The following is a 57,671-nucleotide window of genomic DNA, read 5'->3' on the forward strand; positions in this document are numbered from 1 at the left end:
GTATATAGTCAGTTTCACGGGGGGATTAGTCTCGTCGGAATCGGATATTCGGGTGGTTTTGGCTTTCGATAAAAAAGACTGGAAAGCCAATCAGGTTTTAGACAGCGATTTATTTGATATTTCGCCAAGTGTCGACGGAAAAGTCGTGGCGCTTTCTCCAAATACAATAGCTTTTATCCCCGAAAAAAAGTTAAAACCGGGAACAGAATATCAGGTAACTTTAAATTTAGACAAACTAATCACACTTCCAAAAGAGAAAGAAAAAGAGCTTTCGGATTTCAATTTTACAGTTAAAACCATCAAGCAGGATTTTACCATTAATACAACTGATATTCAATCGTACAGTAAAGAATATCAATACTTAAACTGTGTTTTAAAAACGGCTGATAATATTGATGTGGAGACGGCTAAAAAGTTAGTTGAGGCCAGACAAAAAGGAAATAATCTTAAAATTAAATTTGAGAAAAATTCGGGTTACGGAAAAGAATTCAATTTTATAATTGATAGTATTCAGCGTTATTCTGAAGCAACAAATCTTGAGATTATTTATGACGGAAACGATTTTGATATTGATCAGAAAGGACAAATCGATGTTCCGATTACGAATATAAATGAATTTAAAATTGTAAAAGTCGAAATTCCGGACGGAAGTAATCAGTCGTTAACCATTAATTTTTCTGAGCCTTTAGAAAAAGGGCAGGATTTTAAAGGATTAGTTTCGATTCAGAATACCAATAATCTTAAATTTTCAACGCAGGGGAATTTGCTGAAAGTTTATTTTAGCAATGAAAAAGCAATTGTTCCAAAAGAAATTCCTGTACCAATAGCGGTTGAAGATTCATTAGTTTCGCTTGTAGATTCAGCAACTGTGATTGTAGATACTGCTGTGGCTGTAGTCGAAAGTCCGGTAGAAGTCGTGCAGGAGGAAGAACCAGAGCCGGAGCAAATTGTTGTTGGAGATTTATTGCTTGAAATTTTTCAGGGAATCGAAAGCCAGTATGGCAAAAAAATGGACTCGAATTACACTGAGAAAATCTCTTTTGACCAAATAAAGCCAAGTGTTCGTTTCATTAAGAACGGAACTATTCTGCCAAGCTCCAATAATTTGAAACTGAATTTTGAAGCAGTAAACTTAAGTGCAGTAGATGTAAAAGTGTATAAAATTTACAAGAATAATATACTGCAATTTCTTCAGTACAATGAATTAAATGGCAGTCAGAATCTCAAGAAAGTAGCGCAGCCTATTGCTAAAACAACTTTGAATTTAAGTGAAAGCAAACTTGTAAATCCAAGTAAATGGAACACTTTTGCTTTGGATTTATCTAAAATCATTACACCGGAACCGGGAGCTATTTACAGAGTTGAATTTGTTTATAAAAAGAAATACTCTTTATATAAATGTGAAAATTCAGAAGAAGATTCAAATGATGAAGAAGAGGAAGAAGTGGATGAAAATGACGTCAACTATAGTGGCAATTCCTACGATGATTACTATTATGATGATTACGAATGGAGAGAAAGTCAGGATCCATGTTCTGGTTCTTATTATTACAATGCCAAAATTGCGACTAATATTCTGGCGACCGATGTAGGGGTAATTGCCAAAAGAGGCGAAAATAAATCGTATTTGTTCGTTGTAAATAATATTGTAACGACAGAACCAATTTCGAATGCAAGAGTGGATTTATATAATTTCCAACAACAGAAAATTGGAACGGAAGCTACAAGCAGTGAAGGAATTGCTTCTTTTCAGCTGGATAAATTCGCTTATTTTGCTATTGTTTCTTTGGGAGATCAATCAACTTACGTGAAACTGGATGACGGACTTTCGTTGTCTGTAAGTAATTTTGATGTTGCGGGCGAAACCTTGCAAAAAGGGTTAAAAGGATTTATTTATGGAGAGCGAGGTGTTTGGCGTCCGGGAGATAATTTATATTTGTCTTTTATTTTAAATGATGCTTCAAATAAGCTTCCGAAATCACATCCAATTAAATTCAGATTGAATGATCCGAATGGTAAAACCGTTTATCAGACCGTTCAAAAGACAAATGAACTGAATCATTATACTTTTACTGTTCCAACAAGTCAAGAAGCGCCAACCGGAAATTGGGAAGCGATGGTCAGCGTTGGTGGAGCCAAATTTTACAAAAGCATCAAAATTGAAACGATCAAACCAAATCGTTTAAAAATCAAAAATACATTTACGAGAAAAACACTTTCATCGTCTTACCCAAATACAGATTATCTAGAAGTAACCTGGCTTCACGGTGCAATTGCTAAAAATCTGAATGTAGAAATGCAGGCGAAATTTTCTCAGCAAACAACTACTTTCAAAGGGTATGAGAAATTTAGTTTTGATGATTTAGTACGTCAATTCAGCACAGAAGAAATAAATGTGTTCTCCGGAAAATTAAATGAAAACGGAAAAGCATCAGTAAATATTGAACCAAAATTACAAGGTCAGGCACCGGGAATGCTTCGTGCTTCGTTCATTACAAAAGTGTATGAAGAAGGCGGAGATTTTAGTACTGATGTTATTTCGACGACTTATTCTCCATATAAAACTTATGTCGGAATTAAATCGCCGGAACCTAACAAATACGGCATGCTGGAAACCAGAACCAATAATCGTTTTGATATAGTGACGGTTGACGAAAATGGAAGACCAAAATCGGTACGAAATCTGGAAGTAAAAGTATATAAAGTAGAATGGCGTTGGTGGTGGGATGCTTCGAGCGATAATTTATCGAATTATAATTCTTCGAATGCGACAACATCATACAAAACCTTTGTAATCAATACCGATTCAAGTGGAAAAGGAAGTGTTCAGTTTTCGTTAACCGATGAAGAATGGGGACGTTACTTAATCCGTGTTTCAGATAATGCAGACGGTCATGCGACAGCTTTGACTGTAAATATTGATTGGCCAATTTGGTCCGGAAAAACGCGTAACAGAGATGCTTCTACAGCCAATATGTTGGTTTTTTCTACAGATAAAAAAAACTATGCCGTTGGCGAAAAAGCGCAAATCTCTTTTCCTTCAAGTGAAGGCGGACGCGCTTTGATTTCAATAGAAAACGGATCAAAAGTAGTTCAGACTATTTGGGCAAAAACGCAAAAAGGAGAAACAAAAGTTGAGGTTCCGATAACTTCGGCAATGGCTCCAAATGTATATTTTAATATCACATTATTACAACCTCATGCGTCAACGAAAAACGATTCGCCTATTCGTATGTACGGAATTGTTCCGATTGAAGTGGTGGATAAAAACACCATTTTGGTTCCAACATTATCAATGCCGGATGTTCTAAAACCAGAACAGACCTTCACGGTAAAAGTGGGAGAAAAAACCGGAAAAGAAATGACGTATACTATTGCGGTTGTTGATGAAGGTTTGCTGGATTTAACCCGTTTTAAAACACCAAATGCCTGGGATAGTTTTTATGTTCGTGAAGCTCTGGGCGTTAAAACCTGGGATATTTATGACGATGTAATAGGAGCGTATGGCGGAAAAATAAATCAGATTTTCAGTATTGGTGGAGATCAGGATTTAGGCGGTGGAAAAGCTAAAAAAGCCAATCGTTTTAAACCTGTGGTGCTTTATTATGGTCCATTTAAATTAGATAAAGGCCAAACCAAATCACATCAATTAAAATTGCCAAAATATATTGGTTCTGTTCGAACTATGATAGTTGCCGGCGATGCCAATACAAGCGCTTACGGAAGCGTTGAAAAAGCAACTCCGGTTAAGAGTCCGCTGATGGTTTTGGCTTCGTTGCCAAGAAAAATTTCTCCTTCAGAAAAAGTTACCATTCCTGTTACGGTTTTTGCAACAGAAAATAATATCAAAAATGTTTCGATTCAGATAAAAACAAGCAATGGTTTAAAAGTTATGGGAAGTGCAATGCAATCCTTAACTTTTAGTTCACCTGATGAAAAAATGGCCTATTTCAATTTGGTTGTAGGTTCTGCTACCGGAATTGCAAAAGTACAAGTAATTGCAACTTCTGGAAAAGAGAAATCGGTTTATGATGTTGAAATTGATATGACGAATCCAAACCCGGTTACAAATGCTTTTACTGATGTGATTCTGCCTCCAAACAGTACTAAAACAATTTCATGGAAAACGTTTGGAGTTTCAGGAAGCAATAAAGCAAGATTAGAGGTTTCGTCAATGCCAACGATGAATTTGAATGGAAGATTGCAATATCTTATTCAATATCCTCATGGATGTGTAGAACAAACGACTTCGTCTGTTTTTCCACAATTGTACTTGAATGATGTTGTTGATTTAGATGCGACCCGAAAAGGAATTATTCAAAAGAATATTACTGCCGGAATTGCAAGATTAGGAAGTTTTCAATTATCAAATGGAGGAGTGGCTTACTGGCAGGGAAATACAATTGCAGACGATTGGGGAACTTCATATGCCGGACATTTCTTAATTGAAGCAGATAAAAAAGGCTATGTGCTGCCAATTAATTTCAAATCAAAATGGATTTCGTACCAGCAACGTGAAGCCAAACAATGGCGTTTTGAAGCAAAATACGGAAATGATTTGGCTCAGGCTTACAGATTATATACGTTGGCTTTAGCCGGAAATGCTGATTTATCTTCAATGAACAGATTACGAGAAACTAAAGGAATTTCAAACGAAAGCAAGTTGCGTTTAGCGGCAGCGTACGTTTTGGCTGGGCAAAAATCGGCTGGATTGAACTTGTTTTTACATAGCAAAATTGAAGAAGAATCGAGTAATTATAATTATTACTATTATGGTTCAAGCGAAAGAAACAGAGCAATGGCTTTGGAAACAATGTTACTGTTAGGACAAAAACAGAAAGCATTTGTGATGGCTACAAAATTAGCTAAACAAATGTCAAACAATCAGTGGATGAGCACGCAGACGACGGCTTATTGTTTGTATGCAATGTCTAAATTCGCCGTCAGTAACGGTCCGAAAGGAATTAATATTCAGTTTAGTAAAAACGGAAAAGGCGAAACTATCAATACTCAAAAAACCGTTGCAGACAGAAGTTTGGTTGTTCAAACGGGTGCTAATAGCGTAACGCTGAAAAATATTAAAAATAATACGGTTTATGTTCGTGTTTTGAACACTGGAATATTACCAATCGGACAGGAGAAACCAATTCAGAGTGATGTTTCGGCTTCTATTGTTTTCAAAAATAGAAAAGGAAGTGTTATTAATGTTTCAAAAATTAGTCAGGGAACGGAGTTTATTGCTGAGGTTACTATTAGAAATCAAAGAAATGAACATGTTAAAAACGTTGCATTATCGCAAATTCTGCCTTCAGGTTTTGAAATTGTAAATACCCGTTTTACAGATTATGGAGACGCAACAAACAATATTGCCGACTATATTGATATTCGTGACGACAGAACTAATTTCTATTTTGGAATGAAAGCCGGAGAAACAAAAGTCTTTAGAATTCTGTTGAATGCTTCTTATCTGGGGAATTATTATTTGCCAGGTTTACAATGCGAAGCAATGTACGATAATACATTCCTAGCCAGAACAAAAGGTTTCTGGGTTGAAGTAGTGAAATAAAGTCTCACGCAGATTTAGCAGATCGAGCAGATAAAAATAAAATCTGCCAAATCTGCTAAATCTGCGTGAAAAATAACTTTGCGAACTTATCGCGGTTAAAAATAAATTATTACGTTGAAAAAAAAATTAATAGCGTTCTTACAACGCATTATAAATTGGATAAAAAAGAATAAAATAAAATCAGCAAGTGTATTTATACTCTTGTTGATTTATTATTTCTCCATACCCCGAACATTATTTCAGGAACCCTATTCAGCGGTAATTGAAAGTAAAGAAGGAGAACTGCTTGGTGCAAAAATAGCCAACGATGGACAATGGCGTTTTCCTGCGCAAGACAGTGTGCCTGATAAATTCAAAAAATGTATTGTTTATTTTGAAGACGAATATTTCTACAAACATCCCGGTTTTAATCCTGTGGCGATGGTAAATGCCATTAAACAAAATAACAAAGCAGGGAAAGTTGTTCGAGGCGGAAGTACGTTAACACAGCAAGTTATACGATTATCAAGAAAAGGAAAAGGAAGAACTTATTTTGAAAAATTAATCGAAATTATTCTGGCAACACGATTAGAATTGGGCTATTCTAAAAATACAATTTTAGAAATGTATGCGGCTCATGCTCCTTTTGGAGGGAACGTCGTTGGCTTGGAAATGGCTTCCTGGCGTTATTTTGGCGTGCAATCGAACCAATTGTCGTGGGCGGAAAATGCGACTTTAGCTGTTTTGCCAAACGCTCCAAGTTTGATTTATCCCGGCAAAAATCAGATCAAATTATTGAATAAACGGAACAGACTTTTATTAAAATTGCATCAGGAAGGAATAATTGACAAACAGACCTACGAACTTTCTGTAGAAGAACCATTACCCCAAAAACCTTATGATTTGCCTCAAATTGCACCTCATTTATTACAGCGTGTGGCAAAAAACGAAGAAGGAACCAGGGTAAAAACAACCATAGATTACGCTCTGCAAAATAGGGTCAACCAAATTGCGAAGTATTATTACAACCAGTACAAGCAGAATGAAGTAAACAATCTGGCGATTTTGGTAATTGATGTTTCGAACAGAAATGTGATGAGTTATGTTGGAAATGCTCCAACAGACAAAGACCATCAAAAAGATGTTGACATTATTGATGCACCAAGAAGTACCGGAAGTATTTTGAAACCGCTTTTGTACGCCGGAATGCTTGACGATGGTGAATTATTGCCGAACACTTTAGTGGCTGATGTGCCAACTCAAATTGCAGGATATACACCGCAGAATTTTAATCTAACATTTGATGGCGCTGTTCCGGCGCATCGTGCATTATCACGTTCCTTAAATATTCCGGCAGTTTTGATGCTGCAGGATTTTGGCGTGAATAAGTTTTATGAAGAATTACAGAAATTCAAATTGAGAGACATTAATAAAACTCCTGATCACTATGGATTATCACTTATTTTGGGTGGTGCCGAAAGTAACTTATGGGATTTGTGCCGAACCTATGCAGGATTATCATCGACAGTAAATTATTACACTAAAAATCAAGCAAAGTATCGAACAAAGGAATTTGCAGAACTGAATTATAAAAATGATTTTGAACCTGATTTTGGTTCGGAAACCGATCAAAAAAACATAATGGGAGCCGGAGCAATTTGGCTAACCTATAACGCAATGGAAGAAGTGAACAGACCAGAAGGCGATGAAGCATGGAAGTTTTATGACAGCTCCTTGAAAATTGCCTGGAAAACAGGAACTAGTTTTGGAAATCGAGATGCCTGGGCAATAGGAACAAATTCGAAATATGTAGTTGGAATTTGGGTTGGGAATGCAACAGGTGAGGGAAGACCAACTTTAACAGGAGTTACTAGTGCAGCACCCATTTTATTTGATGTTTTTAATTTATTACCAAGACAAAAATGGTTTGAAACGCCTTATAAAGATTTAGAAAATGTTCAGGTTTGCCGTTTAAGCGGCTATTTAGCCAAAGAGGATTGCCCAAAAATTAAACAGTGGGTTTCTAAAAAAGGAAAATCAACTGCTGTTTGTCCGTATCATAAAAAGGTACATTTGGATAAAACAGAGCGATTTCAGGTCAATAGCAGTTGTGAAAGTGTTGATGATATCGTGACTAAAAGCTGGTTTGTTTTGCCTCCGGTAATGGCCTGGTATTATAAAAGTCAGCATATCGAGTATTTGCCGTTGCCTCCGTTTAAAGAAGGCTGCGAAGGAGTTCAATCTAAAACAATGGATTTTATTTATCCGAAAACAAACAGTAAAATTTATTTAACGAAGAATTTTAACAGCGAAGTACAGCCGGTAATTTTGAAAGTAGCTTATTCGGAAAGAGATAAAGAATTGTTTTGGTACGTGGACGATGTTTATAAAGCGACGACAAAAACGTTTCATGAATTACCTATTACGCCAACTTCAGGGACACATTACATTACGGTTGTAGATGCTTTTGGAAATGAAATTAGAAGAAGAATAGAAATTGTGAGGGAATAAATTTTTAAAATTCCAATTCCAAAACAGCTGAATAAATTCCAAATTCCAATTTTTAGAAATAATATATTGTTTGTCAGGCTGAGCGGAGTCGAAGCCATTTTGTATCGGAAAGCCTTCGACTCCGCTCAGGATGACATTATGATTTATTAGAATATTTTTGATATAAAATCATCTTATGAAAATGAGAGCCTTAGCCCAGATAGGAGCGGTATCCTTTTTCTGGCTCCTTTAGCCAGGAAAAGATACAAGTGGATAGCTGGAAATAGCTCCTAAAAAAAGCAAATTTTAATTTTCTTATAGGCTTAAAATTTATAATAAAAAGAAGCCATAAAAAAACCGCCAGTCTTTCGAGAGGCGGTTTTTGTTTTTATTCTGAAATAACATTTCCTTTTTTATCGTAGAAATGATATTCTAAGTACGTGTAAGCGTCACGAGGTATGATTTTCACCCATTTCTTATGCTCAAAAAACCATTTTGAACGTAAGGATGGAAAACCTTTACTGAGGTAAGCAGCCACAAAAGGATGTACATTAAGTACAACATTTTTGTGGGTTTTTAAAAGTCGGTCTAAATCCAGTGCGATTTTATCAATGATTAAAATTGGCGCTTCAATTTCGCCATTTTCATTGTTTGGATCTTCTTCTCTGGTTTTAATATTAACTTCTGGTCTTACGCGCTGTCTTGTAATCTGGACTAAACCAAATTTACTTGGCGGTAATATTTTATGTTTTGCTTTATCGTCGCTCATTTCTTCTCGCAAGAAGTCGAACAAAACTTTCCTGTTTTCAGGATTAGACATATCGATAAAATCAACTACGATTATTCCACCCATATCACGGAGACGAAGTTGTCTGGCAATTTCAGCGGCAGCAATCATATTTACTTCCATGGCGGTATCTTCCTGATTAGTCGCTTTATTAGAACGGTTTCCGCTGTTTACGTCTATAACGTGAAGAGCTTCAGTGTGTTCGATAATAAGATAAGCACCTTTGCTCATCGAAACCGTTCTTCCAAATGAAGTTTTGATTTGTCTCTCTATATTGTATTTCTCAAAAATCGGAGTGTCGTTTGATTGATAAAACTTCACAATTGATTGTTTTGAAGGTGCAATCTCTTGCAGGTAATCCTTCGTTTGATGAAACAACTCTTCATCATCTATTTGGATACCGCTGAAGGTATCATTAAATACATCTCTTAATATTGAAGAAGCTCTGTTAAGCTCTCCTAATACTTTGGATGGATGATGAGCAGTTGGTAATTTTTTACACATTGCAGTCCATCTGCCAAGCAGGTTCTGCAAATCTTTTTCTAATTCGGCTGTATTTTTGCCTTCGGCTACTGTGCGAACAATAACACCAAATCCTTTAGGTTTGATCGATAATACAAGTTTTTTTAGACGATCCTTTTCCTTTTTGTCTTCTATTTTTTGTGAAATAGAAACACGGTCAGAAAACGGAACGAGAACAATAAATCTTCCTGCCAATGAAAGCTCAGCGCTTATCCTTGGACCTTTGGTAGATATAGGTTCTTTTACAACTTGTACTAAGACAGATTGATTGGCACTTAAAATATCAGTAATGATGCCATCTTTGTCAATCTCTTTTTCAAACTGAAAGGTCTTTAGGGAGAAATCTTTTAATTTACCTGCGCTTACAAGTTTTATGAATTTCAGTTGGGAAGCTAAGTTCGGTCCTAAATCGTGATAATGTAAAAAGGCATCTTTTTCGAAGCCTACATTTACAAAAGCAGCATTAAGTCCTGCAACAGGTTTTCTGATTTTGGCAATAAAAATATCACCAACCTGAAAGTTGCTCTTCTCTTCTTCCTTGTGTAATTCAATTAGTTTTCCATCTTTTAATAAGGCAAAATCTACGAAATCTGAACTTGATCGAATAATTAATTCTTTATTCATTTGTAAATTTTTATCCGTGAATTGGTTGTCGGTTGTTTGTGTTGATAGTTGTCGGCAAAATAACCAATAACCATAAACCAAAAACCATCAACTTCTACAAGGATGGATTAAACAATATTTTTAACAGGTATTGTACCCGGGGAGTTAGATTTTTGTATTATTTGATTGTTTGATTTTTAGAAATCTAATAATCGAACTACCTGGCGATCTTATAATCTAATCTCAATTTCAATGAACGGTTTAAAAAGAAAAAAGTAGTTTAAAACTACTTTTTCTTTTTGTGACGGTTAGCTCTCGCTCTTTTTTTTCTTTTGTGAGTAGCTACCTTATGTCTCTTTCTTTTTTTACCACTTGGCATATCGTGTCGATTTTATGATTAATTAATAGTATTATTTTGCTTCGTTGTTTGTTTTAACTCCTTCTACAAAAACTTTTGCAGGTTTAAAAGCAGGAATATTGTGTGCAGGAATTTTGATTGTGGTATTTTTAGAAATGTTTCTTCCTGTTTTTTCAGCTCTGGTCTTTACGATGAAACTTCCGAAACCTCTTAGGTAAACATTGTCACCAGTTTCTAATGAAGTTTTAACTTCTTCCATAAAAGTTTCTACTGTTGCTTGAACATCTCCTTTTTCAAGACCTAGTTTCTCTGAAATCTTTGCTACGATATCTGCTTTCGTCATTTTCTTTCCTATTTTTATTTTATAAATGATGTACTATTTTTTTGAGTTTGCAAATATAGGAATTAAAAAAATAATTAATCAAGCTAATTCGTTAAATTTTAATTACATAAACATTTACTTTTGCATTCTAAGTATTTTGCAATGAAATTTCATAACCTACTGATAAAATGGTATTTACAAAACAAACGTGATTTGCCGTGGCGAAATACTGTCAATCCGTACCATATTTGGCTCTCAGAAATTATGCTGCAACAGACAAGAGTCGCTCAGGGAATGCCTTATTTTTTTTCTTTTACAGAGGAATTTCCTACTGTTTTTGATTTGGCTAATGCGGATGAAGAGAAAGTTTTAAAACTGTGGCAGGGACTTGGATATTATTCCAGGGCAAGAAATTTACATAAAACAGCTCAGTTTATTGCAAATGATTTAAACGGAGTTTTTCCGGCTACTTATCATGATCTTTTAAAATTAAAAGGGGTTGGTGAATATACAGCTGCTGCAATTGCTTCTTTTTCCTATAATGAAGCGGTTCCTGTGGTAGATGGGAATGTCTTCAGAGTGCTTTCCCGTTATTTTGATATTGAATCCGATATTGCGTTGCCTGCGACTAAAAAAGAATTTACCGCCTTAGCGCATGAATTGATGCCTAAAGATAACCCTGCAATTTTTAATCAGGCAATAATGGAATTTGGTGCCATACAATGCGTTCCTAAAAATCCAAATTGTGGTGTTTGTGTCTTCAATACAAGTTGTCTGGCATTGCAAAAGAAGAAGGTGGGAGTTTTACCAGTAAAATCTAAAAAGCTAAAAATTACAAATCGCTTCTTTAATTATCTGATATTAGAGGATGTAGAAGGCAATACATTAATTCAAAAGAGGACTGCAAAGGGTATTTGGCATAATTTATATGAATTTCCTTTATTAGAAACAGATGAAATTGTCAGCTTTGATTTTATTACAAAAACTGTTCAGCAGGGTATTTTGTCTTCTTATAAAATTACCGGTATTGAGGCATGTTCTCACGCAACAATTATTCATAAACTTTCACATCAACATTTGCATATACAGTTCTGGAAAATAAAAGTCAATGATTTTTTAGTTAATGGATTGAAATTTAGTGACTTAAAATCGTTTCCATTCCCAATTGTTATTTATAATTTTATCGAAAAGGAAGAACTAAATCGTTAAAAAAAATTACCTTTGATACAAACACAAATGTTATATCATGAATGGAACATTAAATAAAGTAATGTTGATAGGCCATTTGGGCGACGATGTTAAAATGCATTATTTTGACGGAGGTAATTGCATAGGCCGATTTCAGTTGGCAACAAATGAAGTATATATCAATAAGACAACAAACGAAAAAATTACTTCTACAGAATGGCATAACTTAGTTGTGCGTAATAAAGCGGCGGAAATTTGCGAAAAATATTTGTCTAAAGGGGATAAAATATATATCGAGGGACGTATAAAATCAAGGCAATGGCAAGCCGAAGACGGAACGATAAAACATACTACCGAAATTCAGGTAACCGAATTTACTTTTTTGACAACCAAAAAAGAAACAGAACACAATAGGCCACATCAGGCTTCAGAATTACCAAAAAACACTAATTTTGAAAATACGAATGAAGGCTTACCTATTAATGATTTGCCTTTTTAATTGTTTAACTAATCTTTTTTTAATTTGGACCTGGAGCCCAGTTTATTTTTTGCGTCTGCCGATACTAATCTGATTATAGGTTTTGTCGGAATATTTATTTTACTTTTTTTATCAGCGATTGTTTCTGGTGCTGAAGTTGCCTTTTTTTCTTTGTCTCAAAAAGAAATTGAAGATGTTTTGCAGGAAAATAATCCTAAGGGGAAAATAATTTCCAATCTTTTAGATAAACCAAAAAAACTCGCAGCAACATTATTAGTAACTAATAATTTTTTGAATATTGGAGTAGTAATCCTGTTCTCATTTATTGGCAGAAATATTTTTGCAGATATCAATTCGGCTTTATTAAAATTTGTTTTAGAAGTAATTCTTGTTACTTTCCTGATTTTGCTTTTCGCAGAAGTTCTTCCTAAAGTTTATGCCAGCCGGAACAATATAAAATTTGCCAAACATGTCGCTTACCCAATTGCTTTTTTAAATAAATTACTTTCACCCGTAAGTTTGCCAATGCGTGCAGTTACGCTATATTTGTACAATAAATTAGGGAAACAAAAAACAAACTTTTCGGTTGACCAGCTTTCGCAGGCATTAGAACTTACTGATTCTGAAGGAACATCGAGTGAGGAACAAAAAATATTGGAAGGAATTGTTTCTTTTGGAAATACAGATACCAAACAGGTAATGAGCCCCAGGATTGATGTTTTTGCATTGGAAATATCAGAATCTTTTGAAGAAATTTATACAAAGATAATTGAGAAAGGATTTTCAAGAATTCCGATATATCGTGATAATATTGACCAGATTGAAGGCGTTTTGTTTGTTAAAGATTTATTGCCTCATATTGATAAGGTCGAATTTGACTGGACAGCATTAATCAGAGAGGCCTTTTTTGTTCCTGAGAATAAAAAATTAGATAACCTGCTAAAAGATTTTCAGGGCCTGAAAAGTCATTTGGCGATTGTGGTTGATGAATATGGCGGAACGTCAGGTTTAGTTTCTTTAGAAGATGTAATTGAAGAAATCGTAGGAGATATCAGTGATGAGTTTGATGACGAACACTTGAATTTTTCTCAAATTGATGAAAAGAATTTTCTTTTTGAAGGGAAAATTAACTTAAAGGATTTTTATAGGATTATTGATGTTGATGAAGCCATATTTGAATCACACAAGGGTGAGGCAGAAACGTTAGCAGGTCTTATACTTGAAATTCTGGGCAATTTTCCTAAAAAAGACCAAAAAGTAACGTTTGAAAATTGTCTCTTTGAAATAGAAGCAGTTGATAAAAAACGTATTAAACAAATAAAAGTAACAATAGAATAAGATGTTAAAAAAAGCAATTTGGATAGCAATAATTTTGCTGAGCCTGACTGTTATAAGCTGTAAAGACGATGTATTGCCAAAACCGGCCGGTTTTTTACGTTTGGATTATCCGGTAGCTAAATATGTAAACTTTGAAAACACATGCCCCTTTGCTTTTCAGATGAACGAGGCAGCAGTAATTAAAGGAGAAAAGGAATGTGGTTTTGCAATTACGTATCCAAAGATGAAAGCGACTATTTATCTGACCTATAAACCCGTAAATAATAACATAGAAAAACTGCTGAAAGATGCTCAAAAACTAACTTACGAGCATGTTATTAAGGCTGATGATATATTAGAGCAACCGTATTTAAACCCTGAAAAAAAAGTATACGGAATGTTCTATCAGGTGAATGGAAATGCAGCTACCAATTCACAATTTTATGTGACAGATAGTACGAAGCATTTCATTACCGGATCGGTTTATTTTTATACCAAACCTAATTTTGATTCTATAATGCCTGCAGCGAGTTATATTAAAAATGATATGCAGAGGCTCATGGAAACATTAAAATGGAAATAAAATTAAAAAACAAAGGCGTTCAATTTTGAGCGCCTTTTGTTTGAAATATCAGCTATTAATGTTTATTTTTCTGAAAATGCTTCTTTTATGAATTGTTGAAGACCTTCTTCTTCAAGTATTTCAATTGAGAATTCTCCAAAACGTTTTGGAAGCCAAATAATTCTGACTCCAATGGGAGAATTGAGGCTTTCCCGTGATAAAGGCTTTCCATTTTCGTCCTCTGGCTGAACTCCGTTGGATATCAATTCATCAAATGCAGCTTCAATATCCGGAGTAGAATAGCAGTGGCGATATATCGTTCCTTCGCCTTTGGAGTCTAACAGATTTTTTAAATTTCCTGAAAAAGGCTCTACAAGCATAAATCGTTCCTGACCAATTTTTACAACAGCATATGTGACATGAAGTTGATCTCTTTCCCATGTAAATTTTTTTGAGATCTCAGCACCAAGTGTTTTTGCGTAATAACTGCAGGCTGATTCAAGGTCATTAACTAAAATATCTATGTGACTAAACTTAAGATTCATTCTTTTTTATATGTAGTGTAAATTGATGATTTTTTTACCGCTATTCTCAAGAAGATTATGCAGTTAAAATGTAATTGAAATCATTGTTGTCCGATAAATAATTTCGGATTGTTAAATTTTGTATATTTTTAGATACTTAACGATGTTCTATCTTGCTTTGGCTTGTTTTTTAGTATTGTCATTAGAATTCAATAAATGGAAAAATATAATTTTCAGTTTGATTTGTCAAATTCTCATCCTGTGGCTAAATAGTCATCGAATAGTCCTAATTGCCCATTGATTTTTGGATCTAATTCCCAGTCTTTTTCGGGACTTTCTAAAAATTTAGTTAGATGAATATAGTTGAATAAATGAATTCTACAAAAACTGACTAAATTAGAGAAAGCCCATTGTCGTTTCAAACTTTTCTTTATCACTCCCATCAGAAGGTTTACTATCAAGACACAATAAATTTGGATTTTGATAGCGTTCTCGTTGTCTCCTAAAAAATATTTTAAGGGAAAATTTTGTTTAATCTGTTTAAACAACAATTCTATCTGCCATCGGATTTTATAAAGCGCAGCTATTGTGTCTGCTCTAAATTCAAATAAATTGCTAATAAACTCGAAAGTTCTTTTATATTCCCTGTCATAATATTTTATTTTTCGTAATTTCAATTTGCCTTTCGTACCCTCTTTATCAACTTCAACTTCTATAATTTGGTCAGACAAAACACCGCTGTGAATCTTTTCTGGAATGGTGTTTTTTTGAGTTACTTCATATTTTGCATTCTCTTTTATTCGGGTTACAAAGCCTGTTTTTTGCTGGGTAAAATGTTCAAAAGCCTTGTAATCATTGTATCCTTTGTCTAAAATATAAACGGTGTTTTCATCACATTTTAGTTTTTCTAAAAACTGATGGTCGTGAGTTGTAGCAGCTGTAAACCATACTAAATTAGGAACTTTTTCATCTGCATTTATCACACTGTGTGATTTAATTCCACCCTTACTTTTCCCATTGCTGGACTTCCTTCCAACGCATTTTAAGATGTCTTTAAACAAGCTGATAGTGGTACTATCAACAATTTTAACTTTCTTTTCTAATGCTATTTCAACTCGACTGTCCGATAAAACAAAGCTATATTTCTCCAATAGCTTGTTGTAGATTTCTTCAAAAAACTCCACTTTCCTAATCTTGTTTGCATCGGATAAAGTACTTTTTTTAGGAAGATGATTTATCCTCACAGTCTCTTCTTTTCCTGATAATCCCAGCATTCCAGAAGAAACTTCACGCAAAGAATTGCACTTTTCCAAACAACAAAAAACCATACTAAATAAATGATCTTGACTTTTGAAATGTTTTACATAACGGTCTGAATTATGTTTCTTAACTGCTGTTGAAATCATAGAATCATCTAGTAAAGAAATCAACTGTCCGAAAACAGATTTAGTCGAAAAATACTTATTTTTACCCATCGTTATTTGAATTTTGCAACTCTAAATTACGATGTTTTTTAAGAAGCCATTAATTTGGCTTCTTTTTTATCGGACAACAATGAATTGAAATATAATTCAGAAAAAAAAGACAGTAGTAAACCTGAGTTTAATACTGTCTAAAATTGTTTATTATCAGAATTAGATAATCGTCTTAATTACGATTTAAAATTCAAAACTTTATATGTTTTTCCGTCTCCGGTTTCCTGAACAACCTTTGTTAAAGATTCAGGATTTTGAACTGTTTTGTCAAAAGTTACGGTTGCTGTTTTTTTATCGAAATCTACTTCGGCTTTTTCAACACCGTCAAGATTTGCTAATTCTTCTTCGATAGTTTTAGCGCATCCCATCGCACAAGTCATTCCTTCAATTGTAAAACTTGCTGTCTGTACATTTTCTGCAGCGATTGGTTTGTGTTCTTTTGCAGTTTCTGTTTTTTCTCCTTTTGCAACTGCCAGACTTTTGTCTTCTTCTTTTTTACAGCTTACCAATACTAAGCCTGCAATGGCTAACGAGGCTATTATTTTTGCAAATTTCATTATATATAATTTTAGTTTGTCAATATGTTTGTTGCAAAATTAATAAAAAAGCAAAGGTCAGTTCCTAAAATTATTACAAATTTGTAGTAAAATATGATTTATGGATGCAAAACAATTAAAGTGGTTTTATTTATTGCTGCTTTCGCTAATTTGGGGAAGTTCATTTATTCTAATCAAAAAGGGATTACTAGGTTTAACGGCAATTCAGGTAGGTTCCCTCCGAATTATTTTTGCTGCCGTGTTTCTGCTTATAGTCGGTTTTTCGAGTTTAAAGAAAATTTCCCTGCGTCAATGGAAATTTGTTGCCCTGACTTCATTCTTTGGAACATTTATTCCGGCTTTCTTTTTTGCCATTGCCGAAACTCAGGTTGATAGCTCGATTGTGGCTATTTTGAATTCGCTCACGCCTTTAAATACATTGGTTTTAGGAATTATATTTTTTGGGATTCAGTTTCAAAAACGCCAGGTTTTAGGTGTTTTTATCGGACTGATTGGCTGTTTGTTACTGGTTTTGAATGGCGCATCTAGTAATACAGGACAAAATTATTATTATTTAATTTTGGTAGTAATCGCAACGTTGTGTTATGCTATTAATGTAAATCTGATCAAGAGATATTTATCCGATTTGAATTCGTTGAGCATTACCACAGGAAATTTTGCAGTATTGCTTTTACCAGCTTTAATTATTTTAAGTACAACAGATTTTACACAAAGAATAAATCTGGACGCCACACAGCATTCCGTTTTATTTGTAATGATTTTGGGAGTTTTAGGTACAGGGATCGCTAATGTTTTGTTCTTTAAATTAATACAAATGTCTTCGCCTGTATTTGCAACTTCTGTAACTTATTTGATTCCGATAGTAGCTTTCTTTTGGGGTTTGTTGGATAACGAAATGCTCACTCCAATTCAGTTTTTTGGAGCTTTTGTTATTTTGATTGGAGTTTATTTGTCTGCGAAGAAGTAACTTTTGGTTGTGAAATGGTTTTTGTGAAATGTGAAAATGTTGTTGTCATGTCACCCTGAGCGAAGCCGAAGGGCGTCCCAATTGGAAAGGGCTTCGGCTCCGCTCAGCCTGACAAAATACAAATAACAAAGGCTGTCGTAGTTGACAGCCTTTGTGTTAAAAAGAATCTTAGAATCTCAGTGCCTTAGCAACTCAGAACCTTTTTAAAGAAAATCCTTCTCAGTAACTCCTTCATTGATTTTAATATCAGACATTTTAATATCTAATTCAAAACCTGCATTTTGTATTAAGTTAAAAGGAACTTTTACACCTTTTACTTCTTTGTAATCATTAAAGTATGTTGTTTGTGTAGTCGATTGGCCGCTTTGTTCTTTTATTTTGGTTTCGGCTACTTTTAACCCTGATTTTACATCATAAAAGTAAATTGTTTTGCCGTCTTTTATGGAGTAAGCGTCATTACTATTTATTTGCTCGATTCCGCTTACGGTTAAATCCGTTCTTTTGCTCAATTGTAACTCTTCAAAAGGAGCTGCATTAGCTTTCATTTCGGCTAAATCTGTGCCTTCTAAATTTTTACGTTGCCCTTGCTGCTCTACATAAGCTCCTTTTTCGTTTACAACTTGTTTCATCAAAGCCATACTTCCCATAGAAAGAGAAACCATCATTTTTCCTCTCGAATCTAATTTTGAAACAAAACTTAAAGGACTTGGTGCCTGAGGAATTGTAGTTGTTCCGTTCATGAATAATGTTTTTACCGCAGAAACAGCTTTCTCTCCGCCAATTGCTTTGATATAATTGTCAAAAATGTTTTTTGCGGTAATTCCTGCCGGAGCTTCTTTTTTGGTAACAGGCTTGTCTACAGGATTTCCGTATTTATCATAATATGAAATTGGAATTTCAAGTTTTTCTAAACCAGTAAGTACTTCGGATCCTTTACCAACAATTACAATTCTCATATTGTCGATTTGGAAATATTTATTCGATACACGATTAATATCATCAATTGTAACATTGTTGATGGTCTGAATGTATTTTTCGTAGAAATCAGCCGGAAGCTTTTCTGTTTCAATGTTTAAGGCATAACGAGCAACTGTCTGAGGTTTTTCAACCTGCATTACAAAACGCCCAATATACCCGGCTTTTACGTTTTTCAATACGTCTTCAGAAACTTTTTCAGTTCTGATTCGTTTAATTTCTTTTACAAATTGCACAACAGCACTGTCTGTAACGGCATTTCTGACTGCAGACGAAGCTTTGAATTTGGATACATATTTTCCGCTTCCAATGTTTGAACTTGCACCATATGTCCAGGCATGCTGCTCTCGTAGATTCATATTAAGGTAGCTGTTGAAATCACCTCCTAAAATTTGATTTGCAATTACTGCAGGGAAAAAATCAGGGTCACTCATTTTTAGATTTACAGTATTGACCAATGAAATTTCAGACTGAACAGCATTTGGAACATCTACAAAATCAATTTGAAGTCTGGACACATTCTCCGGATTTGGATACGTATTTTTTGGTGCTGCTTGTTTTTTCCATTTGCCAAAAAGTTTTTCTACAGCAGCTTTTGTATCTTTCAATTTAACATCTCCAATTACAACTAAATAGGCGTTTTCTGGAACAAAATAGGTGTTGTAATTTTCCTGAACATCAGAAAGTGTAACGTTTTTCAGGGTTTCTTCAGAAACAAATTCTCCGGAAGGATGATTTTTTCCAAAAGCCAAAACATCTACAACTCGACTGGCAATGGCTGGAACACTTTTTTCATCGGCTTTAAGTCCTTCCAGCATTTTTGCTTTTTCTTTATCAAATTCATCCTGAGTAAAATTTGGCTGTAAAGCACCTTCTGCTAAAAGTTCTAAGATGCGTCCTGAGTATTTTGAAAGAGCACTTGCAGAAGCTCCCTGTGATGAAAAATTGATGTTTGCTCCGTAAAAGTCAATTTCTTCGTTAAACGCTTCTTTGGTTGTTTTTTTTGTACCGTTTCCAATCAGACTGCTGGTTAGTTCATCAACGCCTTTTTTATTTCCTTCGGTGAAAGGAGCGTTGTCCAGTGTAAGATTAAAACTTACTCTTGGTAATTTATGATTTTCAACGACCAAAACTTTCATGCCGTTTGCCAAAACAAAAGTTTGCGGTTTTTTGATGTTGACTACTGGTGAATTTCCTGGTTTGGGTTGTGGACGATCTTGTGCTTGCATAATTCCGGTAAGGAATAAAAGGATTAAAATTGTATGTATTTTTTTCATGATTCGGGGCTTAGTTTTGAGCTTTTTTTGAAGGAACATAATCTAAAATTAAACGCTGATTAGGATTTAAATACTTTTTAGCGACTTCTCTGATTTCTTCTCTGGTGATAGAATGGTATAAGTCGATTTCAGTATTGATAAGATTTACATCACCATAAAGCAAATAAAAAGAAGCCAGGTTTTCTGCAATACCTTCGACACTTGCATTTGCATTGACAAAATTATTGTCAAATTTATTTTGTAATTTTTGATAGTCTTTCTCAGAAATCAAATCGGTTTGGATTTTTACGATTTCTTCGTCCATTTCTTTTAAGATGTCAGCTGTAGTGTAAGTTCCCATCGGTAAGCCGTACAAAATATACATTCCGTAATCTTCCTGGCTAAAACCAACAGCTCCAATTTGAAGTGCCATTTTTTTGTCATCCACTATTTTTTTGTATAGTTTAGAACTTTTTCCGTCACTTAAATAAGAAGAAATTAAATCTAAAATCCTCGCATCTCTGGTTTTCATTGATGGAGTTCTATAGGAAGCAACCACCATTGGAATCTGAATATTCGGATCTTCGTAAGTTGCGGTTATGGTTTGTGTAATTGGTTCTTCTGTATAAGTTTGTTTTTTCAACACTTCTCCTTTCGGAATTGGTCCAAAGTATTTCTGAATCCATTCTTTGGTTTTGGTTTTGTCAAAATCTCCGGCAACTACTAAAACTGCATTATTTGGAGTGTAGAATTTTTTATTAAAAGCCTGAAATTCTTCCAGAGTGGCAGCATCAAGATCTTGCATAGAGCCAATGGTTGTCCATCGGTACGGGTGATTTTTGAACATGTATTTTTTAACCTCAGGTAAAATGTTTCCATAAGGCTGATTGTCGTAACGCATTCTTTTTTCCTCTTTAACCACTTCATTTTGAGTATCAACACCAATTTTATTAATAATTGGGTGCATTAGGCGTTCTGATTCCATCCATAGTCCTAATTCTAAACTGTTTGATGGAAAAACTTCATAATAATAAGTTCTGTCGTCTGATGTATTGGCGTTGTTTACACCTCCATTTGCGGTAACGATTTTCATCCATTCGCCGCGTTTTATGTTTTCGGTACCTTCAAATAATAAATGTTCGAAGAAATGTGCAAATCCCGTTCGGTCAGGGCGTTCGTCTTTTGATCCTACATGATACATTACAGAGGTAATAACAACAGGGGCAGAGGGATCGTTGTGCAGAATAACATGCATACCATTGTCTAAATTGTATTCTTCGAAAGCTACTTTTTGGGCATGAGCTACTCCGCCGAGCATTATTGCAGCACTTAACATCATTATTGATTTTTTCATAAAGATTAATAATTTATTTTACCTAATTAATAAGTGTAGGTATTCAATAGTTGGTTTATGTTACATCAAAAATAAGTTTTTTTAGTCATCATTTAAGAATAGGGATTTATTTTGCTTATATTTTAACAATCTTTTACTCCTGAATTCTTTTAAAAAGATCATGGAAAGACTTGAAAAGCAGACTTTAAAGAATGAAAAATATTTTTGAAATAAGAGATTGCACAGTAAATTATTAATTGTATATTTGCAACCTTAAAAATCAATAAATCAATTTGGTATGTATGCAATCGTAGAGATAGCAGGGCAACAATTTAAAGTAAGCAAAGACTTAAAGGTTTATGTTCACCGTTTGGCTAACGAAGAAGGTTCAAAAGTTTCTTTTGACAAAGTTCTTTTATTAGACGATAATGGAAATGTAACTTTAGGCGCCCCAGCTATAGAAGGTGCTTCAGTAGAAGCTAAAGTGTTACAACACTTAAAAGGTGATAAAGTTATCGTTTTCAAAAAGAAAAGAAGAAAAGGATACAAAAAGAGAAATGGTCACAGACAATATCTTACACAAATTGTAATTGAAGGTATTACTGCAGCAGGCGGAACTAAAAAAGCAGCAGCTAAAAAAGCAGTTGTAGCAGAAGAAGCTCCGGCTACTGAAGCTGAAGCAGCTCCAAAAGCAAAAAAAGCAGCAGCTCCAAAAGCAAAAAAAGAAGCTAAAGAAGAATAATAACAATATTTAAACTCATACGTCATGGCTCACAAGAAAGGTGTCGGTAGTTCGAAGAATGGTAGAGAATCAGAATCAAAACGTTTAGGCGTTAAGATTTTTGGTGGTCAGGCTGCTATTGCTGGGAACATCATCGTTAGACAAAGAGGTTCAAAACATAATCCAGGTGAAAACGTTTACATCAGTAAAGATCATACTTTACATGCTAAAGTTGATGGAGTTGTTAAGTTCCAAAAGAAAAGAGATAACAAGTCTTATGTATCTATCCTTCCATTCGAAGCATAATCATTAGATAAATTATTATAGAAAACCCGTTCTGAAAAGATCGGGTTTTTTGTTTTCTATAAATTGAAATTATCGGCTTGAATAAATAAAAAAGTAAATTTTATTCTTTTATTATAGAAGGGAGTACATAATCAAGTACAATTTTATCAGCCTGAGCGTTTCCATAAGGTTTATTGTAAGCTTTTGAAGTGATAATAATTACAATAACGTGAGTTCGATGTAAACAATAATTAAGCTACAAGCCTGTTGTTTTCAAAATCAATATTTATAGAAGGCTTTTTAGGGAAGAAAGAATAGGCTATTAGTGCTGATAATAAATTAGTTATTGATTATCCGTAATTACTCATAATTGAATAAAAAGCCTTATTTTTGATAAAAAAAAGCGATGAATATATTCAATTTTACTGCAAATTTTGGAAGCGAAGAATCTTGCCGACTTCATTTTAAAGAAGAAAGAGATAAGATCGGAGTTCAATGTAAATGCGGAAGCACAGAACATTTTTGGATAAAAAGCAGATGGAGCTATGAATGTAAAAAATGTAGAAGTCGAATTTCATTACGTAGTGGAACGATAATGCAAAGTTCGAATTTATCATTTTTGGTTTGGTACAAAACTATATTTTTATTAACGGCAACAAAAAAAGGATTTTCGAGTAAAGAAATTCAAAAACAATTGGGATTGAAACGTTACGAGCCAGTTTGGTCTATGGTTCATAAACTTCGAAAAGCAATGGGAAATAGAGATGCACGCTATACTTTGGAAGGAATGATTGAATTTGACGAGGGTTATTTTACAATTGAATCTACTGAAATAGAACAAGAAAAAGGAATTCGTGGACGTGGTGCTGTTGGGAAATCTAACGTTGCAATTATGGCAGAATCTACCGTTTTAGAAGATATAGAAACGGGTGAAAAATCAAATCAGTGCAGGTATTTTAAAGCAAAGGTTTTAACGGATCATACATCGGAGCAAATAAATCAAACTATACAGGAATCTATTTCTGAAAAAAGTATCCTTTTTACAGACAAGAGTACTTCATATATAGACATTGCAGAATATGTAGAAATTCATATAACTGAAAAATCCAATAAAGAAACAACCACAGAAACTTTAAGATGGGTTCATATTGCAATTAGTAATGCAAAAAGAAATTTCCTAGGAAATTTCCATAAAATTAAAGGAAAATATCTTCAATTATACCTAAATGAGTTCGTTTACAAGCTTAATAGGAGGTATTTTGAGGAAAAATTATTCGACAGGCTAGTAATAGCAAGCATCACAGGGTTATGACTAAAAACGGATAATCAAAATTAGTTATAAAGTTATCAAAACTTCTGTGTCTTGTATGTTCTATTTGACAAATATTTTTCAATTGATCATAAACAGTTTCAATTAATGAGCGCTTTCTTAGCATAATTTTATCTTGTAAAAGCATCATACTATTTTTCATGTTCTTTTTGATTTTAGTAATCAAATGCACACCATCTATAAAAAGCTGTTCAAACAAATCTTTTCCAATATATCCTTTGTCACCAAAAAGTTTTCCAAAAATTCTTTTGTGAAAGTTATTGCTTTTTAAAGGTTCTCTATCATCAACATTGGCTTGAGTAAAGATAAAATCAAGAATTTCTCCCTTATCATTTATAATTAAGTGTAATTTAAACCCAAAGAACCATCCCGTTGAAGTATGCCCTTTTGTAGCTAAATCTTTGAATGTTTTATGCTGTTTTTCCCGTCTAATATGGCATGCTCTCAAAGGGGTAGAGTCAATTATAGAAATTCCTGTGCATTGACCTAAACAGCAGGTTTTCAAAAATAGGGCCATTGGTACAGCGGTTCTTTTTTGAAGTTCCACAAATCTATTGTAAGACACAAGGTTTGGAAATTCGTTATTCAAATGTTTTCCTATATAAAACAAGTAAAAATGTTTTAAGTTTTTGAAACCCATAGTGTGAAATAGCACTAAAATGGTTATAACTTCACTATCTGACATAATAAATTTTCGGTTTCTTTTCTTTGGAGCCTCTTTTTCTTTTAAGCTATGAGCAGCTATAGTTTTATCAAATTCTTTACAGAATTCGTCTATAAGAAAGTAAATTTCAGTAATTTTATTCGCATCTAACATAGAGGTGGTTTTAAATGTAATTAATTGTTTGTCAGGCTTTAATATACATAAACCATCTCTATTTTTCAAATATATCCTTCCTTTTTTATGTCGAACTCACGTTACAATAGGAAGATCGTTGAAGATTATAAACTCATTTCCTCCATTACCAGCGCAATAATACGTTTCGTAGTATTTACCGTCAAAAGTAAAAGTCTTATTCCAAAACAAATAACCATAGAATTGATTTTCTCTTTCGGGAATTTGAATTTGATGAGTTAAAGTTTTTTCAACCCAGTCTGGAGAAAGAATTTGTTTGCCATTCCAATCGCCTTTGTTTTTGTACAATTGAGCATATTTTGCATAATCAAGAGATGTCATTTGCAGGCTTCCTGCGGTATTAGGCACTTTTTGGGGAGTAAATTGCCATTGGTAATTAGTGATGTTTAATGGTTTGAAAAGTTTTTCATTAGCATATTTTTCTAATCCATTAGGAACAGATTTGTTTGTAATATCGCCTAATAAAACTGTTCCGGCTGTAAAGTAATCCCATTTTTCACCATTGGTTTTGGATTTATCCATGGGTAAGTCTAAAGTAAATTTTACCCAGTTATCTGTAGGATACATGTTTTCTTCGTTTCCTGGCGAATCTCCATCTGTATCAGAGCCTTCAAATGCAGAGCTCATGGTTAGCAAGTCTTTTATTTTTACACTATCTTTTTTTGTTTCGTAATTTGCAAATTTATTTAACTCGTAGAATTTGTTTAAAGTTTGATTTTCATTTTTAATATATCCATCGTTTATGGCAATTCCCATTAATGTTGATACAAAAGATTTTCCTGCTGAACGGGTGTCATGTAAAGTATTTCTGTTTACATCATTAAAATACTCTTCAACTAACAGTTTTTTATTATAAACGACAACTACACTTGTTATTTCTTTCAAACTATAATTTGCAATATCAGTATTAAGCTTTTCGATCTTTTTTTTGTCAAAAGGAAAATTGGAGACTTCCCAATCACTGTGTGGTAATATAGGCTGAACTTCAATTTGTTTTGCTGTTAATTTTGGTGTTTTTATAATAAGCTGGATTTCACCTTTTGCTATTAGATCTCCCGTTTTACTTTCGTTAGTAATATCATTTTTAAGATAAGGCCGAATTTCTATTTTTAGTTTATGCGTACCTTCAGTCAAAGCTTTTTCTCCGCCGTTATCTTTAAATCTGTCCCACATGTACATTGCCCACCAGTCTTCTCCTTTTGAGCTGGTAAGTGGAACCCTAAATGTCGTTGAAGTATTTTTGTTTCCTGCTGATCCGAAATTGCATCCGAAATTAATATTTTCTTTATAAATAAACTTGTTGTCAATATAAAACGAAAATTGGAGGTTCCCTGTTTGTAAAAGCTTTTCTGCAGGTAAATTAGGGTTTAATTGATGTAAGTAATTCGTAACAGAATTATCCATGAAAACTCTGATGTTTAAGTCTGATTTGCGTTTTAATTCGAATGATTTGAGAAAATCAGATTCGGTATATTGATCTAAAGGAATATTTCCATTCATAAAGGTAATTTTGCTAATATTACGTTTATGTACTTTAGTCGTTATTCCATCGGTTTTTATCAGATTATTATTTTGTGCCGAAACAATGTTATTGAAGAATAGTATTGATAATAAAAAGATTTGTTTTATCATGTGATTTTTATAAATGTTAAAATGTAAAACTACGGCGCAACAAATTCAAAAAATTGTACAGAATTAACATTTTACTTATTTTTTGAAAAGCAATTTTTTATGCTGAGAAGGATTTAAACCGTTAACTTCTTTGAATGATCGTGTAAGATGACTTTGGTCAGAAAAGCCACACTCATAAGCTATTTCGGTCAAAGATTTATTTTGCAAACCAATTAAAGACAATGCTTTCTCTACTTTTAATTTCCGGATATATTCACCCAAATTGCAATTAAAATATTTTGAAAAATCCCGTGAAAGATGAATAGGATGTATGTTTAGTATTTTTGACAAATAATCGAGCGTTATAGTTTCTGTGAATTGATCATGAAGAATTTCGTTAATCATTAAAACCCATTTCGGATTTTTATGTAAAACGGATTGAGAATCACCATTTAGTTTTGACAGTATTTCGATCAATAAAGTTTGTGTAGAAAGATCAGATTGGATATCATCAATTTTAGTTGCCCGGAATATTTTATACATCAAAAGTTTGATGTCCGGATTCAGGATCGAGGTACTTCCTTGCAAATTATTGCTGTTTATTGTCAAATCATCAAGCCATTTTTTTTCAATTTCAAGATGAAAACCTCTGGTAAAACCATCTGGTTTGATGTTATAATGAGATTCCTGCCAGTTGTGAAACAGAAGACTTCCGGGGGAACAATTATAAACTTCTTTTTTATTTCCTTCTATAACATTTCCCTGCAGGATAAATGTAAAATAAGCATGCTCATGATAGTGCCAGTCGACTTTAGGGTGGGTATATACAGTATCTGTGAGCGTTATTCCTTCAAGAGAAATAGTTTTGTTAGTCTGACCATAAAATTCTCCTCTTTTTGACTGATTCATGGTTGTCTGTTTGTTTGTTATTCAAAACCAAAACTATAAATATAATTTAATAAAAAGAAAAACCTGCTCAAAAAAAGCAGGTTTAGATTCTATTGCTCAATATCTTTAGTTTCCTCAAGATCTTCCGTATTGCGGCCCACTTTTACTTTTGGATTATTTTGAGTTCCGGTAACAGTGAGTGGAATTCCAAATATACCTAATGGAGGTAATCCTAAACGCATTTTTAAATTAAGTTTTCCGTCTAAACTTGTTGTTCCTTCGATTCGTGGCCTGAAGCCCGCAAACTTAAATTTAAAACGTTCTACAGTCATGATGTTGTTTTTGATCGTAGTTTTAATGTCTACTTTAGAAACATCAGGGTTTTTCATTGATTCAGAATTTGTTTTTTTGCTCACTGCATTAAACATTTTCAATCCTCTTATTTTTATATCTTTTACAGAAAGAGTTCCTCCTCCAACTAATGATGGATAAACGGGTTCCATGTTTCCGTTAAGGCGTCCCTTTAGTTGATAATCCAAAGACACAATTCCCTGTGCTTTTTCCGCTGCACTGGCCATTTTTCTGAAAACATCAATTTCGTTATAAGCTTTTTTAATATCAAAATCCGAAGCTTTTATGTTGTAATCGAAATTGGCTTTTTGAGAAGTTACAGACTGATAATTGCCATTCATGACGACTTTGCAGCCTATTAAATTAAAACCTGTGTTTTGCATGCTCAGTTTGCCTTTATTCATTTTTAAATTTCCACTGGCATTTTGAAGAATTAGTTTGTCATAATATACTTTTTGGGCATTTGCCATCAATTGTAAATTCAAATTCGTAGGAATAATGATAACTCCGGTTTGGCTAACCTGAGTAGTTGAAGCTTCTGTTTTAGTTGGCGCTGGAGAAGTAATTGCAGCAGTATTCGACATAAATTCGTCTACATTAATATATCGTGCCGAAACTGTAAATGAACCTTTTAGAACTCCGGTTTTGGTAGTGGCATAATTAAAAACGTTTTGTAAATAGCCATTCATCTTAAAATCTGATTCTCCGTAAGCGGCCAAAAAGTTATTGAAAGACATTTTATCCTGATTGATTTTAAAAATACCTTCCTTAATGATGAATTTTTTAGGAAGATGTTCAGATGCAATTCCAATGTTTCGTAATTCAAGAGTCCCTTTATTCTGAAGCTTGCTGTAATTTCCTTTTGTGGCATCACTTTGTTTTCCTTTTAAAACTAAATCTGCCTTTATAAAGCCATCCAGATCAAGTCCTTTTTGCGAAAAAACGTTATATATTTTGCTAATGTTTAGTTCTCCTTTTGCTTTTACGTCATAATTCAAATCATCAAAATTGCTTAAATCTGCCGACATAAAAATAGGTTTTCCTTCAAAGGTAAATTGAGCAGGTTTTATCTTTACTTTTAAATCATCAAAAGTTCCTTTTTGATTGTCAATTGAGGTTTTTACCATGATATTGGTAATCGGATTTGGATAATATTTTGTTTTTATATATCCATTGTTCAATTCGATCAGGCCTTTGGTAGTAGGGAATAATCTGTTTTTTTTATCAAATTTTCCGTTGGTTTTAATGTCTCCGGTCAATGCACCTTTTAATGTAATGCCAGGAATTCCTAAAGCTCTGCTTAATTTGTCAAGATCAATTTTGGCTTTAAAATCGCCATTTATGTCAGGAGTGTTTGCTCCTTTTATATAGAATTTTGATTTTAGGTAATCCTTATTAATGTTTAAGGATAGATTTTTTGCATCAACAATTAAAAGATCCGGATTCAAATATGGAACTTTTGTCTTAATGTCTAAATTTAAGTTTGAAACCGGAAAGGCGCTTTTGTCATAATTCACAAATCCGTTGTCTATTTTTACATCTAAATTTAAATCCGGGGCAATTTTTTGAGAGGCTATATAATTTCCTTTAAGTGTAAAAAGTAAATTGGTGTTTCCTTTTAATTCGGTTTTAGAAAGCCAGCTAATGTATTTTGGAGGAAAGGCAGTAAAAACATCATACAAATCACTGTTGTCAGATTTGATAACAAAATCCATATTGTAGCCATCTTTCAAAAAGTCAAAATTTCCTTTAAAATCAACCAAAAGCTGATTAATTTTCAGGTTGTTTTGCTGAAAATAAAAAGACAGGGAATTTACATTAACTTTCGTAATCAAATCAGCATCGATCTTTTTGTTCATTAAATAAGGTTCATCTTCATAAACAATATTTAGTTTTTCAATTTTAGCTTTCGAATACAAATCGAAAACCGCTTTGTTTAAATCGCCTTTGCCTAAGTAATTGAACCCTAAAGCATCAAAATGCAATTTGGTCGATTGGTCATCATAAATTATTTTACTGTTTAATATTTCAATTCTTTCTAATTTTAAGGCAGTATCTGAGCTGTCTTTTGATTTTTCCTGTTGCGAAGAAGATTTGTAAATATTGTAATTTGCTTCTCCTTTTTTATTAACTTTTACATTAATAAACGAATCCGATAAATAAATCTGATCAATTTTTACCGCTTTGCTAAAGATCAGACTGGCAACGTTAATTCCAAAAGAAACTTCTTTGGCAGTAATGAATTTTTCGGTTGCATAAGGTGATGATCCGTTCAGGTTTAAATCATTTAAAGTTAAAGTTAACGAAGGAAAATGATGAAAAAAGGAAAGCGAAACATCTGAATAATTAAGTTCTGCACTAAGTTTTTCGTTAGCAGTTTTTTTGATTTGCTCTTTAATTTTATCAGCGAAAATGATAGGTGTAATAAACAACAATCCTAAAATTGCAAAAAAGGTAATTCCTGAATATTTTGCAATTTTAAATAAAATGGATTTGGTTTTGTTTTTTGACATAACAAAAATGTTAGTATTATTGTATTGTGTATAGCTTAAAAATGAGAAAAGTACAGTGATTTATCCGTGTACTGTTTCATTTTTTCCATAATTGGTAATAATTGAACCTTCGTATTCGATCCATGCTGCCCATCGTTTATCAACATCAACATTGTCAGCATATTTTCTGGCGAATCCTAAAAATGTGGTATAATGTCCTGCTTCGGAAATCATCAAATCACGGTAAAATTTGGCTAATTCCTGATCTTTTATGTTTTCTGAAAGCACTTTAAAGCGTTCGCAGCTTCTGGCTTCTATCATAGCCGAAAATAACAAGCGATCACAAAGTGCGTCTTTACGGCTGCCATCTTTTTTCATGAATTTAAAGAGCTCATTTACATAATGATCTTTTCTTTCGCGTCCCAAAGTCAGCCCTCTTTTTTTAATTATGTCATGCACCATTTGTAAATGCTCCAGTTCTTCTCTCGCAATTACAAGCATTTCTGTTACAAGTTCTTCTAATTCAGAGTTGTACGTAACTAAACTAATCGCATTAGATGCTGCTTTCTGCTCACACCAGGCATGATCCGTTAAAATTTCTTCGATATTTGATTCGACGATATTCACCCAGCGTGGATCTGTGGCTAATTTTAATCCTAACATAATTTTTGCAGATTTATATTTTGCAAAATTAGTTCTTTTTTATCAGCTAAAATCAAGAAATATCGTGTAATTAAGCGTAAAAATGCATTATTTTGTAGTTCAAAGAATCAAAATGAATCAAACAAAAAAACTTTTAATAATTGGTTTTGTCTGGCCGGAACCCAATTCTTCTGCAGCAGGCGGAAGAATGATGCAATTGATTTCTATTTTCAAAGAAAATGGTTTTGAAATTACATTTGCAAGTCCGGCTTTAGATAGTGATTTTATGATTGATTTGACAGAATTTGGAGTTGAAAAGCGAAGTATAGAATTGAATAGCTCCAGTTTTGATGATTTTATAATCGAACTAAATCCTGATGTTGTTTTATTTGACCGTTTTATGATCGAAGAACAATTTGGCTGGCGTGTGACTGAAAATTGTCCCCAAGCCATTAGATTATTAGATACTGAGGATTTACATTGTTTAAGAACAGCGCGCCAAAAAGCCTTCAAAGAAAACAGAACTTTTGAACTGAACGATTTGTTATCTGAGGAAGTGGCAAAGCGAGAAATTGCCAGTATTTTAAGATGCGATTTATCTTTGATGATTTCAGAATTTGAAATGGAAGTTTTAAATAATGTTTTCAAAATAGATTCAGAAATATTGTTTTATCTTCCTTTTTTAGTGGAGGAAATAAAGGAAGAAGATCTTTTAAAATTACCTTCTTTTGAAGATCGTCAGCATTTTGTTTTCATCGGAAATTTTCTTCATGAACCGAATTGGAATACGGTTCAATACTTAAAAGAAGTTATTTGGCCATTAATAAAAAAACAATTTCCGGAAGCTGTTTTAGAAGTTTACGGAGCTTATCCTTCGCATAAAGTCCTGCAATTGCATCAGCCTAAAGATGGTTTTTTTATTATGGGAAGGGCAGCAGATGCAAATGAAGTTGTGAAAAGAGCCAGAGTGGTTTTGGCGCCAATTCGTTTCGGAGCCGGATTAAAAGGAAAATTATTAGAAGCGATGCAATGCGGAACCCCAAGTGTTACAACAAGTATTGGTTCAGAAGCCATGCATGCCAATTTACCCTGGAATGGTTTTATAGAAAATGATATTGCGAAGTTTGCAAAACAGGCAGTTTTATTATACGGGGAAGAAAATACTTGGAAACAATCACAAAAAAATGGTGTTGCAATTATTAATGAATGCTATCAAAAAAATAAATATTCAAATAAATTAATTGATATAGTTAGTTTATTATTGATTGATTCTGAAAATCATCGTCTGCATAATTTTATGGGAAATCTGCTTCAGCATCATACGCTGAAGAGTACTAAATACATGGCAAAATGGATAGAAACCAAGAATAAAAAAGATTAATTTCTCTATTCTTTTTTTAAATCTGCAATTCAATATAGTTGTTAATTTTAAAGAATATTTTTATGTATTTGATATTTAAATATTTGTATTTTTTGTAAGCAAGATTGTACAGGATAGTTTTTGGTGTAAATAGTAATAATTTACTGACCGTATTAACTATCAACCAAAATTTATTATGAAAAAAGAAATGTTTAAGAGGCAGTTTTTTGCCTCAGTGTTATTCGTTGGTTTAAGTTTTTTTGCAGGCTGTACAAGTGACAGTGAAGAAACAAATGCTGAAGCTGAAGCTGTGGCACAAAATGAAACTTATCAGGTTTCAACTGCAAAAGGAGGCGATTTATCTGGTGAAATAACCGGTTCAACAGGCGCCTATGTTGCTAAAGTAAATGGTGTAACCAAATACACTGGTTCTGATTATGTAGCTGCTATTCAGGCTGCAATTAACAATCTTACTTCAGGGAGAGATACAAAAGAGTGGGTAACCGTTCGTGTTTCAGGTGCGTCGGGATCAACTGGCGGATCTCTGAAATATGTAAATATGGCCAGTTATACCGGGCTGGATTTTGCAAATAATACTTTCAATGCCAATAGTGGCGATGCTTTGGTTATTCCTGTTTGGGCAGACAGAAAAACAAATATTGAAGTGAAAAATCTTAAGGTTTCGGGAAAACCACGCTATGGTATTTGGTTTAAAGGATGTACGGTTATGAATATCAGTAATATTACCATGAATATTGGTGTGCCTCAGGCTGATTTAGGATTAGGAATCAGGGTTGATAACAGTACAGCTGCAACCAGCAATTTGACTATCAGCGGAACTATTAATATTACTGGCGGAGATAATTCTATTGAAACCTACGGTGTTGACGGGTTTTCTATTGGCAACGTAACTTCCAGCAATAATGCGGCTTGTGGAGTATTACTCAATCAATCCAAAAATGGTACAGTGGGTACGGTTACAGGAACCAATAACAGTACAACAGGTTCAGTTACAGGTTATGCGACTTTTCGTTGCGCCAATAATAACGGACCAAATGTAGTTTGTGCTAAAGTATATTCCCGAGGTAGCGGACGCGGTTTCTTTAGTGTTACGGGCAGCAATGGATGTACAGTAAATACTGTAGATATTGCCAATACAGCCATTCAGGGGATTTTATTGCAAAATGCCAGTAATACTAAGGTTCTGGCAGGTACGGTAAGTAATGGAAATCCTAATGTTCAGCATCAAAATGCAACGAATTGCAGTACGAAGGTAAATGGTCAGACTTATACGGCTGTGAACGGAACGTGGTAATGTTATAGTTTAAAAAACAAAGCGATGTGATTTTTTTACATCGCTTTTATTATAAATTTCTTTCTATGAATGGATCAATAAGCCGATTTGTTTTTTTTATTTTTCTATTATCTTTTTACGGATGTAAAGATTCCTCTAAAGAACGTATTAGGGATTTTGAAAGGTCTATTCCGCAACAAAATAATCTTTTTACAATTCCTCAAAAGGTAAAAAATGATTTTCAGCAAAAATTCCCAAAGCTTGAAATGATAAAAAAAGAAGAATATTCTAATCTGTTTTGGGATTTTTATGATCGCAATATGATTCCAAATCAATGTTATACGGATATTAATAATGACCAAATACTTGATTATGCTGTGTTGATAAAGGATGGTAATCAATTAAAATTAGCAATTATTTTATCTTCACACAAGGATTATTTATATTGGATTTCTCCCTTTTCAATTGATAATATAAAACCTGAAGGAGTGCATTTTTGTGTGTCCGTAAAACCTGCTGGAAGAACAGATATTGTAAAAAAAGTACCGGAATCGCTTGTAATAAAGAAAAACGGATTTCTTTTAAAAAATTTAGAACAGGATTGTTTTATATTTTATGAAACCAATAAAGAAATAAAGATGTTTAAAATGCTCTAGAATAATTGATAATGACACAAATTAAAGATATTTACAAAATAGCTGTTCTTCTTTTTTTCTTTTCTTTTTTTTCTTGTAAAAATGCTGAAACAGTAGAAGATTTAGATGGTAACATATATCATACAACGAAGATTGGAAAGCAGACCTGGATGGTAGAAAACCTTAAAGTCACCCGGTTTAATAATGGAGATTCGATTAAAAAAATCACAAGTAATAAAGATTGGAAAAAGATAGAACAAGCCGGTTATTCTTTCTATAATAATGATATTGCTTTTGTAAAAGAGTATGGATTTTTATACAATTACAATTGCCTGAAAGATATCAGACGAATTGCACCAAAAGGCTGGAGGATTCCAACAGAAGAAGATTTAAGGGAACTGGAGTCTTTTATTAATTCCAATTCAATAGGGATTTTTTTGAAAGAAAAAGGGAACACACATTGGTTGCCGTCTAATGCGGTCGGAAATAATGCAACTGGTTTTAATGCATTGCCGGGCGGATATCGGGACGAGAAGGGAGCTTTTTATATGCTTAAATCTAACGGATATTATTGGACTGCAAATGGGAGTTTTGAATTTTACAATTGGAGTGACAGAATGTTTCAGGCTTTTGCAGATGTAAGAAGAGACAGTGTTTTTAAGCGATATGGTTTTTCGATCAAATGTATTAAAGAAGAATAGTTTTACAGGAAGTATATTTTAACGTCATATTTTTTATAAAGACAAAATATATGGCAGGCCAAAAATTAAAAATTAGGCCTGCATTTTTCCAAATCCAACTGTTTCGCGATAAATTTGAGGTGAAACATCTGCATTGGTTTTAAAGAAACGACTGAAATAATGCTCGTCGTCGTAACCTAATTCGTAGGCAATTTCTTTGACTGTTTTACTAGTCAGGTATAATTCTCTTTTGGCTTCTATAATAATTCTCTCCGAAATTAAATCGGTTAGTGTTTTATTGAAATAATTTTTGGATAATTTGGCTAATGCCTTCGTAGAAATATTCAGTAAATCAGCATAATTTCCGGCAGAATGTTTTGTTTTAAAATTCAGTTCAATAGCATCTTTCAGATTTTGTAGAATCAAAGGTTCTTTTGTATTAGGAACAGCATTCATTTCTTCTAATTGTTCGGTTTTCAATCTTGAAGCAGTAATTAAGAAGATTTTTAAATATGAAATCAGCAATTCATATTGTGCTAATTCTGCATTTTTAATCTCAGCTTTCATTTGTTCCAAAACCATTTTAAAAGTATGCGTAGCTTGTTCTGTTACCTTCACATAAGGTGGCTGGTAAATATTGTTGAATAAAACGCCATTGCAGGAAACTTCTTTTTGGTGCATGTGGATACAATAAAAATCAGGGTGAAAGTGAATCGCAATTCCTTCAATTGGTTCGCTTACACAAAGCATGAAAGGTTGATACGGCGAAAAGGCAAGGAGAGAGTTTTCTTCAAAATGATGTTCTGTAAAATCGGCTTTGACTTTCCCTTTTCCTTTGGTCACCCAAATTAAAGAGTAATAATTATTGCGCTGTAAATGATCAAAATGAACGTTGTCCTCAAATGAAAGAATTTTGAAAGCTAAATTTCCGGTCTGTGGATTTATTAAAGTAGAAACATTTTGAGAATTCATAAAGTGCGGTTTTAAAATATAAAGATAGCCATGAAAAGAATTCATAACTATCTTTATAAATTGTTTTTGTGTTGGATTATTTTTGCAATTCTAAATTTGAAACTGTAGGAAAATCAATTTCAGTATTGGCAACGTTGTTAAAATAGTTTGTTAGAACGTTCAAAGCTACGTGAGCAATGGTTTCAACAATTTCAGCATCTGCAACTCCTGCATTTTTAGCTTTATTTACATCTTCATCATTTACGAGACCATTTTTACTGATTAATGTTTTAGCTAATTGTAAAATAGCTTCTGTTTTAGAGTCTGTAGAATTTCCTGATCTTGCTGCTTTTAAAACTGCCGGATCTGCTTTTACTAATTTTTCTCCAATAAAAGTATGAGCTGCTAAACAGTAATCACATGAATTGCTTTCTGAAACGGCCAGAGCAATCAATTCGCCAGTTTTCGCACTTAATTTTCCATGGCTCAAAGCGCCGCTTAAATTCAGATATCCTTCCAAAACTGCAGGAGAGTTTCCCATTGTTCTCATCATGTTCGGAACACCTCCTAATTTCGCTTGTACGGCGTTGAACAAATCTTTAGTTTTTCCTGTTACTTCTTCCGGGTTTAATGCTGTTAATCGTGTCATTTTATTTGATTTTTAATTGTTTATTATTTGTTATTGTCTTTTGACATTACAAAGGTGCGACGATTACAGATTTTAGAACATGGAGAATGTACGCTATGTGATGGACAATTTTCCCTCTCTTTATTTTGAGTAAAACAGCGTGATTTTATCATTTCGATTGTCTATGGAAAAAAGAATTTTTTAGGAGCTAATCCCGCTATCCGTTGCAATCTTTTGTGGTGAACCCCGCCACAAAAGGATTTCCACTGCTATCGGGGCTAGGGCAGTCATTTTCATAAGAGTATTTTCGTTTGTTCTGTCAGGAATGACAAACTTTACGTGTAGTAAGCTTTGTCAAAGTTTGTCGTAAAGCTCTTCCGCAATTTTGTCATTTCGAGGAACGAGAAATCTTCGTGAGAAGCTCGACAAAGATTGGATTCTCTTTACGGAGTTACTTGCGAAGATTTCTCGTTACTCGAAATCACAAATATTGCGCTAAAAAAATAGGTTGCCCTCAAAAGAACAACCTATTATAAAATTATATTCATGAAAAGTTTATTTCAAAACATCTTCAACCGCCTGAATAGTTGTAGCATGATAACCAGATTTTGCTTTCTCAAAAACTTCTTTTGCCCAAACTTTTCCTTCCGGAGTTTTAACCATTTCTTTGTAAAGCATCATTACAGATCCGGTTCTGCTGATTCCAATTAAAAATTGTTCAATTGCAGGATTTGCAGCTTTATATTGATGGCGAATTGCCTGAACGAACCATTGACGCTTGATAATGAAATTTCCGCCTTTTGTAAAGTTGAATTCTTTATCAATGGCTTCCATTTCTTTTGCTGTAATGTCAGCCGGAAGATGATCTATAAAGTGTTGTTTTTCTGCAGTTGTCGTGATTTTTTTGCTCAAACCTGTAACGCCAGTTTCTCTCCAGCTTTTTTGGATTTTATCGATTGCATCAAAATCGGAAGAGCTTACAGGAACAATGTTTGATGGGATACCAGGTTTATAAATCCAGTCTTCCAGTTTGATTTTATCTGCTAAAGCTTTGTCTCCTTTGATAAGATTTTCGTTAATATATTTAACGAAATCCTCTGTTGTAATGGATTTGAATCCATGAGCATCGAAATAGTTTTTGATAAACGGATCGAATTTTTCACGTCCCACAGCATTTTCAATAACTCTTAAAAAAGCATATCCTTTCACGTAAGGAATCATGCTTATACCATCATCAGGATTTCTTCCGGTCAGACTAACTTTTAATCTTGTGTCCGGACTTGTATCGCCATATTCTGCGACATTATCAGTTAATTCTTTGTTGGTGATAACGTTTTGCATTTCAAATTCTTTCTTCCCGAAAATAGCCTCTCCAATGCGGTGTTCTACATAAGTGGTAAAACCTTCGTTTAGCCAAATATCATCCCAGGTTGCGTTGGTGACTAAATTTCCGCTCCAGCTGTGGCCTAATTCATGTGCTAATAAACTTGTTAGTGAACGATCTCCTGCAATTACGCCAGGAGTTAAAAAAGTTAAGTTCGGATTTTCCATTCCGCCATACGGGAAACTTGGAGGCAAGACCAAAACATCATAACGTCCCCAGCGATATGGGCCATATAGTTTTTCGGCAGCGACAACCATTTTTCCGAGTTCAGCAAATTCCCAAGCTGATTTTTTAAGCATTGATGGTTCTGCGTAAACTCCGGTTCTGTTGTCGATCGATTGAAATTCAATATCTCCAACAGCAATTGCCATTAAATAAGACGGAATTGCTTTGTCTTGTTTAAAAGTATAGACCCCCGTATCATTTTTCTTCTGCGGATTTAAAGCACTCATAACGGCTAATAAATCTTTAGGTACCGTAACTTTAGCATTATAAGTAAAACGAATTCCTGGCGAATCCTGACAAGGAATCCAAGTGCGAGACCAAACACTTTCTCCCTGAGAGAATAAAAAAGGTTTCTTTTTATCTGCAGTTTGTTCTGGTTTCAGCCATTGTAAAGCTACAGCGTCTTTAGTTGTGCTGTAGTAAATATTTACTTTGGTTGTATTGGGTTCAATTGTAATATGAAGCGGTTTTCCATGAAACTCTTCTTCTTTTCCAAGTTCAAATTTGGTTTCTTTTTCATCATCACCCAGAGTTACTTTTGTAATATTTAAAGTGTTTTCGTCAAAAATGATTTCATTTCCTTTGCTAATGTTGTCAATTAACCAGGAAGCTTTTCCTGAAATAGTTTGTGTGTCAAAATCAACTTTAATGTCAAGATCAAGATGTTTGACAACAGCAAGTTCTGGTTTAGAATAACTGTGTTCATCGGCAACAACTGTTGTTTTTTCGGTTTGCTCTTTTTTTTGACAGGCAATAGTTGTCAGAAATAAGGCTAAAAGAATTAGTTTTTTCATATTGTGAAGAATTGAATTTTGAGGATGAAAATTAAACAAAAAATCCCGTTTTGAATCAACAAAACGGGATTTAAATATAAAATTAACAAAGAATTAGGCCAACATTGTAACCGGGCTTTCGATGTATTGTTTTAATGTTTGTAAGAACTGAGCTCCGGTAGCACCGTCAATTGTTCTGTGGTCACAAGCTAATGATAACATCATTGTGTTTCCAACTACAATCTGACCATTTTTAACTACTGGTTTCTCAACAATTGCACCTACAGAAAGAATTGCAGAGTTTGGCTGGTTGATAATTGAATTAAATTCAGTGATACCAAACATTCCAAGGTTAGATACTGTAAAAGTACTTCCTTCCATTTCCTGAGGCCCTAATTTTTTGTTTTTAGCTCTTCCGGCAAGATCTCTAACAGAAGCACCAATTTGAGATAAACTCATAGCATCTGTAAATCGCAATACAGGAACAACTAAACCATCTTCAACAGCAACAGCAACGCCAATATTAACATGGTGATTGATGATGATCGCATCTTCTTTCCATTGAGAATTGATTTTTGGATGTTTTTTCAAAGCTAAAGCACAAGCTTTGATTACCATATCGTTAAAAGATACTTTTGTATCAGGAACTGTATTGATTGTTGCTCTTGCACCCATTGCTTCGTCCATACTTACCTCAATCACTAAATTGTAGTGAGGGGCAGTAAATAATGATTCTGCCAAACGTTTTGCGATAATTTTACGCATTTGAGAGTTTTTGATCTCTTCTGTGTAAACTTCTCCCGCAGGAACAAATACTTTTGGAGCAGCAGGAGCAGAAGCTTCTTGTTTTGCAGCTGGTGCAGAAGTAGCTTGTTTTTGTGCAGATGGAGTAAAGTTTTCGATGTCGCTTTTTACGATACGCCCATTTTCTCCGGAACCTTTAACTTGTGATAATTGAATTCCTTTGTCAGAAGCAATTTTCTTAGCCAATGGCGAAGCAATAACTCTTCCGTTTGAAGTTTCTGCAACAGCTTCCTTAGCTTTTTCAGCAACAGGAGCAGCTTTTGTTTCCTCTGTAGCAGGAGCATTTGCAGGTGCAGCACCTCCGGCAGTAAAACCTTCAGCAATTCCTGAAATGTCAGTTCCAGCTGGCCCAATGATAGCTAATAAGCTGTCAACAGGAGCTGTATTTCCTTCCTGAATTCCGATGTATAATAATGTTCCGGCATTGAAAGACTCAAACTCCATAGTAGCTTTGTCAGTTTCAATTTCTGCTAAAATATCACCTTCGGCAACAGCATCACCTACTTTTTTCAACCAGGTTGCAACTGTTCCTTCAGTCATAGTATCGCTTAAACGTGGCATAGTTACTACTACAACACCTTTTGGCAATTCAGCTGCGGCTTTTGCAGGAGCAGCTTCAGTTTTTGTTTCAGCAGCTGGTGCAGCGTCCACTTTTGGAGCTTCGGCAGCAGGAGCATCACCACCAGCTAAAAGAGCAGAAATATCTTCTCCTTCATTACCGATGATTGCTAATAATGAATCAACCGGAGCAGTTTCTCCAGCTTGTATTCCAATATGTAAAAGAGTTCCTTCGTTAAAAGATTCGAACTCCATTGTTGCTTTGTCTGTTTCAATTTCAGCAAGGATGTCTCCTTCGCTAACTTTGTCGCCTACTTTTTTTAACCAAGTCGCTACCGTTCCTTCCGTCATAGTATCGCTCAAACGAGGCATTGTTACTTTTATAGCCATAATATATGTTATAGTTTATGAGGTGTAAATGGATAGTCTTCTTGTGCGTATACTACATCGTATAATTGTTGCAATTCAGGATATGGAGATTCTTCAGCGAATTTCACACATTCTTCAACCAAATCTTTTACTCTTTGGTCAATTACTTCAATTTCTTCCTCGGTAGCATATTTTTGATCCATAATTACATCAAGAACCTGAGTAATTGGGTCAATTTTTCTATATTCTTCCACTTCTTCTTTAGATCGGTATAATTGTGCGTCAGACATTGAGTGTCCTCTGTAACGGTACGTTTTCATTTCAAGGAAAGTTGGTCCGTCTCCACGGCGTGCTCTTTCGATTGCTTCTGTCATTGCTTCAGCAACTTTCACAGGATTCATTCCGTCAACTGGTCCGCAAGGCATTTCGTATCCTAAACCAAGTTTCCAGATATCAGTGTGGTTTGCAGTTCTTTCGACAGAAGTTCCCATTGCATAACCATTGTTTTCAACGATAAATACAACTGGTAATTTCCATAACATAGCCATGTTGAAAGCTTCGTGTAATGAACCTTGTCTTGCGGCTCCGTCACCAAAGTAAGTCATGGTTACACCGCCTGTTTCAAAATATTTATCAGCAAAAGCTAAACCAGCTCCTACAGGAATTTGTCCACCTACGATTCCGTGACCTCCGTAAAAACGGTGTTCTTTTGAGAAAATGTGCATAGAACCTCCCATACCTTTAGAAGTTCCGGTTGCTTTTCCTAAAAGTTCAGCCATAACTCGTCTTGGATCAACTCCCATGCCTATTGGCTGAACGTGATTTCTGTATGCAGTAATCATTTTGTCTTTAGTCAAATCCATAGCATGTAAAGCTCCCGCCAATACTGCTTCCTGACCATTGTAGAGGTGAAGAAATCCTCTGACTTTTTGTTGGATGTATAATGCTGCAAGTTTGTCTTCAAACTTTCTCCAAAGTAGCATGTCTTCATACCACTTTAAGTAAACCTCTTTTGTAACTTCTTTCATCTGAATTCTTTCTTTTGCTAAAGTTGTTTTTTGTGTTATCAATTGTTAACCTATAACGCAAAAATAGTTTCCTCCCACAAATTTGCGCCCGAATGGTCGGGATGCAAAAATAAGACATTAGATTTAAGAACTAAAATTTAAAAGGTACTTTTTGGCTTTTTTTGTTTTTTTTATAAAAACTTTTTGTCAAACATGAAAGGAAGGAGATTTTTGAGGGATGCTGACTGATAAATTGTACCTATTTCTCCCATAAAATAGATTTCTATAGGGGTATCCTGTTTGATTTCATATTCTGCGATTGATTGTCTGCATGAACCGCATGGGGGTATAGGAGCTTGTGTTTGGTTTGTATCTGAAGCTGCCGTAATGGCCATTTTTAAAATTTTAGCTTCCGGATAAACGCTTCCCGCATGAAAAATAGCGACACGTTCTGCACATAAACCTGATGGATAGGCTGCATTTTCCTGATTTGATCCTAAAACAATTTCGCCATTATCCAATAATAATGCAGCGCCAACTCTAAATTTGGAGTAAGGTGCATACGCTTTTTTGCGAATGGCTACAGCCTGATTCATTAAATTTTGAATATCATTTGGTAATTCTTCTAAGGTGTCAAAAACTAAAAATGATGATGTTATGCTGATTTCTTTCATTTTTTTTTAAGGGAAAAAAAATCCAAACTTCTATTTCTAGGAATTTGGATCTGTTATTTTTTATTTTCTTATTTAATTAATACTCTTCGTATTTTTCACCAAAATTAAAGGTTAATGAGAAGCGAAGTGTGTTTTCTAACGGATTTTTAACTTTCGAAGCAGAGAATAAGTACGAAACATCCACTTTTACGACATTGTATTTGAATCCGGCGCCTAATGAGAAAAATTGTACAGCACCTTTTTCAGGACTTTGGTGATAATATCCGGCACGCATCGAAAATGAATCCTGATAAGTATATTCTCCGGCTAAACTATAGGTGATTTCTTTTACTTCTTCACTGAAACCATCCGGGGCATCGCTAAAAGACTTGAAGATTCCGGGTACCCAGCCTATAGAATTATAATCATTGTTGGCTTTTTGAACTCCATCTTCACCTGAATCACTTGTGTCGCCATCATTATTTAAATCAGTAGGAACGGGTATTTGAGAAGTAGGAACCAATAATTTTGTAAATTCAACACTTACGGCTACTTTGTTGTAATCATCTAATATAAAATCAAAACCACCACCTAATCTTAAATTTGCTGGTAAAAAGTTAGATCCTGCTCCGTTGGTTTCTTCGCTCAAATCATAATTAATTTTTGGTCCAAGATTCTGAAAATTAAAACCTGCTCTCCATCTTCCGTTAAAATCTCTATAGGCAAATTCTTCTGATTGGTAAAATCCGGCAACATCAAAGGCAAATGATTTTGCTGCAGACAAGCTTTGTCCTCCAGTTGTAATTCCTAAATTTGAATTAATAAATCTGGCGCCAACTGCCATAGAGAACATTTCACTTAGTTTTAAGGAGTACGATCCATCAATAGCATATTCTGAAGGTTTAACGGTATTTATATTTGTACCATCATCTGTTAAATCAATATCACCAATACTAAAATAACGTATACTTCCGGCAAAAGCACTTCGTTCGTTAATTTTGTTGTAATAGGTTAACTGGCTTAGTGAAATGCCATTAACTAAATCAGTTAAATAAGGAGTGTAGCTGACAGATAATCCTTGTTTGTCAATCGAAAAAGCATATTTTGCAGGATTCCATTGTTGAGAGAATACATCTGCAGATGTTGCAACTCCCTGGTCTCCAAGACCGGCAGCTCTTGCGTCTGCTGCAACTTGTAAAAAAGGAACTCCTGTTGTAATTGTTCTGGTTTGTGCGTTGGCAAACGATATAATAATAAAATAAAATAATAATAAAGGGGATATTTTTTTCATTTATATTAAGTAAGGTGTTAGTTTATGTTGTTGGTTGTGCAAATATATATTATAGAATAACAAGTTTTTCATACTTTTCTGCTTTTTTATTTGTTAAACTGGATTTAACGGTGAGCTTATAAATATAAACTCCTTTTCCAATTTTATCTCCAAAATCGTCTTTTCCGTCCCAGGTAATTTCTCTCGATAAAAAACCTTCAGTAGTTATAATTTGATTTTTTGTCCAGACTACTTTTCCTGTTATAGTCATTACCTGTACCTGAACATCTAAAGGCTCATAAGGTTTGTTGTGAGAAAACCAAAATTGAGTATAGGTAGAAAACGGATTTGGATAATTAAGAACGTGAGTCAATGTAAGTGATTCGTCACCAACGACTATAAATTGTATTTCACTTGTTACCGGATTGTTGTAAACATCCCATGCGGTAAAACTGATAGTGTGTATTCCAGCACTTAAATTACGTAATGGGAAACGTAAGTTTCCATTAGTGTAATCATCTAATTTTGTTTGATAATAATCATTCAGAATATAAGGATTACTAACATCTCCATCTAAAATAGCAATAATATCATGCCCAATTCCACTTGCTGTATTGATTCCGTTTTCGTCTTCAAGAAGCGCTAAAAGGAAAGGGGAGTTATTTGTAATTCCTCCAGACACAAAAGTTTCATCGTTCATATATAACTGAACTTTTGGACTAATATTGTCCTGAGGAGCATTTTCGTTAATTCCTCCAATTTTTATAACGTCATTATAGCCTGATTGGTTTTCTAAAACATCGCTTTTTTTTGAATAAAAGCTAATTCTGCCATTATTAACAGGGATTCTTATGTCTCTTGGAACTACAAAACTAAATTCAAACTGCCCGTTTATAACAGAAGCATTTCCTCTAAAAATAGTTTCGCCCTGGGTTTTAAACTGTATTGGAGGGCTGGAACCATTATTATTTAATGTGGTGTTTGTAATTAATTTGTCAAAAATAGCAGTCGAAAGTTCTCCATTATAGTTGCTTAGAATATTGTTATTTTCATCAGTAATTTCACCTGATATTTTAATTTTTGCTAAAGATTTAAAATCTTCAATAGCTCCGGAAACGGCTATGTCATTTACTTTTGTTAAGTTAATTTTGGGCTTAGGAATGGCTAGCATTATTGCAGGATCTCCTAAGTACAAAACAACATTACTCGAAGTACTTGGGCTTTCATTTTTCGAAACTCGAAGTGCCTCGGCGATAGATGTGTATTGATTAGCTCCGTAAGACAAGAGGTTTTTTGCTAAGATGTCGTTAAAATTTTCGGCATTGTATTGTAAGATTGAGCGGATAGTTGTTACTAATGCAATTGCACCACCTTTTGGATTCCAAAAAGTATACTCTCCAGCTGTTGGATGTGTTGGGTCATCAAAGCGTGAGAACTCACAGGTAATAGTTATAAATAAAGGATATTTGTATTGATTGCTTAAATTTTGACTATCTGATTTTTCCCAAATTCTTTCACTAGATAGCCCGTCTTCTCCACCATGACCTAAATAGTTAAAAACCAATGCGCCTTTTTCAAAAGCATTAAAAAAATCTGATCTTGCTTTTGGATACCTTGAACCTCCTGCGGATGCTTCTTCTGTATAGGAGTCCAGAAAAACTTTGTCAATATTGAAAAAAGGTTTCTCGACAGCAATTTTATCTGCTAAAGTGTTTTGACGTGATTGTAATGTAGCATCCGAAGCTTTGTCAGAATCATCACTAATTAAAACAAAATTATTTCGCCAGTTCCCATATGACTTGGCATTGTGGTATTCTAAAACTTTATTAACCATTTCCTCAGCCTGGGTGTTGTTGGAGACAAGCATTCTTCCTACTGCAATATCAATTCCAAATGCGTAGCTGGTTATATTTCCTTCGCTGTCATCCATTAGTCCATAAAAATCATCAGATGCAAATGAACGTTCTGCAACAGTCTCGCTGTTTAGTGCATGATAGATAGGTACAATGTTGTTGTTGTTAGAAATGCGGTTTTTGTAATCGAATGAGGCATCGCCAAATAGATTTATATATCGTACTCTTTTGTCTGTAGATGAAGCGTTTCTGTAAACATATCTTATGCAGTTTCTTATTGCTGCAACGTCTTGTTTCCCTGAAGAAAATTCCTGATAGATATTTTCAAGTGTAACAGTTTTTACATTTAATTTTGAATAAGTTCTATGAAAATTAGCTAATTTTTCAGCTTGTGAAAGCAGAGATTTTGGTGTGATGATTAAATAATCAACATCTTGAAAGTTGTTTTGAGAATTTTTTAAAAGTGTTCCTTTTAAGTTTTGATTTGCAATTTTTGATTGTCCTTCTCTTGAAGGAGTATAATAATCTGCCGGATCAATTGCTATATATTTTCGAATTTCGCCTAAATAAGCTTTGAAGCTTAAATTGTTCAAATTACTGTTTTCAATTTTCGATACATTATATAGGTCTGTAATATCCCAAATTTGTGAAATGCTTGAAGTGTTCGAAACATTATAATTTACAATGCCGGTTGTTGAGCCTGCCAGATCATATTGAAATTGGAATTGTTTGCCATAACCTGTTAATTTCCTTTTTGCTGTTAAATTAATATAATCAAGGTATCCTTTAGAGCCCGGTACTCCATTATTATTATAGGTGAGTTTTATTTTTACATTTTCAGATCCGGTAAAGCTTGTGTTTCCGGGTAGATTTCCAGGGTCAAATTTCGATTCAGAGCCTGAGTTAAGTGAACTGAAGGATATGTTTCCAATGCTTTGACCGTTTGCAGAAATATCAAAAGAAGTATTTGTAAATGCGGCAGAAGCTGTCAAAACCTCTATTTTCACAGGGGTCAAAGTTTCAATATTTGGAAAATTAAATTCAAACTCCTGTTCCTGATTAATTTCGAAAGATTCGCCAAACCATTGTCGTCCAGTGTTTACAATGTTGATTTTGTCGATTTCGTGAAATTGATGGTCGTCGAAAGTGTTTAATTCTAAAGTACTGTTTCCGGTAGGAAGGATCATATTTGAAATTCTTTTCCCGTCACCTCCCTGTGTGGTAATATAATAATAAGATTTAGTGTCGTATAAGTTAATATTGGTTTGGCTTTCAGTATTCCAGTTGTTAACTCCTTCAGCATAAAAAAGAATGTAATCTTCGTTATTAAAACTGCCGTCGTTTTCGCCTATAACCTGAATTGAATTTTCGATTAAATCTTCAGGATAATAAGTGTTATTAGATAAAGGAAGCATTCTTCCTCCATTTCCATAAATTTTAATTTTTTTAGGATCACTTTTGCCTGCATCAAAACCAAGGCTTTGTAAAAAAGATTTTGAAATTTTATAGACACCTGATTTTTCAATATAAAAACGATACCAGTCGCCAGAGGATAAAAGCGAATTTGAAATACTATTTGATTTTAAAGTTGAAGCAGAGTTGTTACTTTTTGAAGAGTTGCCGGTTATTATTGAATAAGAGAAAGATTTGATTCTTTTAAAACCATTTCCTTCAGATATAATCGGGGATAAAGATATGAAACCTTGTTTTTCATCCCGGGAAGTAGCAATTAGAAGAGTCTCGTTTGGTTGCTTGGGGATGTTTGTTAATGATAAATCGCCTAAATCTGTAACTGAAACAGATTCGTAAACAATGTTGGTGATTTGAACGTCATTGCTGCTTGAATAATCCGAATAATTAGGCTTAAACAATAATGATATGTTTTTTTTTAGTAAGGTCGTATCGAAAATTATTACCCGTAAAGTAAGGTATTGTTGTTTTGAAATCCCCAAAACTCATTTCTTTTTTATTTTGCCAATCTATTGTGAGGCTACCGTTTTTCTGGGAAAACACAAAAAAAGGAGCTAAAAAAAGATATAAAAGTAGGGTTTGTTTCATAGCTAAAGAAAACGAAATTAATTTTTAAATATTTTAGTAAGTAAAAATATAGTATTTAATGTTATAGTAATAATAAAAAGTATATTTTTGCGTTTCGAAACTATAGGTTATTTTCTGGTAAAAAACAGCTAAATAAAATTATTAGAACACATGTTGCTAATTAAATGTTAATTATTATATTGCAGCACCTAAATTTATCACCTAAGAATGAGTATGAAAGTAAACAAAATTGTAGCCTTGCAAGTAATGATGTCAATAGTATTGATGTTGGGCACGGCTAGTTGTAGCAAAAAATCAAGTTCAAGCCGAGCTTCAAGAGCAACAGGTTGGGACGTTGACAGTCAAAATGGAACGGCTGCTAGAAATGCAGGAAAAAAACAACAGGCTGGACCTGGTTTAGTTTTCGTTGAAGGAGGTACATTTACTATGGGTAAAGTACAGGATGATGTTATGCATGATTGGAATAACACCCCAACTCAACAACACGTTCAGTCATTTTACATGGATGAAACAGAAGTAACCAATGGTATGTATTTGGAATACCTTGAGTGGCTGAAAAAAGTTTTTCCACCAACAGAAGAAACCTATAAAAATATTTATGCAGGTGCATCACCAGATACTTTGGTATGGAGAAATCGTTTAGGATACAACGAGACGATGACAAATAATTATCTAAGACATCCTGCATATGCTAACTATCCGGTAGTTGGTGTTAATTGGATTCAGGCAGTTGAATTTAGTAAATGGAGAACTGACCGTGTTAACGAAGCTGTTTTAGAAAAAGAAAGATATATTAAAAGAGGTGCCAAAACACAAGATGTTAGTGCTGAAAGTTTGTTTAATACAGAAGCTTATCTTGCATCTCCATCTACTTCTTATGGAGGAAATGAAGAAATAGTTCTAAAGAAAAGCCCTAATGGAAGAAGACCTAAAAAAGGTAAAGATGGTACTGTAGAAGAACAAAAAAATGTTTATGCACAACGTTCTTCAGGTGTTATTTTGCCAGAATACAGACTTCCTACAGAAGCTGAATGGGAATATGCAGCAGCTGCAGATGTTGGACAAAGAGAATATAATATTTACAAAGGACAAAAGAAATACCCTTGGTCTGGAGATTATACTCGTTCAGCAAAACGTAAAAACAGAGGAGATCAATTGGCCAACTTTAAACAAGGAAATGGTGACTACGGTGGAATCGCCGGATGGTCAGATGATGGTGCAGATATTACAAATAATGTAAAAAGTTATCCTGCAAATGATTTCGGTTTATATGATATGGCTGGTAACGTAGCAGAATGGGTTGCCGATGTTTACAGACCAATAATCGATAACGAAGCAAATGATTTTAACTACTATAGAGGAAATCAATATGCTAAAAATAAAATTGGTAAAGATGGTAAGTTAGAAATTATCACAAAAGATAATATCAAATACCAAACTTTAAGCAATGGTAAAGTAGTTGCTACAAATTTACCTGGAGAAATAGCTCGTGTTCCTGTTGATGAAAATGAAACTTATTTGAGACAAAATTTCAGCAAAAGTGATAACATCAATTATAGAGATGGTGATAAACAATCTTCAAGATATTATGACTTTGGTGATTCTGAATCAGGTGACAGTACTAAAGTAGCTATGTACAATTCTCCAATACACAATGTTACTACAGATAGTTTAGGTAATATGGTGAGAAAATATGACAATTCAAGTAAAAGAACAACTTTGATAAACGATAACGCAAGAGTTTATAAAGGAGGTTCTTGGAGAGACAGAGCTTACTGGTTAGATCCTGCCCAAAGAAGATACTTTCCTCAGGATATGGCAACTGACTACATCGGATTCAGATGTGCAATGTCTAGAGTAGGTGCTAAAACTGAAAGAAGAAAATCACCAAGGAATTAAATTTTAGAAATTCCAAAATAAAAAAATTCCAAATTCCAAAGCTGCGTTCAGTAAGGAATTTGGAATTTTTTTATTGTTTTTTTCTATTTTTATAATCTAAATAATTGCTTATAAAATGAATATTAAAGAAATTCATAACTTATTTTTAAAATGTAAATCTCTTTCAATTGATACTCGTAAAATTGAAAAAGATTCTATTTTTTTTGCTATCAAAGGAGAAAATTTTGATGCTAATACTTTTGCTAAGGAAGCACTTGAACGTGAGGCTTTGTATGTAATAATTGATAATCCTTCATATATAATTGACGAGAGGACAATTCTGGTAGAAAATAGTTTAGAAACTTTACAGGAGTTAGCAAAATTTCATAGACAATATTTAAAAATTCCTATTGTTGCATTGACAGGAAGTAATGGTAAAACAACGACAAAAGAACTTATAAATGTTGTTTTGGCGCAAAAATATAAGACAAAAGCAACAGTCGGAAACTTAAATAATCATATTGGAGTTCCGTTGACCTTATTATCTTTTACAAGTGAAACTGAGATTGGAATTGTAGAGATGGGAGCTAATCATAAAAAAGAAATTGAGTTTTTATGTTCAATAGCCCAGCCTGATTATGGTTATATTACAAATTTTGGAAAGGCTCACTTAGAAGGTTTTGGAGGTGTTGAAGGTGTGATTGAAGGAAAAAGTGAGATGTATAAATATTTATTTGAAAACGATAAATTGGCTTTTGTTAATTTGGATGATCCTATTCAGGTTGAAAAATCAAAAAAAATCAAATTATTCACATTTGGTCTGCAGAATAATCTTGCTGATATTAACGTTCAGGAGATTCAGGCAAATCCGTTTGTTGAGATTAATTATGATGATTTTTTTGTAAAATCTAATTTGATTGGACTTTATAACGCCAATAATATTAATGCGGCAGTTGCTATCGGAAATCATTTTAAAGTTGACGACAGAGATATTAAAACTGCAATTGAAAATTATACTCCAACCAATAATCGATCCCAGTTATTAAAAAAAGAATCATTTGAAATTATTCTGGATGCCTATAATGCTAACCCGAGTAGTATGGCTGTGGCGATAACTAATTTTTTACAATTAGATAATCAAAATAAAGTGATGATTTTAGGCGACATGTTTGAGCTTGGAAGTGAAAGTCAGCACGAGCATAAAGTTATTGTTGATTCTTTGGAAGGTCAGGATAAATCTGTTTGTTATTTGATTGGAAAATCATTTTATGAAAATCGTATTTCTAAAGAAAATCTTTATTTTTTTGAAACTTTTGAAGATTTTTCCGAATACTTAAGAGATAATAAATTTAAAGTAAAAAGTACCATATTGATTAAAGGATCACGTGGTATGGCGTTAGAAAGAACTTTGGATTTTCTTTAATATAGGGATTAAATTAAGACCTTAAATTAGATTTAAAATTTAAGGTCTGATCGAAAATTAAAAAATTAGTTTTTTTTGTATGAGAATGTTACGAGCAAAAAAGAAGTAAATAAAACGATTTCTTTGTCATTAAGTTTTACTTTTTAATGCATTAATACTAAAATTCAAATTTAAGCTACCCAACAATTGTTCGAAAAGTTAGATTTACCCTTGGTTTTGAAGTAGTTTTTGTTGGAGGAAGACGGTGTAGCCAATGTGTTTGAGTTTCATCTTTCATAACCAATACACTACCATGTTCTAAAATTAAAGAAACCGTTTCTTTGGTTTCTTTATGTTTAAAAGCAAACTTACGTTCTGCTCCAAAGCTTACCGAGCCAATCGCACCGTTTTTCTTTAAATCTTTTTCAGCATCGCTGTGCCATGCCATTCCTTCTTCACCAGAATGATATAAATTCAAGAGGCAGGAATTGAAAGTTTCTCCAGTTTTTTCTTCAATGATTTTCTTTAATTCTAAAAGTTCAGCAGTCCAGGTCAAAGCTTTTTTTGTAGTATTAGAATACGTGTATTCAAATTCCTGATCGCCGTACCAGGCTACTTTTCTTTTAGTCAAAATTAATTTTCCGAAGATAATGGCTTTGTCATTTTTCCATTCAATGCTGTTCAGAAATGTATCACGATAAAAATCAGATTCGGATTTCGAAAACAATTTTCCATAATAATTCACCGTTCCATCTTTCGGAAGCAAATTCGTATTTTCATCTGTCTGGGGATTAAATAAGTCCATTTTCCAGTTTTGATAATTGGTTTTCATACAATGCCCGCATGGTCTGAAACCGTTTTCTTTAGCTTCATTTTCAGATAAAAAGAAAACACGATTCTCACGTTTCATTCTTTTTCCCGAAGAACATTTTAGAGTTCCGTAGATTTTTAATTTTCGGTTTCCACCAAAGCAAATTTCGCCTTTTTTAATTTTATTTCGAAGATCGATATCTGAAATTTTACAATGTCGTATCATTATAGTTTTATAGGTGTTTTTGTCGTAGAGATGTATTGAAGTGTATCTGTACAGGATATATCATAGATTTATGATTTAAGAAAGTGCATCATGAAATATAATGCCTAATGTATATCTTTGACCAGAATGAATCTCACTCACACCATGTTTCATGTTCACACGATAATATCCTTTTGTGCCTTTTACAGGTCTGAAATTAGTAGTAAAAATCAAAATATCTCCCTTTTTAGGTTTTAAAACAATGGCTTTTGATTGTGCTCTCGGTGTTTGCTGCGTCAAAACAAATTCACCACCGGTAAAATCTTCATCAGGTTCATTTAGAAAAAGTACAATTTGCATTGGAAAATAAACATCGCCATATAAATCCTGATGCAAAGTATTGAAACCACTTTTCCCATATTTTAGAATTAAAACGGTTGCTTTTAATTGATTATTGTCATGACATTGTTTTAATAGTTCCTGATGCGTAAGAGGGAAAACGGTATTAATATTCAAAACTTTCATCCAGGAATTAGCAATCGGAGCAAGTTTTGAATAAATCGAAGTTCGAATATTTTGAATCAAATCAGGTAGCGGATAATTGAAATATTTGTACTCTCCCAAACCAAATCGATAGCGTTTCATAACAACCGTTTTTCGATATAAATCTGGGTTTGAATAATTCATTTTTAAAGCTTGGGATTCTTTATTACTCAGAATGTTTGCAAGAATTGCAAAGCCATTTTTGTGCATAGATTCAGTGATGCTTTCCCAGTTTTGAGAAGCAATTTTTGATTGTATATTTGGCATAAAGAAGTTTTTTGGTATTTGAATTTCATTTTATTGTTAAGACACGCTACGGTGTGTCTACGTATAGATTGTCAACAGCAATGATTACGAAACATTCATTATACGCACTACAGTGTGTTTCTAAAATATATGTATATGAATTTATTAAGGGTTTATCTGTGCGCCTTCCCAGCCAATAATAGCTGTTTTTCTGGTATTTCCCCACATATAGCCCCCAAAGATTCCAGAAGATTGAATCACACGGTGGCATGGAATTAAAAAGGCTACAGGATTGCTGCCAATTGCAGTTCCGACAGCACGTGAAGCATTTGGTTTTTCGATTTGCTGGGCAATAGAAATATAAGTAGAAAGCTGTCCCATTGGGATTTTTAGCAGCGTTTCCCAAACTTTTAACTGGAAATCAGTTCCTTTTAAATGCAGTTTGATTTCAGATAACTGGCTCCAGTCGTTTTGAAAAATGAACAATGCATTTTGCTGAATTAGATCTAGTTTTCTATTAAATACAGCATTTGGGAATTTGTGATTTAAATTTTCAAAACCTAATGCTTCACTCTCGGCAAAAGCCATAAAGCAAATACCTTTTTCTGTAGAAGCTACAATAATATTGCCAAACGGACTTTCGGCAAAACTATAATTAATGTTTAGATTTTTTCCGCCATTTTTGTATTCTGCCGGTGTCATTCCTTCAATATTTATAAATAAATCATGTAAACGGCTTGTTCCGGATAGTCCGGTTTCAAAAGCGGTTTCAGAAATGGTTGCCTGATTTTTTTCTAATAACTTTTTGGCGTGTTCGAGACTTGTATACTGCAAAAATTTCTTCGGACTTGTGCCTGCCCATTCGCTAAAAAGTCTCTGAAAGTGAAATGGGCTCAAATTTATTTTCTGAGCAACATCATCAAGATTTGGCTGATCTTTAAAGTTTGTTTTGATATAATCTATAGCTTCGGCAATACGATTATAATTGATGTTTTCCTGTGTGTTCATCTTCTTCAGTTTAGAATACAAATATCGATTGGTTTTACAAGGAATAAAATCCGAAACTTGCTCTGTTTTTAATGAAGTGTTCTAAAGTGTGTATGCAAAGTACGTTGTTTTTTGCCTGCAAAGTAGCAAAGGCTAAAGCTTTTTCGTCAATTTGATGAAGGGAGAGCCTTTGTAAGTAACCCTGCAAATATTAGTGAAAATTTAAGTTTTGCGTCTTTGTAGCTTGAGATGAATGCGCTTGAATATTAAAATTAAAGACTAAAAATCATTTAAGATTATCTTTCGCAGCAGAAACACTTGTTAATTTATATCCATTTTCAGTTCGGAGAAATTCAAAATGATCTTGTCCGTGATCGGTTTTGTTTTTTGGATTAATTACAATGCTTTTGACTGGATATTGCCATTCTTTCGATTCATTGCAATTGTTGAAATATAAAGCGTATTCACTTGATTCAAAAATAAACTGATTGAGTCCGTTGGAAGAGACAAAATAATCTGTCTTTGGATTTTTCAGTTCCTGAAGTTTTAACTTTAAATAAGTATAATTCTGATTTATAAATTTAATTTTTGATTCACTAATCCACCCGTTTGATTCTTTCCAATAGATGATTTTGTCAAAAGAATGTTTTTCTAAATTAGTTTTGGATAAATCTGAAAGTAAAGTGTTCTTGAGCCAATATGTAAATTCTTTTTCATAATTGTTGAAAGAATAATATTGGCCTTCGACACTCAAGAAATATTCTCTTGTTTCATCTTTGCCTTTTTCTTTTGATTTTTCTAAAGAATAGAAATTCAGTTCATCATTATAAGGAAAATTTTCAATCAGAATTTTATTGTTGGTATTAATTAGAAATTCTTTCCCTCCAGTCCAGAAAAAATGCTCACCATCGATTTCTTTTTTAGCATCTTTTAAGGCAGTCAACATTCCGTTTTTAACTTTGGTTAAATTGCTATAATCAGCGGGAATTACAATTTTTCCATCACCGTTATACATTCCCATTTTGTCTGTTTTGGGATCTCTAAAACGAATAAAGCCTTCATTTTCGCAGTCTGGGCTATTGTCAAAAACATATAAACTGTCGAGGCCAACTATTTTTCCAGTTTTGGTTAAATAATAACTTTTCCAACTGTTATTATACTCCTCTGTTACTACAATAATATTTTCAAATTTATGAGCTGTGGTCATTCCCATAAATTTTGGTTTAATTTTAATCGTGCCTTTTTGATCTTTAAAGCCAATATGGGTTGTGTCTTTGTCCCAAAATGCAGTCCAGATGTCCTTGTTTTGTGCAAATGATTTACAATTTATAAACAGGAAAATAATAAAGAAAATAATTTGTTTCATTTAAAAAAAGGATATACAGTAAATATAAGTTGAGCTTTTGAAAATAAAAATATTTGAACGCATAAAATCACTGTAGTAATTAACGACGTTTATTTTTATTAGGAGAAAATTTTACTCCAAAATCCAGAGAAATATTGTGGTCAAATTTAGAATGTTTGTAGGAATTAATATTTAAAAAATTTTGATTGTAGCCATGGATAGTTGCTTGAAATAGAAATATTTTCTGTTTTTTTAGATATCGTAACGCAGAATCCTAAAGATACGGTCATTAAAAGGAGTAATGCTTTTTTTATGTTCAAGTTTAGTATTCTGTTCTTATAAATTTAGCATCTTCCACAGCTTTTTCAAGCTCTTCTGCTCTTTTTGAACTTAACTCCAGTTCAATTTTTGCATTATTTAGTTTGTCTTGAGATTCATTTATTTCTTTTTTACATTTTTCAATGTTTTTTTGGCGATTGGAGTCATTACTATTCTGTGGTGTATTTTCCAGATGCTGTAAATTTTTGATTTTGATTTTTAAATCAGCTTCTATATCCCATACTTTATTGCCTAGTTTTTTTAATTTTCGTTCTTCTTTTGCTAATTTGGCTTCTGCGTTTTCAATGCTATTTCGGGAATAAGGTTTTACGATTTCTACTTTCTGCGGTTTTGGACGATCATACATCCACGGAAACATCTCATTTTGTGTTGGAGGTGTGTATTTTGGCGGATTGAAATTTTGTGCAGTTACAAAAAGTGGCAATAATATTATTAATGTAATTAGGTGTAATCTCATAATTTGGTTTTGTTTTCAAAAAGAAACTTATATTTTGAAATAGACCTACAAAAGTAAAAAACCCTCACATTTCTGCAAGGGTTTTGAGTTATTTTGAAAGCTGTCTAATCACTATTTACTAATGACTATTCACTAATCTAGTATCTGTAATACTCCGGCTTGAACGGGCCTTTAACATCAACACCAATGTAAGCAGCCTGATCGTCACGAAGAACCTCAAGTTCAACGCCTAATTTAGCTAAGTGTAAAGCAGCAACTTTTTCATCTAAATGTTTTGGTAACATATAAACGTCATTGTTGTAAGCAGCACTGTTGTTCCATAATTCGATTTGTGCCAAAGTTTGATTTGTAAATGAGTTACTCATTACAAAACTTGGGTGACCTGTAGCACAACCTAGGTTTACTAAACGACCTTCAGCCAAAATGATGATATCTTTTCCAGCGATAGTATATTTGTCAACCTGAGGTTTGATTTCGATTTTAGATGCACCGTGGTTTTTGTTTAACCATGCCATATCAATTTCGTTATCAAAGTGTCCGATGTTACAAACAACAGTTTTGTCTTTCATTTGCTCGAAGTGCTCTCCAAGAACGATATCTTTGTTTCCTGTAGTGGTAATGATGATATCAGCATTAGCAATTACAGTGTTTAATTTTTTAACTTCATAACCGTCCATTGCAGCTTGTAAAGCACAAATTGGGTCAATTTCAGTAACAGTTACAATAGATCCTGCACCTCTAAAAGAAGCAGCAGTTCCTTTTCCAACGTCACCGTATCCGCAAACGATAACTCTTTTTCCAGCTAACATCAAGTCAGTTGCACGACGAACTGCATCAACTGCCGATTCTTTACAACCGTATTTGTTATCAAATTTAGATTTAGTTACTGAGTCGTTAATGTTGATTGCAGGCATTGGCAGCGTTCCTGCTTTTACTCTTTCGTATAATCTGTGAACACCAGTTGTAGTTTCTTCAGACAATCCTTTGATTCCAGGAACCAATTCTGGGAAACGGTCAATAACCATATTCGTTAAATCTCCGCCATCATCCAAAATCATGTTCAATGGTTTTCTGTCTTCACCAAAGAATAAAGTCTGCTCAATACACCAGTCAAATGATTGCTCATCAAGACCTTTCCATGCATAAACCTGAATTCCCGCAGCAGCAATAGCAGCAGCAGCCTGATCCTGAGTAGAGAAAATGTTACAAGATGACCAGGTAACCTCTGCACCAAGAGCAATTAAAGTTTCGATCAAAACAGCAGTTTGAATCGTCATGTGTAAACATCCGGCGATACGAGCACCTTTAAGAGGTTGTTCGTCTTTGTATTCAGCACGAAGTGCCATTAAACCTGGCATTTCAGCCTCAGCCAGTTCGATTTCTTTTCTTCCCCAGGCAGCCAGAGAAATGTCTTTTACTTTGAAAGCCACATAAGGCGTAGTCGTTGTACTCATTTATAGTATATTTGTAATTGTAAAATTTTTGCAAATTTAAGGAATAGCTTTTTATTTTTACTACTTTCAGTAAGATTTGTGAAATGTTTAATTTGTTAATCTTTAGTGTATTAGTTGATTAATGTTTTTTAGAAGCTAATCCTGCTGTTCACTATATCTTTTATGGCGAACGCCGCCACAAAAGGATGCCGTTCCCATCAGGGCTAGAAAGAACAGGCAGTCAATAAGAAGTTTTGTTTCAAAGAAAATTATTTATAATTCATAATTTTAAAAAAGAATGCCTCTATTTCAGACCATACAATGCAATGAAAACACCCGAATTTTAATTTGGGAAATCACCGAATCTTTTGATGAACTAAAAAGCAAAGTAGTTTTAAAAGAGAAAACGCAGAGGAGACTGGATGGAATGAAATCTCAAATGCATCAGCGCGCTTTTTTGAGCGTTCGAATGTTGATTCAGGAAATGGGTTTTACAGATAAAGATTTGCATTATGATGAATTCGGAAAGCCTTATTTCGATTGTCATAATTATATTTCTATAACACATTCCTATCATTTTGCGGCAATAATTATTAGTCACGAAACGGTTGGAATTGATATGGAGTTACAGCGGGAAAAAATTCAGAGAATTGCAGATAAATTTACCGATTATGAATGGGATTATTTAGATGTCTTGTCTACAGAAGAGTATATGAAAAAACTTACTGTAATCTGGGGAGCCAAAGAAGCAATCTTTAAAATCAGAAATGAAAAAGGAATCAGTTTTAAAGATCATATTTTGGTTGATGATTTTTCTTTAGAGGAATCTCACACTCAGGCAAGTCTTCATTTTGATAATTTGATAAAAGATTTTAACGTTCATTATCAGGAAATAGAATCTGATAATTTTGAGGGTAAGTTTACTTTGGTTTATGCTTTTGAAAAGTGAAAATTCAATATAAAAATCACAAATTCCAATCTTAGTATATTTAAGAATAACCACAATTCTGTCATTTCGACGTAAGGAAAAATCACATGCGGGATTCGACAAAGATTGGAGTCATGCTTTGTGGAGCTTCTAGTGTGATT

43 protein-coding genes and 1 pseudogene (1 of these 44 running past the window's edge) are annotated in these 57,671 nt (G+C 33.7%); 17 read left to right on the forward strand and 27 right to left on the reverse strand.

Annotated elements, in window-relative coordinates:
• Nucleotides 1-5,566 carry the 3' portion of an alpha-2-macroglobulin gene (locus BXU10_RS09815; RefSeq protein ID WP_078227177.1) on the forward strand. 107 nt of this gene lie to the left of the window's left edge, so 5,566 of the gene's 5,673 nt are visible here — the last part of the coding sequence; its start codon lies off the left edge, out of view; the stop codon is at nucleotides 5,564-5,566.
• 114 nt (nucleotides 5,567-5,680) lie between these two features.
• Nucleotides 5,681-8,056 (forward strand): penicillin-binding protein 1C, encoded by a 2,376-nt coding sequence (pbpC, locus tag BXU10_RS09820; RefSeq protein WP_078227178.1) that lies wholly within the window; start codon nucleotides 5,681-5,683, stop codon nucleotides 8,054-8,056.
• 367 nt (nucleotides 8,057-8,423) lie between these two features.
• On the opposite strand, the gene BXU10_RS09825 is transcribed toward pbpC, so the two are convergent.
• Nucleotides 8,424-9,968, reverse strand: a complete 1,545-nt coding sequence (locus BXU10_RS09825) for a ribonuclease E/G (RefSeq protein WP_078227179.1) — start codon at nucleotides 9,966-9,968, stop codon at nucleotides 8,424-8,426.
• Nucleotides 9,969-10,357: 389 nt separating this feature from the next.
• A complete protein-coding gene (locus BXU10_RS09830; protein ID WP_255347995.1) occupies nucleotides 10,358-10,660 on the reverse strand; it encodes an HU family DNA-binding protein in 303 nt (100 codons plus the stop codon).
• 129 nt (nucleotides 10,661-10,789) lie between these two features.
• Between BXU10_RS09830 and mutY the strand changes: the two genes are divergently transcribed.
• Genes mutY through gldD form a run of 4 tightly spaced genes read left to right on the forward strand, consistent with a single transcriptional unit; the run spans nucleotide 10,790 to nucleotide 14,193 of the window.
• On the forward strand, nucleotides 10,790-11,836 hold the full coding sequence (gene mutY / locus BXU10_RS09835) for an A/G-specific adenine glycosylase (RefSeq protein ID WP_078227180.1): 1,047 nt from the start codon (nucleotides 10,790-10,792) through the stop codon (nucleotides 11,834-11,836).
• A 37-nt stretch (nucleotides 11,837-11,873) separates the two neighbouring features.
• Nucleotides 11,874-12,314 carry a single-stranded DNA-binding protein gene (locus tag BXU10_RS09840; RefSeq protein ID WP_031454342.1) on the forward strand — a complete coding sequence of 147 codons (441 nt, stop codon included), beginning with the start codon at nucleotides 11,874-11,876 and terminating at the stop codon, nucleotides 12,312-12,314.
• A 24-nt stretch (nucleotides 12,315-12,338) separates the two neighbouring features.
• Nucleotides 12,339-13,631 carry a gliding motility-associated protein GldE gene (locus BXU10_RS09845; protein ID WP_078227181.1) on the forward strand — a complete coding sequence of 431 codons (1,293 nt, stop codon included), beginning with the start codon at nucleotides 12,339-12,341 and terminating at the stop codon, nucleotides 13,629-13,631.
• A gap of 1 nt (nucleotide 13,632) precedes the next feature.
• Nucleotides 13,633-14,193, forward strand: a complete 561-nt coding sequence (gene gldD, locus BXU10_RS09850; RefSeq protein ID WP_031454344.1) for a gliding motility lipoprotein GldD — start codon at nucleotides 13,633-13,635, stop codon at nucleotides 14,191-14,193.
• A gap of 62 nt (nucleotides 14,194-14,255) precedes the next feature.
• Here gldD and BXU10_RS09855 read toward each other — a convergent pair whose 3' ends face one another.
• The 3 genes from BXU10_RS09855 to BXU10_RS09865 all read right to left on the reverse strand — a co-directional run bounded on the left by BXU10_RS09855 (nucleotide 14,256) and on the right by BXU10_RS09865 (nucleotide 16,728).
• On the reverse strand, nucleotides 14,256-14,717 hold the full coding sequence (locus BXU10_RS09855) for a VOC family protein (RefSeq protein ID WP_078227182.1): 462 nt from the start codon (nucleotides 14,715-14,717) through the stop codon (nucleotides 14,256-14,258).
• Nucleotides 14,718-14,950: 233 nt separating this feature from the next.
• Nucleotides 14,951-16,171 carry an IS4 family transposase gene (locus tag BXU10_RS09860; RefSeq protein WP_078227183.1) on the reverse strand — a complete coding sequence of 407 codons (1,221 nt, stop codon included), beginning with the start codon at nucleotides 16,169-16,171 and terminating at the stop codon, nucleotides 14,951-14,953.
• Between the two features lie 176 nt (nucleotides 16,172-16,347).
• Nucleotides 16,348-16,728, reverse strand: a complete 381-nt coding sequence (locus BXU10_RS09865) for a heavy-metal-associated domain-containing protein (RefSeq protein WP_078227184.1) — start codon at nucleotides 16,726-16,728, stop codon at nucleotides 16,348-16,350.
• Between the two features lie 100 nt (nucleotides 16,729-16,828).
• Between BXU10_RS09865 and BXU10_RS09870 the strand changes: the two genes are divergently transcribed.
• Nucleotides 16,829-17,695: a DMT family transporter gene (locus BXU10_RS09870; RefSeq protein ID WP_078227185.1), complete on the forward strand. Its 867-nt coding sequence runs from the start codon at nucleotides 16,829-16,831 to the stop codon at nucleotides 17,693-17,695.
• Nucleotides 17,696-17,898: 203 nt separating this feature from the next.
• Here BXU10_RS09870 and BXU10_RS09875 read toward each other — a convergent pair whose 3' ends face one another.
• Both BXU10_RS09875 and BXU10_RS09880 read right to left on the reverse strand, forming a co-directional pair.
• Nucleotides 17,899-19,947, reverse strand: a complete 2,049-nt coding sequence (locus BXU10_RS09875) for a pitrilysin family protein (protein WP_189328077.1) — start codon at nucleotides 19,945-19,947, stop codon at nucleotides 17,899-17,901.
• 10 nt (nucleotides 19,948-19,957) lie between these two features.
• Nucleotides 19,958-21,280 (reverse strand): pitrilysin family protein, encoded by a 1,323-nt coding sequence (locus tag BXU10_RS09880; protein WP_078227186.1) that lies wholly within the window; start codon nucleotides 21,278-21,280, stop codon nucleotides 19,958-19,960.
• Between the two features lie 277 nt (nucleotides 21,281-21,557).
• On the opposite strand from BXU10_RS09880, the gene rplU reads away from it, so the two are divergent.
• From rplU to BXU10_RS09895, 3 genes are all read left to right on the forward strand, one after another.
• Nucleotides 21,558-22,001, forward strand: a complete 444-nt coding sequence (rplU, locus tag BXU10_RS09885; RefSeq protein ID WP_078227187.1) for a 50S ribosomal protein L21 — start codon at nucleotides 21,558-21,560, stop codon at nucleotides 21,999-22,001.
• Between the two features lie 24 nt (nucleotides 22,002-22,025).
• Nucleotides 22,026-22,286, forward strand: a complete 261-nt coding sequence (rpmA, locus tag BXU10_RS09890) for a 50S ribosomal protein L27 (protein ID WP_025539465.1) — start codon at nucleotides 22,026-22,028, stop codon at nucleotides 22,284-22,286.
• Between the two features lie 385 nt (nucleotides 22,287-22,671).
• Nucleotides 22,672-23,577: an IS1595 family transposase gene (locus BXU10_RS09895; protein WP_078226492.1), complete on the forward strand. Its 906-nt coding sequence runs from the start codon at nucleotides 22,672-22,674 to the stop codon at nucleotides 23,575-23,577.
• Here BXU10_RS09895 and BXU10_RS09900 read toward each other — a convergent pair.
• From BXU10_RS09900 to BXU10_RS09920, 5 genes are all read right to left on the reverse strand, one after another.
• Nucleotides 23,564-24,412, reverse strand: coding sequence for an IS982 family transposase (locus tag BXU10_RS09900; protein ID WP_369803403.1), 849 nt, complete (start codon nucleotides 24,410-24,412; stop codon nucleotides 23,564-23,566). The genes BXU10_RS09895 and BXU10_RS09900 overlap by 14 nt on opposite strands.
• 96 nt (nucleotides 24,413-24,508) lie before the next feature.
• Nucleotides 24,509-26,083 carry a serine hydrolase gene (locus BXU10_RS09905; protein WP_078227188.1) on the reverse strand — a complete coding sequence of 525 codons (1,575 nt, stop codon included), beginning with the start codon at nucleotides 26,081-26,083 and terminating at the stop codon, nucleotides 24,509-24,511.
• Between the two features lie 75 nt (nucleotides 26,084-26,158).
• A complete protein-coding gene (locus BXU10_RS09910) occupies nucleotides 26,159-26,971 on the reverse strand; it encodes an AraC family transcriptional regulator (RefSeq protein ID WP_078227189.1) in 813 nt (270 codons plus the stop codon).
• Nucleotides 26,972-27,060: 89 nt separating this feature from the next.
• Nucleotides 27,061-29,814 (reverse strand): AsmA-like C-terminal region-containing protein, encoded by a 2,754-nt coding sequence (locus BXU10_RS09915; protein ID WP_078227190.1) that lies wholly within the window; start codon nucleotides 29,812-29,814, stop codon nucleotides 27,061-27,063.
• Between the two features lie 60 nt (nucleotides 29,815-29,874).
• Nucleotides 29,875-30,456: a tRNA-(ms[2]io[6]A)-hydroxylase gene (locus tag BXU10_RS09920; protein ID WP_031454351.1), complete on the reverse strand. Its 582-nt coding sequence runs from the start codon at nucleotides 30,454-30,456 to the stop codon at nucleotides 29,875-29,877.
• A 112-nt stretch (nucleotides 30,457-30,568) separates the two neighbouring features.
• Here BXU10_RS09920 and BXU10_RS09925 point away from each other — a divergent pair, with 112 nt between their 5' ends.
• The 4 genes from BXU10_RS09925 (at nucleotide 30,569) to BXU10_RS09940 (ending at nucleotide 34,425) form a co-directional block, all read left to right on the forward strand.
• Nucleotides 30,569-31,816: a glycosyltransferase gene (locus tag BXU10_RS09925; protein WP_078227191.1), complete on the forward strand. Its 1,248-nt coding sequence runs from the start codon at nucleotides 30,569-30,571 to the stop codon at nucleotides 31,814-31,816.
• A 175-nt stretch (nucleotides 31,817-31,991) separates the two neighbouring features.
• Complete coding sequence (locus BXU10_RS09930; RefSeq protein ID WP_078227192.1) at nucleotides 31,992-33,110, forward strand: hypothetical protein; 1,119 nt, start codon at nucleotides 31,992-31,994, stop codon at nucleotides 33,108-33,110.
• A 65-nt stretch (nucleotides 33,111-33,175) separates the two neighbouring features.
• On the forward strand, nucleotides 33,176-33,745 hold the full coding sequence (locus BXU10_RS09935) for a hypothetical protein (RefSeq protein WP_078227193.1): 570 nt from the start codon (nucleotides 33,176-33,178) through the stop codon (nucleotides 33,743-33,745).
• An 11-nt stretch (nucleotides 33,746-33,756) separates the two neighbouring features.
• Entirely contained in the window at nucleotides 33,757-34,425 is a 669-nt protein-coding gene (locus tag BXU10_RS09940; protein WP_078227194.1) for a fibrobacter succinogenes major paralogous domain-containing protein, read from the forward strand.
• Between the two features lie 72 nt (nucleotides 34,426-34,497).
• Here BXU10_RS09940 and BXU10_RS09945 read toward each other — a convergent pair whose 3' ends face one another.
• The 8 genes from BXU10_RS09945 to porU form a co-directional block, all read right to left on the reverse strand.
• Complete coding sequence (locus BXU10_RS09945; RefSeq protein WP_078227195.1) at nucleotides 34,498-35,376, reverse strand: helix-turn-helix domain-containing protein; 879 nt, start codon at nucleotides 35,374-35,376, stop codon at nucleotides 34,498-34,500.
• 76 nt (nucleotides 35,377-35,452) lie between these two features.
• Nucleotides 35,453-36,004, reverse strand: a complete 552-nt coding sequence (locus BXU10_RS09950) for a carboxymuconolactone decarboxylase family protein (protein ID WP_078227196.1) — start codon at nucleotides 36,002-36,004, stop codon at nucleotides 35,453-35,455.
• Nucleotides 36,005-36,538: 534 nt separating this feature from the next.
• A complete protein-coding gene (locus BXU10_RS09955) occupies nucleotides 36,539-38,386 on the reverse strand; it encodes a hydrolase/aminopeptidase (RefSeq protein ID WP_078227197.1) in 1,848 nt (615 codons plus the stop codon).
• A 93-nt stretch (nucleotides 38,387-38,479) separates the two neighbouring features.
• Nucleotides 38,480-40,117 carry a pyruvate dehydrogenase complex dihydrolipoamide acetyltransferase gene (locus BXU10_RS09960; RefSeq protein ID WP_078227198.1) on the reverse strand — a complete coding sequence of 546 codons (1,638 nt, stop codon included), beginning with the start codon at nucleotides 40,115-40,117 and terminating at the stop codon, nucleotides 38,480-38,482.
• 8 nt (nucleotides 40,118-40,125) lie between these two features.
• A complete protein-coding gene (gene pdhA, locus BXU10_RS09965; protein ID WP_078227962.1) occupies nucleotides 40,126-41,124 on the reverse strand; it encodes a pyruvate dehydrogenase (acetyl-transferring) E1 component subunit alpha in 999 nt (332 codons plus the stop codon).
• A 170-nt stretch (nucleotides 41,125-41,294) separates the two neighbouring features.
• The gene (cdd, locus tag BXU10_RS09970; protein ID WP_078227199.1) at nucleotides 41,295-41,777 is read right to left on the reverse strand and encodes a cytidine deaminase; all 483 of its coding nucleotides are present in this window, start codon (nucleotides 41,775-41,777) and stop codon (nucleotides 41,295-41,297) included.
• 76 nt (nucleotides 41,778-41,853) lie between these two features.
• On the reverse strand, nucleotides 41,854-43,047 hold the full coding sequence (gene porV / locus BXU10_RS09975) for a type IX secretion system outer membrane channel protein PorV (RefSeq protein ID WP_078227200.1): 1,194 nt from the start codon (nucleotides 43,045-43,047) through the stop codon (nucleotides 41,854-41,856).
• A 49-nt stretch (nucleotides 43,048-43,096) separates the two neighbouring features.
• On the reverse strand, nucleotides 43,097-46,750 hold the full coding sequence (gene porU / locus BXU10_RS09980; RefSeq protein WP_223255416.1) for a type IX secretion system sortase PorU: 3,654 nt from the start codon (nucleotides 46,748-46,750) through the stop codon (nucleotides 43,097-43,099).
• Nucleotides 46,751-47,150: 400 nt separating this feature from the next.
• Here porU and gldJ point away from each other — a divergent pair, with 400 nt between their 5' ends.
• Nucleotides 47,151-48,836, forward strand: coding sequence for a gliding motility lipoprotein GldJ (gene gldJ, locus BXU10_RS09985; RefSeq protein WP_031454364.1), 1,686 nt, complete (start codon nucleotides 47,151-47,153; stop codon nucleotides 48,834-48,836).
• 115 nt (nucleotides 48,837-48,951) lie between these two features.
• Nucleotides 48,952-50,238 (forward strand): UDP-N-acetylmuramoyl-tripeptide--D-alanyl-D-alanine ligase, encoded by a 1,287-nt coding sequence (murF, locus tag BXU10_RS09990; protein WP_078227201.1) that lies wholly within the window; start codon nucleotides 48,952-48,954, stop codon nucleotides 50,236-50,238.
• Between the two features lie 175 nt (nucleotides 50,239-50,413).
• On the opposite strand, the gene BXU10_RS09995 is transcribed toward murF, so the two are convergent.
• The 7 genes and pseudogenes from BXU10_RS09995 to ahcY form a co-directional block, all read right to left on the reverse strand.
• Nucleotides 50,414-51,022, reverse strand: a complete 609-nt coding sequence (locus BXU10_RS09995; protein ID WP_223255461.1) for an alpha-ketoglutarate-dependent dioxygenase AlkB — start codon at nucleotides 51,020-51,022, stop codon at nucleotides 50,414-50,416.
• A 39-nt stretch (nucleotides 51,023-51,061) separates the two neighbouring features.
• A pseudogene (locus BXU10_RS25240) lies at nucleotides 51,062-51,253 on the reverse strand (Ada metal-binding domain-containing protein); the annotation flags it as partial.
• A gap of 75 nt (nucleotides 51,254-51,328) precedes the next feature.
• Nucleotides 51,329-52,042, reverse strand: coding sequence for a 2OG-Fe(II) oxygenase (locus BXU10_RS10000; protein ID WP_078227203.1), 714 nt, complete (start codon nucleotides 52,040-52,042; stop codon nucleotides 51,329-51,331).
• Between the two features lie 144 nt (nucleotides 52,043-52,186).
• Nucleotides 52,187-53,029: a methylated-DNA--[protein]-cysteine S-methyltransferase gene (locus tag BXU10_RS10005; RefSeq protein WP_078227204.1), complete on the reverse strand. Its 843-nt coding sequence runs from the start codon at nucleotides 53,027-53,029 to the stop codon at nucleotides 52,187-52,189.
• Between the two features lie 265 nt (nucleotides 53,030-53,294).
• Nucleotides 53,295-54,374, reverse strand: a complete 1,080-nt coding sequence (locus BXU10_RS10010) for a WG repeat-containing protein (protein WP_078227205.1) — start codon at nucleotides 54,372-54,374, stop codon at nucleotides 53,295-53,297.
• A gap of 301 nt (nucleotides 54,375-54,675) precedes the next feature.
• On the reverse strand, nucleotides 54,676-55,149 hold the full coding sequence (locus BXU10_RS10015) for a hypothetical protein (RefSeq protein WP_078227206.1): 474 nt from the start codon (nucleotides 55,147-55,149) through the stop codon (nucleotides 54,676-54,678).
• A gap of 137 nt (nucleotides 55,150-55,286) precedes the next feature.
• Nucleotides 55,287-56,603 (reverse strand): adenosylhomocysteinase, encoded by a 1,317-nt coding sequence (ahcY, locus tag BXU10_RS10020; RefSeq protein ID WP_078227207.1) that lies wholly within the window; start codon nucleotides 56,601-56,603, stop codon nucleotides 55,287-55,289.
• 277 nt (nucleotides 56,604-56,880) lie between these two features.
• Between ahcY and BXU10_RS10025 the strand changes: the two genes are divergently transcribed.
• Entirely contained in the window at nucleotides 56,881-57,531 is a 651-nt protein-coding gene (locus BXU10_RS10025; RefSeq protein ID WP_078227208.1) for a 4'-phosphopantetheinyl transferase superfamily protein, read from the forward strand.
• Nucleotides 57,532-57,671: the final 140 nt, after the last annotated feature.

Source organism: Flavobacterium sp. LM4 (assembly GCF_002017935.1).
Taxonomy (GTDB): Bacteria; Bacteroidota; Bacteroidia; order Flavobacteriales; family Flavobacteriaceae; genus Flavobacterium; species Flavobacterium chungangense.

What these genes read in the sequence shown, in the direction of transcription:
- BXU10_RS09825 (WP_078227179.1), bottom strand. Translation starts at nt 9,968, where the DNA reads ATGAATAAAGAATTAATTATTCGATCAAGTTCAGATTTCGTAGATTTT.
- mutY (WP_078227180.1), top strand. Translation starts at nt 10,790, where the DNA reads ATGAAATTTCATAACCTACTGATAAAATGGTATTTACAAAACAAACGT.
- BXU10_RS09840 (WP_031454342.1), top strand. Translation starts at nt 11,874, where the DNA reads ATGAATGGAACATTAAATAAAGTAATGTTGATAGGCCATTTGGGCGAC.
- gldD (WP_031454344.1), top strand. Translation starts at nt 13,633, where the DNA reads ATGTTAAAAAAAGCAATTTGGATAGCAATAATTTTGCTGAGCCTGACT.
- BXU10_RS09855 (WP_078227182.1), bottom strand. Translation starts at nt 14,717, where the DNA reads ATGAATCTTAAGTTTAGTCACATAGATATTTTAGTTAATGACCTTGAA.
- BXU10_RS09860 (WP_078227183.1), bottom strand. Translation starts at nt 16,171, where the DNA reads ATGGGTAAAAATAAGTATTTTTCGACTAAATCTGTTTTCGGACAGTTG.
- BXU10_RS09865 (WP_078227184.1), bottom strand. Translation starts at nt 16,728, where the DNA reads ATGAAATTTGCAAAAATAATAGCCTCGTTAGCCATTGCAGGCTTAGTA.
- BXU10_RS09870 (WP_078227185.1), top strand. Translation starts at nt 16,829, where the DNA reads ATGGATGCAAAACAATTAAAGTGGTTTTATTTATTGCTGCTTTCGCTA.
- BXU10_RS09875 (WP_189328077.1), bottom strand. Translation starts at nt 19,947, where the DNA reads ATGAAAAAAATACATACAATTTTAATCCTTTTATTCCTTACCGGAATT.
- BXU10_RS09880 (WP_078227186.1), bottom strand. Translation starts at nt 21,280, where the DNA reads ATGAAAAAATCAATAATGATGTTAAGTGCTGCAATAATGCTCGGCGGA.
- rplU (WP_078227187.1), top strand. Translation starts at nt 21,558, where the DNA reads ATGTATGCAATCGTAGAGATAGCAGGGCAACAATTTAAAGTAAGCAAA.
- rpmA (WP_025539465.1), top strand. Translation starts at nt 22,026, where the DNA reads ATGGCTCACAAGAAAGGTGTCGGTAGTTCGAAGAATGGTAGAGAATCA.
- BXU10_RS09895 (WP_078226492.1), top strand. Translation starts at nt 22,672, where the DNA reads ATGAATATATTCAATTTTACTGCAAATTTTGGAAGCGAAGAATCTTGC.
- BXU10_RS09900 (WP_369803403.1), bottom strand. Translation starts at nt 24,412, where the DNA reads ATGTTAGATGCGAATAAAATTACTGAAATTTACTTTCTTATAGACGAA.
- BXU10_RS09905 (WP_078227188.1), bottom strand. Translation starts at nt 26,083, where the DNA reads ATGATAAAACAAATCTTTTTATTATCAATACTATTCTTCAATAACATT.
- BXU10_RS09910 (WP_078227189.1), bottom strand. Translation starts at nt 26,971, where the DNA reads ATGAATCAGTCAAAAAGAGGAGAATTTTATGGTCAGACTAACAAAACT.
- BXU10_RS09915 (WP_078227190.1), bottom strand. Translation starts at nt 29,814, where the DNA reads ATGTCAAAAAACAAAACCAAATCCATTTTATTTAAAATTGCAAAATAT.
- BXU10_RS09920 (WP_031454351.1), bottom strand. Translation starts at nt 30,456, where the DNA reads ATGTTAGGATTAAAATTAGCCACAGATCCACGCTGGGTGAATATCGTC.
- BXU10_RS09925 (WP_078227191.1), top strand. Translation starts at nt 30,569, where the DNA reads ATGAATCAAACAAAAAAACTTTTAATAATTGGTTTTGTCTGGCCGGAA.
- BXU10_RS09930 (WP_078227192.1), top strand. Translation starts at nt 31,992, where the DNA reads ATGAAAAAAGAAATGTTTAAGAGGCAGTTTTTTGCCTCAGTGTTATTC.
- BXU10_RS09935 (WP_078227193.1), top strand. Translation starts at nt 33,176, where the DNA reads ATGAATGGATCAATAAGCCGATTTGTTTTTTTTATTTTTCTATTATCT.
- BXU10_RS09940 (WP_078227194.1), top strand. Translation starts at nt 33,757, where the DNA reads ATGACACAAATTAAAGATATTTACAAAATAGCTGTTCTTCTTTTTTTC.
- BXU10_RS09945 (WP_078227195.1), bottom strand. Translation starts at nt 35,376, where the DNA reads ATGAATTCTCAAAATGTTTCTACTTTAATAAATCCACAGACCGGAAAT.
- BXU10_RS09950 (WP_078227196.1), bottom strand. Translation starts at nt 36,004, where the DNA reads ATGACACGATTAACAGCATTAAACCCGGAAGAAGTAACAGGAAAAACT.
- BXU10_RS09955 (WP_078227197.1), bottom strand. Translation starts at nt 38,386, where the DNA reads ATGAAAAAACTAATTCTTTTAGCCTTATTTCTGACAACTATTGCCTGT.
- BXU10_RS09960 (WP_078227198.1), bottom strand. Translation starts at nt 40,117, where the DNA reads ATGGCTATAAAAGTAACAATGCCTCGTTTGAGCGATACTATGACGGAA.
- pdhA (WP_078227962.1), bottom strand. Translation starts at nt 41,124, where the DNA reads ATGAAAGAAGTTACAAAAGAGGTTTACTTAAAGTGGTATGAAGACATG.
- cdd (WP_078227199.1), bottom strand. Translation starts at nt 41,777, where the DNA reads ATGAAAGAAATCAGCATAACATCATCATTTTTAGTTTTTGACACCTTA.
- porV (WP_078227200.1), bottom strand. Translation starts at nt 43,047, where the DNA reads ATGAAAAAAATATCCCCTTTATTATTATTTTATTTTATTATTATATCG.
- gldJ (WP_031454364.1), top strand. Translation starts at nt 47,151, where the DNA reads ATGAAAGTAAACAAAATTGTAGCCTTGCAAGTAATGATGTCAATAGTA.
- murF (WP_078227201.1), top strand. Translation starts at nt 48,952, where the DNA reads ATGAATATTAAAGAAATTCATAACTTATTTTTAAAATGTAAATCTCTT.
- BXU10_RS09995 (WP_223255461.1), bottom strand. Translation starts at nt 51,022, where the DNA reads ATGGACTTATTTAATCCCCAGACAGATGAAAATACGAATTTGCTTCCG.
- BXU10_RS10000 (WP_078227203.1), bottom strand. Translation starts at nt 52,042, where the DNA reads ATGCCAAATATACAATCAAAAATTGCTTCTCAAAACTGGGAAAGCATC.
- BXU10_RS10005 (WP_078227204.1), bottom strand. Translation starts at nt 53,029, where the DNA reads ATGAACACACAGGAAAACATCAATTATAATCGTATTGCCGAAGCTATA.
- BXU10_RS10010 (WP_078227205.1), bottom strand. Translation starts at nt 54,374, where the DNA reads ATGAAACAAATTATTTTCTTTATTATTTTCCTGTTTATAAATTGTAAA.
- BXU10_RS10015 (WP_078227206.1), bottom strand. Translation starts at nt 55,149, where the DNA reads ATGAGATTACACCTAATTACATTAATAATATTATTGCCACTTTTTGTA.
- ahcY (WP_078227207.1), bottom strand. Translation starts at nt 56,603, where the DNA reads ATGAGTACAACGACTACGCCTTATGTGGCTTTCAAAGTAAAAGACATT.
- BXU10_RS10025 (WP_078227208.1), top strand. Translation starts at nt 56,881, where the DNA reads ATGCCTCTATTTCAGACCATACAATGCAATGAAAACACCCGAATTTTA.